54 protein-coding genes and 2 tRNA genes (2 of these 56 running past the window's edge) are annotated in these 57,002 nt (G+C 60.1%); 38 read left to right on the top strand and 18 right to left on the bottom strand.

Features of this window, described 5'->3' with window-relative positions; translation table 11 throughout:
- Window positions 1-1,334: the 3' portion of an ABC transporter ATP-binding protein gene (locus tag QTA58_RS09710; RefSeq protein WP_289672609.1), read on the top strand. It extends 310 nt beyond the left edge of the window; only the last 1,334 of its 1,644 coding nucleotides appear in the window; its start codon lies off the left edge, out of view; its stop codon occupies window positions 1,332-1,334.
- Between the two features lie 27 nt (window positions 1,335-1,361).
- On the top strand, window positions 1,362-3,362 hold the full coding sequence (locus tag QTA58_RS09705) for a CocE/NonD family hydrolase (RefSeq protein WP_289672608.1): 2,001 nt from the start codon (window positions 1,362-1,364) through the stop codon (window positions 3,360-3,362).
- On the opposite strand, the gene QTA58_RS09700 is transcribed toward QTA58_RS09705, so the two are convergent.
- A complete protein-coding gene (locus QTA58_RS09700) occupies window positions 3,340-4,272 on the bottom strand; it encodes an alpha/beta hydrolase (protein ID WP_289672607.1) in 933 nt (310 codons plus the stop codon). The two genes, QTA58_RS09705 and QTA58_RS09700, sit on opposite strands and share 23 nt — an antisense overlap.
- 162 nt (window positions 4,273-4,434) lie before the next feature.
- On the opposite strand from QTA58_RS09700, the gene kynU reads away from it, so the two are divergent.
- The 6 genes from kynU to QTA58_RS09670 all read left to right on the top strand — a co-directional run bounded on the left by kynU (window position 4,435) and on the right by QTA58_RS09670 (window position 11,186).
- Entirely contained in the window at window positions 4,435-5,628 is a 1,194-nt protein-coding gene (gene kynU / locus QTA58_RS09695) for a kynureninase (protein WP_289672606.1), read from the top strand.
- Between the two features lie 2 nt (window positions 5,629-5,630).
- A complete protein-coding gene (locus tag QTA58_RS09690) occupies window positions 5,631-6,146 on the top strand; it encodes a MarR family transcriptional regulator (protein WP_289672605.1) in 516 nt (171 codons plus the stop codon).
- 146 nt (window positions 6,147-6,292) lie between these two features.
- A complete protein-coding gene (locus tag QTA58_RS09685; RefSeq protein WP_085421535.1) occupies window positions 6,293-7,441 on the top strand; it encodes an ABC transporter substrate-binding protein in 1,149 nt (382 codons plus the stop codon).
- Between the two features lie 236 nt (window positions 7,442-7,677).
- The gene (locus QTA58_RS09680) at window positions 7,678-8,703 is read left to right on the top strand and encodes a branched-chain amino acid ABC transporter permease (protein WP_289673086.1); all 1,026 of its coding nucleotides are present in this window, start codon (window positions 7,678-7,680) and stop codon (window positions 8,701-8,703) included.
- 3 nt (window positions 8,704-8,706) lie between these two features.
- Window positions 8,707-10,476 (top strand): branched-chain amino acid ABC transporter ATP-binding protein/permease, encoded by a 1,770-nt coding sequence (locus tag QTA58_RS09675; RefSeq protein ID WP_289672604.1) that lies wholly within the window; start codon window positions 8,707-8,709, stop codon window positions 10,474-10,476.
- Window positions 10,473-11,186, top strand: coding sequence for an ABC transporter ATP-binding protein (locus QTA58_RS09670; RefSeq protein ID WP_289672603.1), 714 nt, complete (start codon window positions 10,473-10,475; stop codon window positions 11,184-11,186). The genes QTA58_RS09675 and QTA58_RS09670 overlap by 4 nt, the downstream gene beginning before the upstream one ends.
- 9 nt (window positions 11,187-11,195) lie before the next feature.
- Here the strand turns inward: QTA58_RS09670 and QTA58_RS09665 are convergent, their stop codons facing one another.
- The 3 genes from QTA58_RS09665 to QTA58_RS09655 form a co-directional block, all read right to left on the bottom strand.
- Window positions 11,196-12,773 carry a sulfatase-like hydrolase/transferase gene (locus QTA58_RS09665; protein WP_289672602.1) on the bottom strand — a complete coding sequence of 526 codons (1,578 nt, stop codon included), beginning with the start codon at window positions 12,771-12,773 and terminating at the stop codon, window positions 11,196-11,198.
- A gap of 80 nt (window positions 12,774-12,853) precedes the next feature.
- Complete coding sequence (locus tag QTA58_RS09660; RefSeq protein ID WP_289672601.1) at window positions 12,854-13,600, bottom strand: FkbM family methyltransferase; 747 nt, start codon at window positions 13,598-13,600, stop codon at window positions 12,854-12,856.
- Window positions 13,590-14,384 carry a CDP-alcohol phosphatidyltransferase family protein gene (locus QTA58_RS09655; protein WP_289672600.1) on the bottom strand — a complete coding sequence of 265 codons (795 nt, stop codon included), beginning with the start codon at window positions 14,382-14,384 and terminating at the stop codon, window positions 13,590-13,592. Before QTA58_RS09655 ends, QTA58_RS09660 begins: the two co-directional genes overlap by 11 nt.
- 213 nt (window positions 14,385-14,597) lie before the next feature.
- Here QTA58_RS09655 and QTA58_RS09650 point away from each other — a divergent pair, with 213 nt between their 5' ends.
- The 4 genes from QTA58_RS09650 to QTA58_RS09635 are packed head-to-tail and all read left to right on the top strand — an operon-like array spanning window position 14,598 to window position 17,831.
- Window positions 14,598-15,599, top strand: coding sequence for a zinc-binding alcohol dehydrogenase (locus QTA58_RS09650; protein WP_289672599.1), 1,002 nt, complete (start codon window positions 14,598-14,600; stop codon window positions 15,597-15,599).
- Between the two features lie 11 nt (window positions 15,600-15,610).
- Window positions 15,611-16,009 carry a 6-carboxytetrahydropterin synthase gene (locus tag QTA58_RS09645; RefSeq protein ID WP_289672598.1) on the top strand — a complete coding sequence of 133 codons (399 nt, stop codon included), beginning with the start codon at window positions 15,611-15,613 and terminating at the stop codon, window positions 16,007-16,009.
- Entirely contained in the window at window positions 16,006-17,049 is a 1,044-nt protein-coding gene (locus QTA58_RS09640) for a glycosyltransferase family 4 protein (protein WP_289672597.1), read from the top strand. The genes QTA58_RS09645 and QTA58_RS09640 overlap by 4 nt, the downstream gene beginning before the upstream one ends.
- Window positions 17,046-17,831 (top strand): class I SAM-dependent methyltransferase, encoded by a 786-nt coding sequence (locus tag QTA58_RS09635; protein WP_289672596.1) that lies wholly within the window; start codon window positions 17,046-17,048, stop codon window positions 17,829-17,831. Before QTA58_RS09640 ends, QTA58_RS09635 begins: the two co-directional genes overlap by 4 nt.
- On the opposite strand, the gene QTA58_RS09630 is transcribed toward QTA58_RS09635, so the two are convergent.
- Window positions 17,790-18,617: a RibD family protein gene (locus tag QTA58_RS09630; RefSeq protein WP_289672595.1), complete on the bottom strand. Its 828-nt coding sequence runs from the start codon at window positions 18,615-18,617 to the stop codon at window positions 17,790-17,792. The two genes, QTA58_RS09635 and QTA58_RS09630, sit on opposite strands and share 42 nt — an antisense overlap.
- Before the next feature lie 458 nt (window positions 18,618-19,075).
- Between QTA58_RS09630 and QTA58_RS09625 the strand changes: the two genes are divergently transcribed.
- Entirely contained in the window at window positions 19,076-19,675 is a 600-nt protein-coding gene (locus tag QTA58_RS09625; RefSeq protein WP_289673084.1) for an ankyrin repeat domain-containing protein, read from the top strand.
- Window positions 19,676-19,837: 162 nt separating this feature from the next.
- On the opposite strand, the gene QTA58_RS09620 is transcribed toward QTA58_RS09625, so the two are convergent.
- The 4 genes from QTA58_RS09620 to QTA58_RS09605 form a co-directional block, all read right to left on the bottom strand.
- A tRNA-Ser gene (locus tag QTA58_RS09620) sits at window positions 19,838-19,927 on the bottom strand.
- A 92-nt stretch (window positions 19,928-20,019) separates the two neighbouring features.
- A complete protein-coding gene (locus QTA58_RS09615; RefSeq protein ID WP_289672594.1) occupies window positions 20,020-21,051 on the bottom strand; it encodes a macro domain-containing protein in 1,032 nt (343 codons plus the stop codon).
- Window positions 21,051-21,761, bottom strand: coding sequence for a DarT ssDNA thymidine ADP-ribosyltransferase family protein (locus tag QTA58_RS09610; RefSeq protein ID WP_289672593.1), 711 nt, complete (start codon window positions 21,759-21,761; stop codon window positions 21,051-21,053). The genes QTA58_RS09615 and QTA58_RS09610 overlap by 1 nt, the downstream gene beginning before the upstream one ends.
- A 73-nt stretch (window positions 21,762-21,834) precedes the next feature.
- Entirely contained in the window at window positions 21,835-22,794 is a 960-nt protein-coding gene (locus QTA58_RS09605) for a DUF5655 domain-containing protein (protein WP_289672592.1), read from the bottom strand.
- A 130-nt stretch (window positions 22,795-22,924) separates the two neighbouring features.
- Here QTA58_RS09605 and QTA58_RS09600 point away from each other — a divergent pair, with 130 nt between their 5' ends.
- Genes QTA58_RS09600 through QTA58_RS09585 form a run of 4 tightly spaced genes read left to right on the top strand, consistent with a single transcriptional unit; the run spans window position 22,925 to window position 29,445 of the window.
- Window positions 22,925-24,415 (top strand): type I restriction-modification system subunit M, encoded by a 1,491-nt coding sequence (locus QTA58_RS09600; protein WP_289672591.1) that lies wholly within the window; start codon window positions 22,925-22,927, stop codon window positions 24,413-24,415.
- Window positions 24,405-25,670 (top strand): restriction endonuclease subunit S, encoded by a 1,266-nt coding sequence (locus QTA58_RS09595; RefSeq protein WP_289672590.1) that lies wholly within the window; start codon window positions 24,405-24,407, stop codon window positions 25,668-25,670. Before QTA58_RS09600 ends, QTA58_RS09595 begins: the two co-directional genes overlap by 11 nt.
- A 6-nt stretch (window positions 25,671-25,676) precedes the next feature.
- Entirely contained in the window at window positions 25,677-28,691 is a 3,015-nt protein-coding gene (locus QTA58_RS09590) for a type I restriction endonuclease subunit R (protein WP_289672589.1), read from the top strand.
- Between the two features lies 1 nt (window position 28,692).
- Window positions 28,693-29,445: a SprT family zinc-dependent metalloprotease gene (locus QTA58_RS09585; RefSeq protein WP_289672588.1), complete on the top strand. Its 753-nt coding sequence runs from the start codon at window positions 28,693-28,695 to the stop codon at window positions 29,443-29,445.
- 364 nt (window positions 29,446-29,809) lie between these two features.
- Here QTA58_RS09585 and QTA58_RS09580 read toward each other — a convergent pair whose 3' ends face one another.
- The 3 genes from QTA58_RS09580 to QTA58_RS09570 all read right to left on the bottom strand — a co-directional run bounded on the left by QTA58_RS09580 (window position 29,810) and on the right by QTA58_RS09570 (window position 32,035).
- The gene (locus QTA58_RS09580; RefSeq protein WP_289672587.1) at window positions 29,810-30,811 is read right to left on the bottom strand and encodes a restriction endonuclease; all 1,002 of its coding nucleotides are present in this window, start codon (window positions 30,809-30,811) and stop codon (window positions 29,810-29,812) included.
- Window positions 30,812-30,994: 183 nt separating this feature from the next.
- Window positions 30,995-31,309 (bottom strand): hypothetical protein, encoded by a 315-nt coding sequence (locus QTA58_RS09575; protein ID WP_289672586.1) that lies wholly within the window; start codon window positions 31,307-31,309, stop codon window positions 30,995-30,997.
- Window positions 31,310-31,444: 135 nt separating this feature from the next.
- On the bottom strand, window positions 31,445-32,035 hold the full coding sequence (locus tag QTA58_RS09570) for a hypothetical protein (protein WP_289672585.1): 591 nt from the start codon (window positions 32,033-32,035) through the stop codon (window positions 31,445-31,447).
- A gap of 232 nt (window positions 32,036-32,267) precedes the next feature.
- Here QTA58_RS09570 and QTA58_RS09565 point away from each other — a divergent pair, with 232 nt between their 5' ends.
- On the top strand, window positions 32,268-32,849 hold the full coding sequence (locus QTA58_RS09565; protein ID WP_289673082.1) for a recombinase family protein: 582 nt from the start codon (window positions 32,268-32,270) through the stop codon (window positions 32,847-32,849).
- Here QTA58_RS09565 and QTA58_RS09560 read toward each other — a convergent pair.
- From QTA58_RS09560 to QTA58_RS09545, 4 genes are all read right to left on the bottom strand, one after another.
- Window positions 32,841-33,185 carry a hypothetical protein gene (locus tag QTA58_RS09560; protein WP_289672584.1) on the bottom strand — a complete coding sequence of 115 codons (345 nt, stop codon included), beginning with the start codon at window positions 33,183-33,185 and terminating at the stop codon, window positions 32,841-32,843. The two genes, QTA58_RS09565 and QTA58_RS09560, sit on opposite strands and share 9 nt — an antisense overlap.
- 182 nt (window positions 33,186-33,367) lie before the next feature.
- Window positions 33,368-34,372, bottom strand: a complete 1,005-nt coding sequence (locus QTA58_RS09555; RefSeq protein ID WP_289672583.1) for a hypothetical protein — start codon at window positions 34,370-34,372, stop codon at window positions 33,368-33,370.
- 927 nt (window positions 34,373-35,299) lie between these two features.
- Window positions 35,300-36,292, bottom strand: a complete 993-nt coding sequence (locus QTA58_RS09550) for a site-specific integrase (protein WP_289672582.1) — start codon at window positions 36,290-36,292, stop codon at window positions 35,300-35,302.
- Window positions 36,293-36,351: 59 nt separating this feature from the next.
- Entirely contained in the window at window positions 36,352-37,068 is a 717-nt protein-coding gene (locus tag QTA58_RS09545; RefSeq protein ID WP_289672581.1) for an HNH endonuclease, read from the bottom strand.
- Between the two features lie 138 nt (window positions 37,069-37,206).
- On the opposite strand from QTA58_RS09545, the gene QTA58_RS09540 reads away from it, so the two are divergent.
- The 6 genes from QTA58_RS09540 to QTA58_RS09515 all read left to right on the top strand — a co-directional run bounded on the left by QTA58_RS09540 (window position 37,207) and on the right by QTA58_RS09515 (window position 43,991).
- Complete coding sequence (locus QTA58_RS09540; protein ID WP_289672580.1) at window positions 37,207-38,505, top strand: PAN domain-containing protein; 1,299 nt, start codon at window positions 37,207-37,209, stop codon at window positions 38,503-38,505.
- A gap of 9 nt (window positions 38,506-38,514) precedes the next feature.
- A complete protein-coding gene (locus QTA58_RS09535; protein WP_289672579.1) occupies window positions 38,515-39,279 on the top strand; it encodes a hypothetical protein in 765 nt (254 codons plus the stop codon).
- 322 nt (window positions 39,280-39,601) lie between these two features.
- Window positions 39,602-40,927 carry a protein kinase gene (locus QTA58_RS09530; protein WP_289672578.1) on the top strand — a complete coding sequence of 442 codons (1,326 nt, stop codon included), beginning with the start codon at window positions 39,602-39,604 and terminating at the stop codon, window positions 40,925-40,927.
- Entirely contained in the window at window positions 40,924-42,060 is a 1,137-nt protein-coding gene (locus QTA58_RS09525) for an AAA family ATPase (protein WP_289672577.1), read from the top strand. The genes QTA58_RS09530 and QTA58_RS09525 overlap by 4 nt, the downstream gene beginning before the upstream one ends.
- Entirely contained in the window at window positions 42,047-43,426 is a 1,380-nt protein-coding gene (locus QTA58_RS09520; RefSeq protein ID WP_289672576.1) for a hypothetical protein, read from the top strand. The genes QTA58_RS09525 and QTA58_RS09520 overlap by 14 nt, the downstream gene beginning before the upstream one ends.
- Window positions 43,427-43,730: 304 nt before the next feature.
- A complete protein-coding gene (locus QTA58_RS09515) occupies window positions 43,731-43,991 on the top strand; it encodes a hypothetical protein (protein WP_289672575.1) in 261 nt (86 codons plus the stop codon).
- 44 nt (window positions 43,992-44,035) lie between these two features.
- Here the strand turns inward: QTA58_RS09515 and QTA58_RS09510 are convergent.
- Window positions 44,036-44,125, bottom strand: a tRNA-Ser gene (locus QTA58_RS09510).
- 315 nt (window positions 44,126-44,440) lie between these two features.
- On the opposite strand from QTA58_RS09510, the gene rplU reads away from it, so the two are divergent.
- From rplU to QTA58_RS09490, 4 genes are all read left to right on the top strand, one after another.
- Window positions 44,441-44,752 carry a 50S ribosomal protein L21 gene (gene rplU / locus QTA58_RS09505; RefSeq protein WP_085421546.1) on the top strand — a complete coding sequence of 104 codons (312 nt, stop codon included), beginning with the start codon at window positions 44,441-44,443 and terminating at the stop codon, window positions 44,750-44,752.
- 31 nt (window positions 44,753-44,783) lie between these two features.
- Window positions 44,784-45,053 carry a 50S ribosomal protein L27 gene (rpmA, locus tag QTA58_RS09500; protein ID WP_037154138.1) on the top strand — a complete coding sequence of 90 codons (270 nt, stop codon included), beginning with the start codon at window positions 44,784-44,786 and terminating at the stop codon, window positions 45,051-45,053.
- Between the two features lie 130 nt (window positions 45,054-45,183).
- Window positions 45,184-45,831 carry a GNAT family protein gene (locus QTA58_RS09495; protein ID WP_289672574.1) on the top strand — a complete coding sequence of 216 codons (648 nt, stop codon included), beginning with the start codon at window positions 45,184-45,186 and terminating at the stop codon, window positions 45,829-45,831.
- Window positions 45,828-46,415: a GNAT family N-acetyltransferase gene (locus QTA58_RS09490; protein ID WP_085421548.1), complete on the top strand. Its 588-nt coding sequence runs from the start codon at window positions 45,828-45,830 to the stop codon at window positions 46,413-46,415. The genes QTA58_RS09495 and QTA58_RS09490 overlap by 4 nt, the downstream gene beginning before the upstream one ends.
- A 42-nt stretch (window positions 46,416-46,457) precedes the next feature.
- Here QTA58_RS09490 and QTA58_RS09485 read toward each other — a convergent pair whose 3' ends face one another.
- On the bottom strand, window positions 46,458-47,321 hold the full coding sequence (locus tag QTA58_RS09485; RefSeq protein WP_289672573.1) for an endonuclease/exonuclease/phosphatase family protein: 864 nt from the start codon (window positions 47,319-47,321) through the stop codon (window positions 46,458-46,460).
- Window positions 47,322-47,420: 99 nt separating this feature from the next.
- On the opposite strand from QTA58_RS09485, the gene obgE reads away from it, so the two are divergent.
- From obgE to QTA58_RS09435, 10 genes are all read left to right on the top strand, one after another.
- Window positions 47,421-48,482 carry a GTPase ObgE gene (gene obgE, locus QTA58_RS09480; RefSeq protein WP_289672572.1) on the top strand — a complete coding sequence of 354 codons (1,062 nt, stop codon included), beginning with the start codon at window positions 47,421-47,423 and terminating at the stop codon, window positions 48,480-48,482.
- Window positions 48,479-49,657 carry a glutamate 5-kinase gene (gene proB / locus QTA58_RS09475; RefSeq protein ID WP_289672571.1) on the top strand — a complete coding sequence of 393 codons (1,179 nt, stop codon included), beginning with the start codon at window positions 48,479-48,481 and terminating at the stop codon, window positions 49,655-49,657. Before obgE ends, proB begins: the two co-directional genes overlap by 4 nt.
- A complete protein-coding gene (locus tag QTA58_RS09470) occupies window positions 49,650-50,930 on the top strand; it encodes a glutamate-5-semialdehyde dehydrogenase (protein ID WP_289672570.1) in 1,281 nt (426 codons plus the stop codon). Before proB ends, QTA58_RS09470 begins: the two co-directional genes overlap by 8 nt.
- 6 nt (window positions 50,931-50,936) lie before the next feature.
- Complete coding sequence (locus QTA58_RS09465; protein WP_289672569.1) at window positions 50,937-51,575, top strand: nicotinate-nucleotide adenylyltransferase; 639 nt, start codon at window positions 50,937-50,939, stop codon at window positions 51,573-51,575.
- Window positions 51,576-51,711: 136 nt separating this feature from the next.
- Window positions 51,712-52,164 carry a ribosome silencing factor gene (rsfS, locus tag QTA58_RS09460; protein ID WP_085421554.1) on the top strand — a complete coding sequence of 151 codons (453 nt, stop codon included), beginning with the start codon at window positions 51,712-51,714 and terminating at the stop codon, window positions 52,162-52,164.
- Between the two features lie 110 nt (window positions 52,165-52,274).
- Complete coding sequence (gene rlmH / locus QTA58_RS09455; protein WP_085421555.1) at window positions 52,275-52,757, top strand: 23S rRNA (pseudouridine(1915)-N(3))-methyltransferase RlmH; 483 nt, start codon at window positions 52,275-52,277, stop codon at window positions 52,755-52,757.
- 107 nt (window positions 52,758-52,864) lie between these two features.
- Complete coding sequence (locus QTA58_RS09450; protein ID WP_289672568.1) at window positions 52,865-54,259, top strand: murein hydrolase activator EnvC; 1,395 nt, start codon at window positions 52,865-52,867, stop codon at window positions 54,257-54,259.
- Window positions 54,249-55,580: a S41 family peptidase gene (locus QTA58_RS09445; RefSeq protein WP_085421557.1), complete on the top strand. Its 1,332-nt coding sequence runs from the start codon at window positions 54,249-54,251 to the stop codon at window positions 55,578-55,580. Before QTA58_RS09450 ends, QTA58_RS09445 begins: the two co-directional genes overlap by 11 nt.
- Before the next feature lie 86 nt (window positions 55,581-55,666).
- Window positions 55,667-56,866, top strand: a complete 1,200-nt coding sequence (locus QTA58_RS09440) for a divergent polysaccharide deacetylase family protein (protein WP_289672567.1) — start codon at window positions 55,667-55,669, stop codon at window positions 56,864-56,866.
- A gap of 15 nt (window positions 56,867-56,881) precedes the next feature.
- Window positions 56,882-57,002: the 5' end (the start) of an RNA pyrophosphohydrolase gene (locus QTA58_RS09435; protein ID WP_289672566.1), read on the top strand. The gene runs 416 nt beyond the window's last position; the window shows 121 of its 537 coding nt (coding positions 1-121); the start codon lies at window positions 56,882-56,884; its stop codon lies beyond the right edge, outside the window.

The raw sequence follows: 57,002 nt of genomic DNA, 5'->3' as shown, positions 1-57,002 counted from the left end.
TCGCGCAATCGGCCGCCGCCGCCTTCAATCCCGCCCACCGCCTCGGCGATCAGGTCATCGAGGCCTCCGTCAAGCACGGGTTGATGACGAAGGAGGAGGCGAGGAAACGTGCGCTCTACCTCTTCCGTGTTCTGGGCCTGCCAAGCCCTGAAACCTTTGGCGACCGCTTTCCGCATCAGGTTTCCGGCGGTCAGCTCCAGCGTGCGATGACCGCCATGGCGCTGTGTCCCAATCCGGAGCTCATCGTTTTCGACGAGCCGACGACAGCGCTCGACGTGACCACCCAGATCGACGTGCTGGCGGCGATCAAGCACGCGATCGAGGAAACCGATACCGCCGCACTCTACATCACCCACGACCTCGCCGTCGTCGCGCAGATTTCCGACGACATCATGGTTCTGCGCCATGGCAGGACGGTGGAATATGGTTCCGTAAAACAGATCATCGAAGCTCCGACGCAGGATTATACCCGCGCCCTGGTGAATGTCCGCCAGACGGCCCGGCAGGAAGCACCGGACCAGTCGAAGCCGCTGTTGAAGGTCGACAATATCAGCGCCCAGTATTCCAACGGCTTCAAGGTGCTGCACGGTGTCTCGCTGCACCTCTGCAAGGGCCAGACGCTGGCGATCGTCGGCGAATCCGGCTCGGGCAAGTCGACGCTCGCGCGCGTCGTCACCGGCCTCCTGCCGCCGAGCGAGGGACGGATCACTTTCGACGGCAAACCGCTGACGCCGGCGCTCAAGAACCGGCCCCGCGAGGATCTGCGCCGCATCCAGCTCATCTACCAGATGGCCGACACCGCCATGAACCCGCGCCAGACGGTGCGCGATATCATCGGCCGGCCGCTCGCCTTCTACGACGGCCTTCGGGGCGCGGCGAAGACGGCGCGGGTCAAGGAACTGCTGGACCAGATCGAAATGGGCAACGGCTTCATCGACCGTTATCCGGCCGAGCTTTCCGGCGGCCAGAAGCAGCGCGTCGCGATCGCCCGCGCTCTGGCTGCCAGGCCGGAACTCATCCTTTGCGACGAACCCACCTCGGCGCTCGATCCGCTGGTGGCGGAGGGTATTTTGAAACTCCTGATGAAACTGCAGGAAGAACAGCAGCTCTCCTATGTCTTCATCACCCATGACATCGCGATCGTCCGCGCGATCGCCGATTCCGTCGCCGTCATGCATCGCGGCCGGCTGGTGCGGTTCGGGCCGAAATCGCAGGCGCTCTCGCCGCCCTTCGACGATTATACCGACCTGCTGCTGAAATCCGTGCCGGAGATGGAGATCGGCTGGCTGGAGCGTGTGCTGAACACCCGACGCAGGGAAAGCGCCGGAAACTGATCGCAAAACATTGAAAGTGCATATGGCATGGCTGAACGCTCCTTCGCCGTCATCGAAAACCAATGCATCACGCTGAAGGACGGAACGCGGCTTTCCGCCCGAATCTGGATGCCGGATGGCGCCGAGGCCGATCCGGTACCGGCGGTCTTCGAATTCCTGCCCTACCGCAAGCGTGACGGGACGAGCGCCCGCGACGAATCGACCTATCCCGTCTTCGCGGCGGCGGGCATTGCCGGTATACGCGTCGACATCCGCGGCTCGGGCGAGTCCGACGGCGTGATCGACGGCGAATATACCGAACTGGAACTGACCAACGCCTGCGAGCTGATCGCCTGGATCGCCCAGCAGCCCTGGTCGAACGGCAATGTCGGCATGATGGGCATTTCCTGGGGAGGCTTCAACAGCCTGCAGGTCGCGGCGCTGCGCCCGCCGGCGTTGAAGGCGGCGATCTCGATCGCCTCGACCACCGACCGCTACAACGACGACATCCATTACAAGAACGGCTGCCATCTCTCGGCCCAGCTCTCCTGGGCGGCGACCATGCTCGCCTACCAGTCGCGCCCGCCGGATCCGGAACTGGTCGGCGACCGCTGGCGCGACATGTGGATGGAGCGGCTGGAAAACGAACCCTTCTTCATGGAGGAGTGGCTGTCGCATCAGCGCCGCGACGCTTTCTGGAAGCATGGCTCCATCCGCGAAGATTACGCGGCTATCGGAATCCCGGTTCTGGTGATCGCCGGCTGGGCCGACGGCTACCGCAACACGCCGCTGCTTGCGGCGGAAGGTACCGGTGAAAAGTCCAAGGCGCTGATCGGCCCCTGGGTGCACAAATACCCGCATTTCGCCTGGCCGAAACCGCGTGCCGATTTCCACGGCGAAGCGATCGCCTTCTGGAACCGCTGGCTGCGCGGCGAGAAGAACGGCATCGACAACCTGCCGCAGGTGCGCGCCTACATTCTCGACGGGCCGAAGCCTGCACCGCGCCGCGACCACGATCCCGGTTTTTGGATTGCAAAACGGACATGGTCCGAGCCGGACATGCAATGCTTCTATGTGGAGCAATTCGGAACGCTCGCCGAGGGCCTCCCGATCCCGCATGCTCCGGCCCACGAGGTCTATCTCAAATCACCGCTCGACACCGGCACCGCATCCGGCGAATGGTTCACGCTGAAGCCGGATGCCGAAATGGCCGGCGACCAGCGGGTTGACGACGCGGGATCCCTGACGTTCGAAACTCCGCCGCTTGCCGAAGCTCAGACCTATCTCGGACGGCCGGTTCTGACGCTTACCCTCCGCTCGGATGCCGAACTCGCCAATCTCTGCGCCCGCATCGTCGACGTCCATCCGGATGGGGCAGCGACGCGCGTTTCCTTTGGCGTCGTCAACCTCGCCCACCGCAACGGCAATGCCGAGCCGGAACCATTGAAGCCCGGTGAACCCGTAACGGTCCGGCTTGAGCTCGATGCCTGCGGTTACCGTTTCGGCAAGGGCCACCGCATCCGGCTGTCGCTGTCGAGCGCCTATTGGCCGACCGTACTGCCGCCGCCTGCCGATACGGGCCTGACCATCGACATGGTCTCCTTGGGCCTTGGAATGCCGAAGCTCGGCGCGCACGAGATGTTCGAGATGAGAGAGCCGGACGATCCCGACCCACTGCCGGAATATATCGAGCACGCTCCGCCGGAAACGAAGCGCAGCGTCACCCGGGACCTTTCCGCCAACCGCACCGATTATCGCATCCACGAAGATACAGGGCTTCACGAGCATCCCGGTACCGGACTTGCGACCCGGCAGACCCGCGAAGAGCTCTGGTCGATCGAGCCGGATGATCCGCTGTCCATGACCGGGATCTCCACATGGACCTGCGATATGCAGCGACCTGGCTGGTCGGTCAGGACGGTTTCGACCTCGCGTATCGCCTGCACGGCAAGGGACTGGCTGATCAGCGCTTCGGTCACCGCTTATGAGGGCGAAAAACAGGTATTCCGGAAGACCTTCGAGAAGGTCATTCCGCGCGACTTGATGTAGCGAAGCGCCGAACCGCCTGGCAAAGCGCCTGAAAACCTTCGCGGGCGCCGTCGCTCATGTGCCGGGCGCGCAGCCAGGCATGCACCATCTGCGGCTCCTCCCGGAAAGTCACATCCACCCCGGCCGTTCGAAGCCGCTCGGCATACATCCGCCCGTCGTCCCGAAGCGGATCGAAATGCGCAACGGTGATATAGGCCGGCGGCAGGCCGGAGAGATCTGTGGAAAGCAGCGGATGCGCCACGGGCTCGTCCGCCGGCGCTTTCAAGATCGCGCGGTAATAAGCGACATCGGCTGTCGTCAGGCCCGGCGCCTCAGCCATTTCCGTGTAAGAGCCCGAGACCAGATCGCCGCCGAGCGCCGGATAGATCAGCACCTGTCCGGCAATGCCGGCAAGCCCTTCGTCACGGGCGCGAAGAGCAAGCCCGGCCGCCAGATTGCCGCCGGCGCTGTCGCCGATCACCACGACTTTTTTCCCCTGCCCGAGAAGCTGCTTCAGCACCGCGAAACAATCGTCCGTCTGGGCCGGCCAGACATGCTCCGGCGCGAGACGATAATCCACGGAGACGAGTTCCGCGCCGGCAAAATCGGCGATCTCCGCGCAGATGGCATGATGGCTCTGCAGAGAGCCGACCACGAACCCGCCGCCATGCAGATAGAGCAGCATCGTTCCGGTGCGGATATTCCCCGGCCTGTAGCGGCGGATCGGCGTAAACAGCATCCCGTCCTGAAACGTGAGACCTTGCGGCAAGGGGCGGTCGAAGCGAGCGCAGAGCGCGTCATACCAGGCGCGTTGCTGCTCGATCGGCGCATTCACGGCATCCGGCGGATAGAAGCCATCGCAGATTCTCAGGAATTCCAGGATTCCCGGTTCTTCCGGGAACGGTCCTGTCTTTGGAGGGGAAGGAGCCACCGTCGTGCGCCTCGATCGGACATCGCTAAAGGCAGGTTAAGGCGGCAAACGATTGCCCACAAGACCGGATTGCGCCGGCAGATGGTCGGATTCCATCTTGCATGACCCGCATGAGCTTCTAGTCTGCGTTGCTTCAGTGGCATTGGTTCGGAAAGGTGGCTCGTGACGGATTTCGAAAAGACCCGCTCGCTCTTCTATCTGCCGGAGGGCGTTATCTATCTCGACGGCAATTCGCTCGGGCCGCTGCCGCTCGCCGCCAAGGATCGCGTCGCCGGGCTGATGACCGAGGAATGGGGCGAGCTGCTCATCAAGGGGTGGAACAAGGCGGGCTGGATGACGATGCCGCGCCGGATCGGCGACCGGGTGGGCAGACTGATCGGCGCGGAGCCGGGCACTGTGGTCATGGGCGATACGCTGTCGATCAAGGTCTATCAGGCGCTTGCCTCGGCACTGGAACTCGTTCCCGAACGCAAGGTCGTCCTTTCCGACAGCGGCAACTTCCCTTCCGACCTCTATATGGCGGAGGGCCTTATCGGCTCGCTCGGCAAGGGCCACGAGCTGAAGATCGTCGAACCGGAAGAGGTCGAGGCGGCGATCGACGAGACCGTCGCCGTGTTGATGCTGACGGAAGTGGACTACCGCACCGGCCGCCTGCACGACATGAAGACGCTGACGAAGAAAGCCCATTCCGTCGGCGCCATCGCCGTCTGGGACCTCGCCCACACGGCCGGCGCCCTGCCGGTCGATCTTGCGGGCGCCGAGGCGGATTTCGCCGTCGGCTGCACCTACAAATATCTGAACGGCGGACCCGGCGCGCCGGCCTTCATCTATGTCGCGCCACGGCATGCGGAGAGGGTGCGGCCAGCGCTTTCCGGGTGGCTGGGGCACGAATCACCCTTCGCCTTTGAGCTCGGTTATCGCCCCGGCGGCGGCATCGACCGCATGCGCGTCGGCACGCCGCCGATCCTCGGGCTCGCGGCGCTCGATGCGGCACTCGATGCCTGGGAGGGCGTCGACATGCAGGATGTGCGCCGGCAGTCGATCCGGCTGTGCGATCTCTTCGTCGCCGAAGTCGAGGAACGCTGCCCGTCGCTCAAGCTCGGTTCGCCCCGCGATGGCGAAAGGCGCGGCAGCCAGATATCCTTCCTGCACGAGGAAGGCTACGCGATCATGCAGGCTTTGATCGCCCGCGGCGTGATCGGCGATTTCCGCGCCCCGAACGCCATCCGTTTCGGCTTCACGCCGCTCTATATCGGCGAACAGGACGTCATCAAGGCCGTGGATATCCTCCAGGACATCATGACGAACAGGCTCTGGGACACCGCGGAATACAGACAGCGGGCGCTGGTGACCTGAGTATGACCGATGAACAGCCCTCTTCGCCCAGGAAACTCTCCAAGATCGTGCCTTACAGGCTCGCCCGCAGCAATGCGGAAATGGTCAAACTGATCAGCCTTCTTTGCGAGATCAACGGGTTCAAGCTGAACATCTGGCGCGTGATGTCGGCGGTCGGCAGCTACCAGCCGATTTCGCCGATGGAAATCGGCCGGCACACGACCATCGACAAGGCAATGGTGTCGCGCGCAATCCGCGAGCTCGTCGATCGCGGTCTGGCGGACCGCCGTTCGGACGAGCGCGATGCCCGATGGGCGCAGGTCGAGCTGACCCCCGAAGGCACGGCCATCTACGACAAGATGGTCGCCGCGATCGATGCCCTTGAAAAACACCTCTTTCGCGACCTGCCTGCCGGCAAAGTCGAAGAGTTCATGGACATGCTGGGGCTCGTGGAACGGCGTGTCCGTCGAATGCGCGAAAGGGTCGAACTGAACAGGAAAACGGATCTCGCGCAGCTGCTCGGAAAGGACGAGGCCTGACGGCTGCCGCCGGCGAAACCCGAGGCGGAGTGCCGTGACGTGTTTGGATTTACCGCGCGCCAAGATTGTTTACAAAGAAACAATCTCCATGTAAACAAACAGGCGGGCGGGAGGAGATCGCCCCGCTGTTGATCTGGGAGGATCCTATGAAGAACCGTTTCTTTGCTGGGGTAGCGGCGGTTGCCGTCCTGTCCCTTCCGTTGATTGCCGCCCCTGCGCTGGCGGACGTGACCATCGGGGTCACCGTATCCTCGACCGGCTCGGGCGCCGCGCTCGGCATCCCGCTCAAGAATTCCGTCGAACTCTGGCCGGCCGAGGTCGGCGGAGAGAAACTCAAGGTCATCGTCCTCGATGACGCCGGCGACCCGTCGATCGCCACCACCAACGCCCGCCGCTTCGTCAACGACGACAAGGTCGACGTGATCGTCGGTTCGGCGCTCACCCCCGCATCGATCGCGGTTGCCGGCGTCGCGGGCGAAACCAGCACGCCGCATCTTGCCGCATCGCCGGTTCCGCCGAACATTTCCAAGGGCAAGTGGACCTTCATCCTGCCGCAGGATGCCGGCCTCATCGCCAAGAATCTCTTCGCCAGGATGAAGGCCGACGGCGTCAAGACAGTCGGTTACATCGGCTTCTCGGATTCCTACGGCGACCTCTGGGTGAACCAGTTCAAGGCAATCGGCGAGCAATACGGCCTGAAGATCGTGGCCGAGGAACGCTATGCCCGCCCCGACACCTCCGTTTCCGGCCAGGTGCTGAAACTCGTGGCGGCACGTCCGGATGCCGTCTTCATCGGCGCCTCGGGCACCGGTGCTGCCCTGCCGCAGATCGGGCTTCGGGAGCGTGGCTTCACCGGCAAAATCTATCAGACCCACGGCGCCGTGACCTTCGATTTCCTGCGCATCGCCGGCAAGGCGGCAGATAACACGATTTTCGCGTCCGGGCCGGTCATGGTGCCGGAAGCCCAGCCGGACAGTTCCGAAACCAAGCAGGAAGGCCTCGCCTATGTGACGGCTTACGAGAAGAAATTCGGCGCCGGCACGCGCACGCAATTCGGCGCTCATATCCACGACGCCATGGCGATCCTCAAGAAGGCGATCCCGGCCGCGCTCAAGACCGCAAAACCGGGAACGCCGGAATTCCGCGCTGCATTGCGCGATGCGATCGAAACCGGCGGTCCGTTCCCGGCAAGCCAGGGCGTCTTCGAATACAAGCCCGACGACCATCTGGGCCTCGACGATCGTGCCGTGGTGCTGCTGACGGCCGAGGACGGCAAGTTCGAACTCGTCAAGTAAGGCGGCAATCCGGCGAGGCCCGGCGCCCGCGCCGGGTCTCTCTAAAAGGACCGCCGGACATTCCGTCGTCATGCTCGGGCCTGTCGCGAGCATCTGCCCGCATCGGACGTGGATAGATCCCCGGCGCAAGCCGGGGATGACGCCGAATACGAGGCCAAGCCTGTCGACAAACCATGACCCGGCAGGCGTGACAGGCATTCCATCTTTCGCAATCGGAGGAAATTCATTTGGACGCGATGATTGCGACCTTCCTGATCCAGGACGGGGTCACCAGCGGTGCGATCTATGCGCTTCTCGGCCTGGCGCTGGTTCTCGTCTTCTCGGTCACGCGGGTGATCTTCATTCCTCAAGGCGAGTTTGTCGCCTATGGGGCGCTGACGCTGGCGCTGCTCGACAACGGCCGCATTCCTCCAACCATCTCGCTGCTCGTGTGCTTCGGTGCGGTCGCCTTCCTGCTCGATCTCTGGGACATGCGGCGGAGAACGGACGCGCGCACCTTCCTGCGCAGCCTGGGGCTCAATCTCGTCCTGCCCGGCATCGTCTACGGCATCGTGACCGTGCTCGCTCCACTCGGGCTGCCCTCCTTCGCCAGGGCCTTGCTGACCATCCTGGTCATCGCGCCCATGGGGCTCTACGTCTACCGCATCGCCTATCGGCCGCTTGCCGATGCTTCGGTCCTCGTGCTGCTGATCTGCTCGATCGGCGTGCATCTGGCCATGATGGGGCTTGGCCTCGTCTTTTTCGGCGCCGAGGGCCTCCGCGCCCAACCGCTCGACGATGCGAACTATACGATCGGATCGCTGATGGTGCCCGCCCAGAGCCTCTGGATCTACGGCTCGACGATCGCGATCATCGTCGCCCTCTACATTTTCTTCGAACGGACGCTGCTTGGAAAGGCCTTGCGCGCGACCGCCGTCAACCGCCTCGGCGCGCGGCTGGTCGGAGTGCGCACGCAATTGACCGGCGTCACCGCCTTCATGCTGGCCGCGACGATCGGCGCCGTCTCCGGCGTACTGATAGGACCGATCACCACCATCTATTACGACACGGGCTTCCTGATCGGCCTGAAAGGCTTCGTGGCGGCCATCATCGGCGGGCTCGCGAGCTTTCCCGTCACCGCCGTGGCAGCGATCGGCGTCGGTCTGATCGAGTCCTTCGCCTCCTTCTTCGCCAGCTCCTACAAGGAAGTCATCGTTTTCGGGCTGATCGTCCCCGTGTTGATCTGGCTGTCGCTCAGCCACACGTTCCATGAGGAGGAGTGATCGATGATCTTCCGGCGCCTGCTTCCCGGCCTTGCCGGCATCCTCCTTCTGGCGGTTGTCCCGATCCTCCCGGTCCCGCCCTTCTGGATCACGCTGCTCAACAATATCGGCCTCGCCTCGCTGGTGACGATCGGACTCGTGCTGCTCACCGGCGTCGGCGGCCTCACCTCCTTCGGCCAGGCCGCCTTCTGCGGTTTCGGCGCCTATACGACGGCCGTGCTGAGCACCCATTACGGCGTCTCCCCCTGGCTGACCCTGCCGCTGTCGCTGATCGTCGGCGCGGCGATAGCCCTGCCGCTCGGTCTCATCACGGTGCGTCTTTCCGGCCATTTCCTGCCGCTCGGCACGATCGCCTGGGGCCTCGCGCTTTATTACCTTTTCGGCAAGATCGATCTGCTCGGCCGCTATGACGGCATTTCCGGCATCCCGCCGATCGAATTCGCCGGCTATCGTTTCCTGAGCGACGGCTCGATCTACTATCTCATCTGGTTCTTCGTCATCGCGGTGGCGATCGGCGCCCGCAACCTGCTCGATTCCCGCACCGGCCGCGGCATAAGGGCATTGCGGGGCGGCGGCCAGGCAGCGGAGGCCTTCGGCGTCAACATCGTCCGCGCCAAGCTCACCGTCTTCGTTTTCGCCGGCGTCGTCGCCGCGCTCTCCGGCTGGCTCTACGCCCATATGCAGCGCTCGGTGAATCCGACACCCTTCGGCCTTTCCATGGGCATCGAATATCTGCTGATGGCGGTCGTCGGCGGCTCCGGCCATGTCTGGGGAGCGATCTTCGGCGCCGGCATCGTGCTGATCCTGAAGGACGTTCTGCAGCGCTTCCTGCCGGGGATCATCGGCACGACCGCCAATTTCGAGATGATCGTCTTCGGCATCCTGCTCGTCATCATCCTGCAGCTCGCGAGGGAGGGGCTCTGGCCTTTCGTGCTGCGGCTTCTGCCGAAGCGGCAGCCGCCGCCGGTGCCGGCTTCGGGGCGGAAGCTCGCGAAGCGCACGCTCGCGCCCGCCGGCTCGCCGCTCATCAAGGTGGAAAAGGCGCGCAAGACGTTCGGCGGACTGGTGGCGGTCAACGACGTCAGCTTCGAAGTGCAGGCAGGCCGGATCGTCGGGCTGATCGGTCCGAACGGCGCGGGAAAAAGCACGACATTCAATCTCATCACCGGCATCGCATCGCTCACCACCGGCTCGGTCTTCTACGAAGGCCAGCCGCTCACCGGCGACAGTCCGCGCCAGATCGCCAGGCACGGCATCGCCCGCACCTTTCAGCACGCGAAAATCCTCCCCGACATGTCGGTGCTGGAAAACGTCGCGCTCGGCGCGCATCTGCGAGGCTCGGCCGGCGTCTTCCGCAGTTTCCTGCGGCTCGAACGGGAAGAGGAGGCAACGCTGCTTGCCGAAGCCGCATACCAGCTCGAGCGCGTCGGCCTTGGACAGTATCGCGACCGCCCCGCGGGCGACCTGGCGCTCGGCCAGATCCGCATCCTGGAGATTGCCCGCGCCCTTGCCGCCGATCCGGCGGTTCTGCTCCTGGACGAGCCGGCAGCGGGCCTGCGCCACGGCGAGAAGCAGGAGCTTGCAAGCCTCCTCAGGAAACTCCGCGAGGAGGGCGTCAGCGTGCTGCTCGTGGAGCACGACATGGGCTTCGTCATGGGGCTGGTCGACCATCTCGTCGTACTCGATTTCGGCACGTTGATCGCCGAAGGCAAGCCGGCGGAGGTGCGTAGGCACCCGGCCGTGGTTGCCGCCTATCTGGGAGGTGCAGCTTGACCGGGAACCTGCTCGAACTCTCCGGCATTCACGCCTCCTACGGCCGCGCCGAAGTGCTGCACGGGATTTCGCTTTCCATGAAAGCCGGCAGCATCGTCACCGTGATCGGAGCCAACGGCGCCGGCAAGACGACCTTGCTCAATGCCGTCATGGGAATCATGCCCGCGAGAGGCACGATTCTCTACGACGGCGTCCCGGTGCCACACTCGGTCGAGGCTCGGGTCGCCGCCGGCCTCTGCCTCGTGCCGGAAAAGCGCGAGCTTTTCGCCAGCATGTCCGTCGAGGACAATATCGAACTCGGCGGCTTCCTGCGCAGCGCCTCGGAGAGAGCCGAAACGCGGGAGGAACTTTACGCGCGTTTCCCCCGGCTGGCCGAACGGCGCAGGCAGCTTGCCGGCACGCTCTCCGGCGGCGAACGGCAGATGCTGGCGCTCGCCCGCGCGCTGATGAGCCGCCCGCGCCTGCTGCTGCTCGACGAACCGAGCCTGGGCCTGGCGCCGAAGATCGTTACCGATATTCTCGATATCGTCTCGGAACTTCGCAAGACCGGCGTCTCGATCCTGCTTGTCGAGCAGAACGCCCGCGCCGCGCTTGAGATCGCCGACGAGGGATATCTCATCGAACTCGGCGAAGTGCGCCGCTCCGGTCCCGCAGCGGAACTCGCCGCCGACCCGGCCCTGATGGAGAGCTATCTCGGCACCCACTCCTGACGGGGATCGTCAGTCAAAGCTCTCGACGAATTTCCGGCGAAACTCGTCCATCCGATAGACTTGCGTGTCCTTGGCCGGGATCATGCCCTCATGCCAGTTCCAGCCGTCCAGGCGCTTCAGCAGTTCCGGATTGCCGGTGACGATGTGCATCGGCACGTCACGCGATGCGCCCTCGCCGGTGACGATCGATGCCGGCTGATGGTCTCCGAGCAGGACGAACAGCGTGTTCCGGCCGTAGCGTGCCATGTAGGAGCCCAGGGTTTGGAGCGTGTAGTCGATCGACGCGATATACTGCGCGCGGACACGGTCCGGATTGGCCCAGACGACGGAAGGCGGGTCGCCGCTTTCCGCCTGCGCATCGAACACAGTGCCGTCGCCGACCTTCTCCCAATCGACCAGCGTCGGAACCGGCGTCCAGGGCGCGTGGCTGGAAATCAGCGCTATTTCCGCCATGACCGGCTTATCGCCGGGCCTGTCTCGTCCTTGGCGCTCCAGCCGCTCGAAGGCCGAAAGCGTGTACTGATCCGGCATGGTGATCCAGTTGAACGGTTTGCCCCTGTAGCCGAGCCCTGCGGCGGCATGCACGCTGTCGTAGCCGAAATAGCCGGCTTCCGGCCAGTCGAACGTGATCGCCGGCATGACGGCTGCCGTCCGCCACCCCGAGGCGCGGAACAGGCTGTTGAGACTCAGGCGTTCGCTGGTGATCATCCGGTCGTAGCGCGCCTGATTGTTGATCCAGAGGCCGGAAAGCAGGGTACCGTGGGCAAGCCAGCTCATGCCGCCGACAGTCGATGAGGTGAGCCAGCCGCTGCGTGCTTGAAGCCCTGCGGCCTCCAGCTCCCCTTCCATGGAAGACAGCCGGCCATGGATGCGCGTGGCATAACGGGGATCCTCGATGGCGCTGCGGCCATAGGATTCGATAAAGATCAGCACGACATCCGTGCCGGCAAGCGCGGAAAAATGTGGCCCGTCCGGCACAGGATCCTGCTTCAGTTCGTCCTCGAACCGCTCCAGATCGGCGACCGAGTCTTTCACCATCGCGACGCGGTTGAGCAAATAGGGGCCCGCAGATGCATCCACGCCCAAGTTGCGGCGCCCGCGATCCTGCACCGTAAACGCAGCCAGCCCGGCAAGGAGGATGATGCCGCTGACGAGAGCGGACGTCCGGCGACCTTCAGCCGTCAGGTGCCGGAAGCCGCCGAGCGACCAGTAAAGCGCGGCCACCGCCAGAAGCCAGACGAGCAGGCCGGCGCAGACGATACCGGCGGCTTCCTTCACCCCGACGGCACCGCTCAGCAGATTCCACCCGTCGGTCAGGATTTTGAGGTCGAGATAGGGATTGAACGGCCTCTGGAATGCGATGCCCGTGCCGATATCCGCAAGCTTCAGAAGCAGCATGATAGCGAGGAACAGCGCGATGACGCCTCGCAGAAGGGTGAAAGCGCCCCCGGTGAACACCGATGCGAGCAAAACAATCCCTGCGATCTCCAGCGGGAACCGCCATTCGGAGAAGTCGGAAAACGCAGCGGGATTGGAAGGCAGCGACAGGATCGCCAGGGCGATCATCAGCGAGATTGCGATCCGCAATGAGGAAAACCTCGCGGAAGTCGTGGGAGATCCAAGCTTCGTTCCCGTCGCGCTTGGAGCCATGAACCGTCGGCCGGCCATCATGCATCGAGCCGGGCATAGATATCGCCGGACGATCGACGACCGGCCATTCCGGCAAGGTCGGCGAGCATCGCCTCGGCGGACACCCAGTCGCGATTGACGAAACGATGCCGCTCGCCTTCGACGCGGTTGAACCGATAGGAGCCGAGCCTCCGGATGTGGCCGATCGCTTCTTCGGCGATTTCCATCACCGCCGGAACATATTCGAAGGCGATGAGAGGGATGGGATGGCGCAGGCCGGCAAGAATATCGGCTTCCGCCCCTTCCACGTCGATCTTGCAGAAGAACGGTAGCCCGTATTCATCGATCAGCGCGTCGAGCGTCGTCATCTCCACGCGCTCGACCCGGTCCCAGGCGACCCTCCTGAACCCGGAAGTCTTCTCGACCTTTGAGATCCAGGAGGACGAAATGCTCGTCACCGTCGGGTGGCGGCTCGAAATGTGGAGGTCGGCGCTGCCCTTCTCCCTGCCCACCGCCTTGCGCAGCAGGACGAGGTCCTCGCCGGCAAGGGATCTCGCGATGAAATCGGCGAACAATGGCTGAGGCTCCAGGGCGATGACCTTGGCCCCGAGCGAGAGAAGCGTGCGGCTGCGGCTGCCGGCATGTGCGCCGATATCGAAGACGAGATCGCCGGGTTTGATGAAGCCTCCGTAAAACCGCCTGAGTCCGGTGCGGCGCCAGGGCTGGCCGTAATAGATCAGCAGCGATCGCGTAAGCCCCAGCGAGGCGGAGAAATCATACCGCATGCCTGTCGCCCCGGCCTGCCTGCATGAGAAAGACCACGTCCACGGCAAAGGAATAGACGAGCGAGGCGAGCGCTCCCGCCGCGAGCGCCGTCGAAACCGGCGGCATGACGGCCGGAAACAGCACCAGACAGAGCGCCACGCCCTGAATGACGCAGATCGCCTTGCGGCGCGTGGAGGGCGGCAACTCGCGCTGAAGCGGCGGGAAAATGAACTGCAGTGCCACATAGGCATAGCGCATCAGGCCGATCAGCAGCACCCAGACGCCTGCTTTGGCGAGCAGGAAGGCCGCAAGCGACAGGAAAAGGATCAGCAGGGCATCCACCTCCATGTCGAAGCGGGCGCCGAAGCGCGAAGCGGTCCCGGTGCGGCGGGCAAGATAGCCGTCGACGCCGTCCAGAGCGAGTGCGACGGCAACGACGACACCGATGAGCCATAGAGAACCCGCATCGGAAACCGCCCCGAACTCGCCGGAAGCCAATACCAATCCCCCCAGTGTGGCTGCGATAGCGGCGCGTAGGGTCGTGATGCTGTTCGCCGCGCCGAAACGGCCATGTCCATGCGCGTGCAGATTGCCGAGAGCGATGGCGGACACCGCAGCATAGATGATGAAGGCCGTTCCGGCCGCGGCGGTATCCATGCCCAGGTAATCACCAAGGGAATGCATCGAAACAATCAGAAGCGCGGCAACCGCCAGTGTCGTCGCGCAGGCATCCAGGGAAAGGGAGCGATAAGCCTCGCGCGCCGCCGTCTCGTCCGGATAGGCTGCATTCACCCACTTGGTCATCGAGGCCGCCTCCCCGGCATCATGTGAAGCATTCGTGACATTCTCCTTACAAAACAATACATGGAGGAGACGGTGCCAAACCGCCATGTCCCGCTGGAGAGCAGATCGCGTCAAATAAACGTGATACCGACATGGTCTTCTCGCGGAAGCGCTCCCTTGCCGTCATCGTCGGGGCCCCTAGTTGAGAATTGTTTGGCTTGAAAGGGCTGATTTGTGACAAGGCGTGAGACAGCTCCGCGATCGGCGCCGAAGACCGAGGGACGGGCCCTTTGGTTCGAGGAGGCAGGCCGCTGCACGCTTCGCCGCGAGCCGCTGCCGCCGGGATGCGAGGGCGAGGTTCTGGTTCGCACGCTGTTCAGCGGCATCAGCCGCGGCACAGAATCTCTCGTTTTCGGCGGCCGCGTGCCGGAAAGCGAATACGAGCGCATGCGCGCGCCGCACCAGAGCGGGCAGTTCCCGTTTCCCGTGAAATACGGCTATGCCGCCGTCGGCATGGTCGAGGAGGGGCCGCAACACCTTGCCGGCAGGGCGGTCTTCTGCCTCTATCCCCATCAGGACCGCTTTCGCGTGCCGGCTTGTGCGGTACATCCGTTACCCGATGCTCTTCCGCCGCACCGTGCGGTTCTGGCCGCAAACATGGAGACCGCGCTCAATATCACCTGGGACGCCGGCATCCAGCCGGGCGACCGGGTGGCTGTTTTCGGCGCGGGCGTGGTCGGGCTCCTCGTTGCTTATCTGGCCTCGCGCGTCATCGGCACGGAAGTCGTCATTTCCGATATCGAACCTGAACGCGCCGATACGGCTCAGGCTCTCGGCCTTCGTTTCACCTCCCCTAAAGCCGTGCCGGATGAATGCGACGTGCTGATCAACGCCTCCGCCTCTTGCGAAGCGCTCGCAACCGCGCTCGATCGCGCCGGCTTCGAGGCACGCGTCGTCGAGGCGAGCTGGTATGGCGAAAGATTTGCGGAAATCCCGCTCGGCGGCGCCTTCCACGCCAAGCGGCTTTCGATCGTCAGTTCGCAGGTCGCCGCGCTGCCGCCGGGGCGGCGCGCCCGCTGGGATCCGCACCGCCGCATGGCAAAAGCGCTCGGGCTTCTTGCCGACGAGAGGCTGGACCGGCTGATTTCGGGCGAGACCCCGTTCGAAACCATAACCGCCGACTATGCCGATATCATCGGCTCGGGCACCACGCTCTGTCATCGTATCCGCTATTGAGGAATCTCCGCATGTTCGCCGTCGAAGTCCGCGATCACATCATGATCGCGCATAGTCTCCCCCGCCCCGTTTTCGGCCCCGCCCAGGGTCTGCATGGGGCGACCTTCGTGGTCGACGCGGCCTTCTTCACCACCGATCTCGACGACGACGGCCTGGCGGTCGATATCGGGCTCGCGACGGAGATACTCAAGGAAGTGCTGGCTCCGCTGAATTACCAGAACCTTGATGCGCTCGATATCTTCGCCGGCAGGGTGACGACGACGGAATTCCTTTCCAGGCATATCTTCGACGGGATCGCCGAGGCGATCGGCAATGGGCGGTTGGGCGAAGGCGGCAAGCGCATCCGCAAGCTCCGGGTCACGCTGCATGAATCCCACGCAGCGCGCGGCTGGTACGAGGCCGAGTTATGAGCCGCAATCTCGTTTTCGCCTATCCCGGCGACATCGAAACCCGCACCGGCGGCTATGGTTACGACCGGCGTGTGATCACGATACTCGGCGATCTCGGCTGGGCTGTCGAGTTGATTTCGCTCGGCGAAGGCTTTCCCAATCCCAGCGCCGCGCAACTCGAAGCCGCGGGGCGCAGGCTTTCGGAGCTGGACGACGGCGCTCTCGTGCTGGTGGATGGCCTTGCCTTCGGCGTCATGGACGAATGGGCGCGCCACGAAGCCAAGCGTCTGAAGATCGTGGCATTGGTACATCACCCGCTGGCCCTGGAAACCGGGATTGACGAAGACCGGAAAAGGGCGGTTTTCGCGAGTGAAAAGGCCGCACTGGCGCAAACACGCGGCGTCATCGTGACCTCGCAGACGACGGCTGCCGAGCTTGCCGCCCACTACGCGGTGCCGGGGGAAAGGATCGTCGTTGCCATTCCCGGCATGGATCCCGCGCCCCTGGCGGCCGGTGGCAACGATCCGCCGCTCATCCTCAGCATCGGCACCCTGACCCGCCGCAAGGGCCATGACGTGCTGATCGCGGCGCTCGGAAGGCTGCGCGATCTTTCCTGGACCTGTCGAATCGTCGGCAGCAGGATCCTCGACCCCGGTGTCGCGTCTGAACTCGAACGACAGGCGGCACAATCCGGGCTCGGCGACCGCATCGACCTCGCCGGCCAGATCGACGACACGCGAACCGAATATGCCAGGGCCGACATCTTCGCACTCGCCAGTCGCTACGAGGGCTACGGCATGGTGTTCGCCGAGGCACTTGCCCAGGGTCTGCCGATCGTCGGCTGCGCGACCGGCGCCGTGCCGGATGTCGTGCCGGAAAATGCCGGCCTCCTCGTCCCGCCGGATGATCCGGAGGCGTTTGCCGCCGCGCTGCGCCGGCTGCTGGAGGAGCCCGAGACCCGCATCGCCATGGCGGATGCCGCGGCGATCGCCGGCGCAAAATTGCCGTCCTGGCGGGATACGGCCATGATCATCTCCGATTCTCTGGAGGCGGTATCATGAGCGGCTTCGACAGGACCTGGCTGGCATTGCGGGAACCGGTAGATGCCCGCTCCCGCGACAAGGCTTTGCTGGCCGGCGCGACCGAAGCCATCGGAAATGCGTCGAGAAGGACCGTCCTCGACATCGGTTGCGGCACCGGCTCGACCTTCCGTGCGCTCTCGCCGGAAGTCGGCAAGGATGTCCGCTGGCGGCTCTTCGATCGCGACCCGCATCTGCTTGACGAAGCGGGGCGACGCCATGGCCATGAGCTGGAACTCATTCAGGGCGATCTGAACGACATCGAGGCTCTGCCCCTGACCGATGTAGGCTTTGTGACGGCTTCGGCGCTTTTCGATCTCTGTTCGAAGGAATTCGTCCATCGTTTCGTCGATCGCATTGCCGAGGCCGGTATCAGCCTTTATGCTGCGCTGAGCTATGATGGCCAGATGCGCTGGTCCAAGCCTCACCCGCTCGATGAGGTGATCACCGCGATCTTCAACGCGCATCAACTGAGTGACAAGGGTTTTGGCGTGGCGCTCGGCCCGGCGGCATGGGAATTTCTGGCGGACCGGCTCAGGGAGAACGGCTATGCGGTGCGGATCGCCGGAAGTCCCTGGATCATGACGGCCGCCGAGGCGGATCTGCAGCGGCTGTTTCTCGCCGGCGTCATGCGAGCGGTTTTCGAATACGGGGAGCTCGATGAAGCCGAGATCGGCGAGTGGGCCGATTTCAGGCACCGGATGATCGATCGGGAAGGCAGCCTATGCCATGTCGGCCATCAGGACGTTCTGGCGCTCCGGTGAGGCGGCCTTCCGTTGCGCTTCGGCGCGCAGATTGCAGTCGAAGACGATATCGGTGCCCAGATTGTAAACCTGAACCTCGGGCCTGCGGGCTTCGGACAGCCGATCGATCGGCGAAAGCCGGATCCCGGCCGGACCGGAACCGATGATGATCGGCGCAACCGAGACATGCAGCCTGTCGATCATGTCCGCATCGACGAAACGGGAGATCGTGTTCGCGCCGCCCTCGACGAGAACAGTGGCCAGGCCGCGTTCGGCAAGAGCATCGAGGATGTCGCGCGGCGCCAATCCGCCATCCGTCTGACGCGGCAGCCGCACGATTTCGTGCCTGCCGCTTCGGGTCGGCGCGTCCTCCGCCTGCAGGAGCAGCACGGGCATGCCTCCGTCGTGCAGCATCTTCGCCCGTTCCGGCATGCGGCCGTTGCAGTCCACCACGACACGGATCGGGCTTTTGCCGCTGACGGCGCGCACGGAAAGGCTCGGATCGTCGGCAACGACGGTGCCGACGCCGACGATCACCGCATCCACAAGGGCGCGGCATCGGTGCAGATGGACAATGCCGTCGCAACCCGAAACGTCCTGGGCGTCGCCGCTGGGCGTCGCCACACGGCCATCCAGCGATTGACCGACCTGCGCCAGGACGAACGGGGCGCTGCGGGATGCGACCGGCCTGTAGAGCGACAAGCAGGAGGCCTCCGTCTCGGCCGACAGCGCGACCGGACGGACCGAGCCCTCGCGAAGCGAAAGCAGATGCTCCCACAGATCCTCGGTCATATTGACTGATTGCATCTCCCGCCTCGTCTTCCGGCCGATTGATGAGAATGCCGGCCTGAGCCAAAGGTTCCTTGCCTGCGTACTCATATAGAGCTGTAATACGTGCGGAAAATTTCACCAGATCAACAATCCGTCAACGGGATGCCGGACACCGGGTCCTGAAAGATGCCTGGCGGACCGCCATACCTGGAGGAGGCCGGCTTGAGAAAAGAAGCAATGCATTTGCCGGAGAGGGTGGGCCGAACTCACGATAGGCTTGCCCATCCGCATTTCGAGTTGCTACGGTCATCCCCCATGCATACTGTAGCGACCATGCGGTCCATTCTCAGGCATACCCGGGTGTATTCTTCTGTGGAACTGGAAGCGGGATGGCGGAAATGACGGGATCGCCATCCAGTCGTACTCCTGCCGGAGCGCTCCTCCGGATCCTGGTTTTCGCAACCATGACGCTGTCCTTCTTCATCGGACCTGCGATGTCGGAAACGAAAGACAAATTGCTGTTGGATGCTTCCAAGAGGGGTGACGGCAAGGCTGTCGCCTCTCTTCTAAAAGAAGGCGTTGCGATCGATGCCCGTGACGAACGCGGCCAGACCGCGCTTCTGATCGCAACCCGCGCCAATGATATCGAGACAGCGCGGCTTCTCATCGAGGCGGGCGCCGACGTTAACGCAAAGGACGCCATCCGGGACAGCCCCTATCTTTATGCCGGAGCCAGCGGCTATCTCGAAATCCTTCGAATGACATTGTCCCATGGCGCGGATCTTCAGAGCACCAATCGCTTTGGCGGGACGGCGCTCATTCCGGCTTCCGAACGAGGGCATGTCGAGACAGTAGAGACTTTGATCAAGGCCGGCGTGGATGTGGATCACGTCAACGATCTCGGATGGACTGCGCTTCTCGAGGCGATCATCCTGGGCGACGGTGGCGCACGTCAGCTATCGGTCGTAAGGCTTCTTGTCGCTGGCGGAGCGAGGATCGATATTGCTGATAAGGACGGCGTAACTCCGCTGCAACACGCACGGACTCGCGGCTACAAGGACATCGCGGCCGTATTGGAAGCGGCACAGCGATAGCCCGTACGAGCTTGCCACGCCCTGGCTTTCCGCATTTCATCCTCGATCGATATCGGGAAATGACCAATGGCTGGCAATCAAAGCAGCGAGGGCAGCTCGGGACCTGGCAGGTAAGCTGGATTGAAACAGCTGTAACGGGAGAACCTTGGCAGAGGTTCAGATTGGCGGAGAGGGTGGGATTCGAACCCACGATACGGTTGCCCGTATGCCGCATTTCGAGTGCGGTGCTTTCGACCACTCAGCCACCTCTCCACGGAAACTGATGACGCGTTGGTCAGCGCGGCGTTCTCATAACGAGAGTTTGGAGTGGCGAGGTCGTGGCTCTTTCAAGGGCTCAGCCGTGACTAAGCCACCAACGCATCAGCCTTTAGGCGTTCATAGGCCAACTTAATCACCTTGTCGTTGAAAGAATTACGCTTGCCGTCATTCCAATTGCGCATCTCTTCAATGATCTTCTCAACAGGATAGTGCTGCTCCTTATCCGCAAGCCAATGAACCGAAGAAAGCAGCTCAAGTCCGTAGGGGCTTTCATACCCTTGGATTAATTTGCTCAGGCGCTCAATCACGCCGAGATCGGCTGGATCCTTGAGATACTCATCCGCAGCTGCATAGGCCGCTGGAGTGACATGCGATTGTCGATCAGAAGATGTAAAACCGCTTATCATTCCAAGCTTCTCAAACGCAATGAAGGCTTTACGAAGCGACTCTGAATAAGGTCCGTGAAGGTTTCTGGAGAATTGAAGATTGAAAGGCGTTCCAAAGACTTGGAGAAAATAGACTATTTTCTGAAGCGAGATCCGATCAAACCTTCCATCGAAATATCCTTCAAAATCTCCCAGCGTCTTCAAAAGTATTGCGCGCTGGCGATTCATACCCATCTTCACCTGAGCATGTTCGGGCTCGTCCTCGGCGTCCTTCGGCGCAAGCACAACAACTTTCACATCGGTGAGCTCCGCTAAGCGCGACTCGATCAAGGGGCGAACGTCTTTCCAGTCAAGGCCACCATTGCCACAACCAAGTGGCGGCATAGCGATAGACGAAATGCCTCGCTTGCGAATTTCCTCAATGAGAGCATCAAGACCGGCGCTCACATATTCCAGCGTCGATTTAGAGCGCCAATGATTCTTAGTCGGAAAGTTGATGATGTAGCGCGGCCCTTCATCTCTGAAGAGCTTGCCTCGATCAAACACGAACATCCGACCTGGTGTCAGCTCACGTGCGTCACAAACACGCTTATAGGCTTTATAGTTGTCCGGCCAACGACGCTTGAATTCCAGCGCCACACCCTTGCCCATAACACCGACACAGTTGACCGTATTCACAAGCGCTTCAACTGGCTGCGCAAACAAATCGCCCGTTTCGAATATAAGAGTCATCAGAAGTAACACCCACGCTTCGTTATTGTCGGAATATCCCAATGAGAAGCGGCCATCATTTTTGCCACGTTATCACTTATGGCTTCTGATTTGGCAACAATGCAGCATGCCAGATCGAGCGGCACAGCGTCCCTGACTAGAAATTCCGCCATTCTTTTCTGGCTTCGAAGCTGACGCGATGCCGGAGTCGCCATATTGTGAAACCAGGAGCAAACCCCCTGGTATCCAATCTCGGGGATTGCACCCTTATATGGCGCCTCATCGAAAACGTTCCAGTGGACGTGCTCCTCAAGCTTCTGCAAGTCAGTCTCTATCGAAGGCAAGGGCGCTTGTGAATTCAGCGCAAAATCGCTGAAGCAGTAATCCAGTCCGGATGCAGGGAAGATATCGACTGGAGCAACAATGAACACTCGGTCATCGTCTTTTGCCATACCGAGGCTTTCTCCAGACGGAGAGAATGATGGAACGTTTCCTTGGTTTATAGTGAATGTGAAAGAGGTTATGGGAGAAAAATAAAACGGCACATAGTCATTGACGACTCCGCCTGGCAATTCAAACTCAGACGTGCCCCTGCGATTAACGATCGCTTGGTATGAAGCTTGATGGCAAGCCTGCGGATTTTTGTGGTTCTTTGCACGAATTTCCCCATCGTTAAGAAAAGTCGGAATATCCGCAAAGTGAACCTGCCGAAATATAAAACGTTTTGGCAAGGGCTTACTCCATCAATATTTCTTGTAATCAGTCGGCAATTCAGCATCTACATGCAACAACTCCGTTCTGAAACTACCCACCCTCATACGCCCGTCGCAACAACGGCTGCGCCTTCTCGAAGTCCGCCATAGTCCTCAACGTCACCTGCAGATCTCCGGTCCCAAAGTGGCCGACATTGCGCACGTCACGCGTAAATCCATTTTCCAGGTCGACCTGATCCGGATCCAGCTTGAGGAACAGTGTCACCGTTCGCGACTGGGGATAGATCTCCGCGCAGACGAAATTCTTGAGCCGTTTAAAAGCGGTGTAGAGTTTGAGCTCCTTCACCTGGACATCGTCGCCGAGGCCGACAAGGAACTGGTAGACCGCATCGTAGATGTCGCGCAGCTCTGATGACGACTGGGAAAGCCGATAGCTCATGCGCTGGCTGAGATAGGGATCGTTTTCCTGGTCCAACTCAGTTGTTTGCTCCGGCTGGCCGCCGGCCTTGGTTTCCGTCACCGTCTTCGTCAACGCCAACTTGGCCGTCTTCGGCGCATGCACAAGCTCCATCATCAGCAGCGCATCGCCAAACCTCCGATAACGGATAAGTTCGATATTGCGGGCGATCTGCTTAACGGCGTGCTCGTCATAGCGAGTAAAATCACCCGCGATACACAGCAGACGAGGTGCCGACCAATCGACGGCGTTCGCGGCCTCCTGACCGAGCCGCTCCATCACGATCCATTGAAATTCCCTGCGATGATCGAGCAACCAGTCGAGATAGAAGAGACCCTGATTGATGACATTCTCATTCACCGAGCGCTTGTATTCGATGATGACGGGTGAATTGTCCTCATCGAGGCCGAGTGTGTCGATCCGCCCGCCGTGGACGGGGCCTGTCGAATGCTCAGTCGCAACGAAACGGATGCCGAGCAAGGCCTCCAGATTGGTCTCGAACAAGACCTGCAGCGACTTCTCGACCTGAATGGCACTGCCAGGCAGCTCGGTCACCTCGGCACCCCCAACGTGAAACAGTTTGATATCACTCAAGATTCACCCCGAATGTGACCGCAGATTGTGCTCAAATTTCTAATCGCTTTGCAGCCCTTGTCCAGATAATTTGCCGGTGCGCGGCGATTTGGTAGGATCGGCCTGCGGCTGATGTAAGGGATGAGCATACATGACGACGTTGAGCCTGGCGCAGCTGGAAAACCATCTCTGGCGGGCGGCGGATATCCTGCGGGGATCGATCGATTCCGGCGATTACAAGCACTACATTTTCGGTCTTCTGTTCTTCAAGCGCCTCTCGGATGTCTGGGAGGAGGAGTATGAGGAGCGACTGGCGCGCTATCACGATGCCGATCTGGCGGCCGATCCCGATGAACACCGGTTCGATATCCCCAAGGGCCATTTCTGGAAGGATGTGCGCAAGCACACGACCGATATCGGCACCCATCTGAACGCCGCCTTCCGCGCCATTGAAGACGCGAACATGAGGCTGCGCGGCGTCTTCCAGGATGTCGATTTCAACAACAAGGAACGCTTTCCGGATGCCATGCTGGAAAAACTGCTTCAGCATTTCGAGACCTATCGCCTACGGAATTCCGACGTCGAGCCGGATGTGCTGGGCCAGGCCTATGAATATCTGATCGCGCAGTTTGCCGATGATGCCGGCAAGAAGGGCGGCGAGTTCTACACGCCGAAGATGGTCGTGCGGCTGATCGTCGAGTGCCTGAAGCCAGAAGAAGGCATGTCGATCTATGACCCCACCTGCGGCTCGGGCGGCATGCTGCTCGAAGCGGTGCATCATCTGGAGCGGCAGGGCAAGAACCCGAAAAGCCTGTCGCTGTTCGGCCAGGAGCGCAACCTCAATACCTGGGCCATCTGCCAGATGAACCTGTTCCTGCACGATATCGACGATGCGCAAGTGGCGCGCGGAGATACGCTACTGGAGCCGAAGCACCTGACAGGCGACAGCGTGAAGGCCATCCGCACCTTCGACCGGGTGCTGGCCAACCCGCCGTTTTCGCTGAAAAGCTGGGGCCATGATGTCTGGTCGAAGGGCGATGCCTATGGTCGCGACCGCTATGGCTGCCCGCCGAAGTCCTACGGCGACCTCGCCTTCGTGCAGCATATGGTGGCGAGCCTGAAGGAAGACGGCGTCTGTGGCGTGGTGCTGCCGCATGGCGTGCTGTTTCGCGGTGGTGCCGAGGGTAAGATCCGTGAGGGGCTGATCCGGGATGATCTGATCGAGGCGGTGATCGGCCTGGCGCCCAACCTGTTTTATGGCGCGGGCATTCCGGCCTGTATCCTGATACTGTGCAAGAAAAAGCCTGCGGCGCGCAAGGGACAGATCCTGATCGTCAACGGCGCCGAGCAGTTCGTTGAAGGCAAGGCGCAGAACCACCTGTCGGATACCAATGTCGCCACGCTGGCAAAGGCCTATGGCCACTTTGCTGATGCCGAGCGACTGGCGCGGGTGGTGCCGGCAAGCGAGATCGAGGCGAACGATTTCAACCTCAACATCAGCCGCTATGTGCATCTGGGCGAAGAGGCGGCGGAAGTGGATGTGGCTGTCGAGGTGGAAAAGCTGGTCGAGCTTCAGACCGAGCGGGATGCAGCGGAAGCGCGGATGATGGGCTTTCTGCGGGAGCTTGGTTATGTCGCCTGATGGTTGGAATCGCTACAGACTAGGCGACATCTTCACCGTCGCGAGAGGCGGATCACCACGTCCGATTGACGCATATCTTACCGACGATCCCAACGGGATAAACTGGATAAAGATCGGAGATGCGACTGCTAGCGGAAAATTCATTCGCACCACCAAGGAGAGGATTAAGCCAGAGGGGCTGTCCAAGACTAGAAGGGTAATACCTGGGGACTTCATCCTTTCGAATTCTATGAGCTTTGGTCGTCCTTACATCATGGCGATAGACGGCTGCATACACGACGGCTGGCTTCTCCTTCGCCCTAACGATGAAAATAGTATCGATCGCGAATTCTATTTTTACCTGCTGGGCTCGGATATTTTGCAGCAGCTTTTCTCTAGCCAGGCTGCTGGCTCAGCGGTTCGCAATCTGAACATCGATTTGGTCGCAGCAGTCGAAGTGCAGGTTCCCCCACTCCACGAACAGCGCCGCATCGCCGAAATTCTGTCCAGCGTCGATGAGGCCATTGCGGCAACGCGGGCGGTGATCGAACAGACCAGAAAGGTCAAGCAGGGCGTGCTGGAACGCCTGCTGACCAAAGGCATCGGCCACACGCGCTTCAAACAGACGGAGATCGGGGAGATCCCGGAGGGGTGGGAGGTCGTTGAACTGCAAGATGTTGCGTCAGTTCGCACTGGGCTTGCTAAAAACAAGAAGGAGATCCTCGACGCAGTGGACTTACCCTATTTGCGGGTCGCCAACGTGCAGGACGGGTATGTTGATCTTTCCGATCTACAGACCATCTCCGTCAGCCGTGGCCAAATCGAGCGTTACAGCCTTCGGAAGGGCGACGTCCTGATGACTGAGGGCGGTGATTACGATAAACTCGGGAGGGGCGATGTCTGGGACGGCTCAGTCGAGCCGTGCCTGCATCAGAATCATGTATTCGCAGTTCGCGCTGACCAGGAGCGTCTTGTCCCAGAGTTTTTGGCAAACCTCACCGCGTCTCGAAGCGGCAAGGCTTATTTCCAGTCGTGCTCCAAGCGAAGCACCAACCTAGCCTCAATCAATTCGACACAGGTGAAGCAGTTTCCAGTCAGACTACCGGACCTCAGTGAGCAATCCGAAATCGTTAGGATTTCAAAGTCGTTCGATGCAGCGATTTCGGTTGCGACCTCGAGGCTTAGCCAGCAGTTGCAGTTGAAATCCGCCTTGATGTCCGACCTCCTCACCGGTCGCAAGCGCGTCAACAACGCCCTGCCGATTGCTGCGGAGTAAGCGCCCATGAGCTATGGCCCTGAATGGCATTTTGCCGAGCGCCCCACGATCAAGCATCTCAAGGCTATGGGCTATGGCTTCGTGGCGCCGGCGGATCACGCGACCCTTCGCGAAGGCGAAAACCAGGTTCTGTTTCGCCCTCAGCTCATCGACGCGCTGATGCGCATCAACGGGATCGACCGCGCCTCTGCCGAGGCCGCCTATGGGGAACTGGCTGCGATCAGCGACAACGAGGCCTGGCTGAAGGTGCTGCGCGGGGACTATGCCCGCAAGCTGACCGGCCAGGAAACGCGGCAGACGCTGCGGGTGATCGACTTTCTCGAACCCGGCAACAACCAGTTCTCCGTGACGCATCAGCTGCGGGTGAAGGCTGAGAATACGCGCAAGCCCGATGTCGTGATCTATGTGAACGGCATTCCGCTTGTCGTGATCGAGGCGAAAAGCCCCCTGAATGTGAAAGACAAGACCGGCGAGGCCTTCGAGCAGATCCGGCAATATGAGCAGGATATTCCGCGCCTGTTCTTCTCCAATGTCTTCAACATCGTTACCGATGGTGCCCTGGTGCTCTATGGTGCGACCGGCTCCGGTTCCAAATACTATGCCGAATGGCGCGACCCCTGGCCGAAGGTGGAGGGTGATTTTCCCGATACGCTCGCCAAGGGCCTCTGGTGCCTGCTGGAGCCGGGGCGGTTGCTGGACCTGATCGCGCATTATGTCGTGTTCGAAAAAACAGAGACCGGCACGATCAAAAAAATCTGCCGCTACCAGCAGTTTCGCGCCGTCAACCGCATCGTTGAGCGCGTGATAGAGGGCAAGCATCGGCAGGGGCTAATCTGGCACACCCAGGGTAGCGGCAAATCGCTGACCATGGTGTTTGCCGCACTGAAGCTGAAGACGCACCGAACAATTCAATCCGAGGCGCTGACCAATCCGAACATTCTCGTGCTGACCGACCGAGTGGACCTGCATTCCCAGATCTGCGGCACCTTCACCGCCTGCGGCCTGCCAAACCCAACAGCAATCGAGAGCATCAAAGATCTGCATGCGCTGATCCGCAGCGGCAAGGACGGGCACACGGCGCTTTCCACCGTCTTCAAGTTCCAGGGCTCGAAGGAAGCAATTGCAAATTCGCAAAACTGGATCGTGATGGTCGATGAGGCCCACCGCACCCAGGAAAAGGATCTCGGCGCCTATCTGCGCGCCACGCTGCCCAACGCCCGCTTCTTCGGCTTTACCGGCACGCCGGTGAAGAAGGACGACAAGAACACCTACGAGAACTTCGGGGTGCCGGGAGAAGGCTATCTCGACAAATACGGCATCGACGACGCCGTGGCCGATGGCGCGACGGTGCCGATCTATTATACCGGCCGCAAGACCGACTGGCATATCGACGAGGCCAAGATCGACATTCTGTTCGACACCTGGTTTGCCGAGCTGGACGACGACAAGCTGAACGAGATCAAGAAGCGCGGCGTGCAGATCGAGGATCTGGTCAAGCATCCACCCCGCATCGCGCTGATCGCCTACGACATCTGGACCCATTTCAAGCAATATGCCCGGCCTGATGGCTTCAAGGCCCAGATCGTCGCCATCGATCGCGAGGCGGTGATCCTCTACAAGCAGGCGCTGACCAAAGTGATATCAGAGGATCTGCAATCCGAGGGTATGGAGCCCGCCGATGCGCTGGCACGTGCCGACGCCATGTCGGCTTGCGTCTATTCGATCAACCAGGAAGACAGCAAACCGAGCGAGGATCCGCATAAGCAGGCTATCCGCACCGATCTGAAGGCGCATTATCTTGATGCCGAAGCCGAAAAGCTGGCGAAGAAGGCTTTTGGCCGCAAGGGGGAGGCCCCGCAGTTCCTGATCGTCTGCGACAAGCTCTTGACCGGCTTCGACTGCCCGATCGAAAGCGTGATGTATCTCGACAAGCCGCTGAAGGAGCACGGGTTGCTGCAGGCGATCGCCCGCACCAACCGCGTTTCGGATGCCAAGAAGCGCAACGGGCTGATCGTCGATTACATCGGCGTTTCCGGCCATCTGGAGGCAGCGCTCTCCTCCTACCGCGCCGATGACGTGAAGAATGCCATGCGCGACCTGGACGATCTCCGTAATCAGTTCCGGGCCGCGCATTCGGCTGTCGCCGCGTTGATGAAGCCGCTGAAGCGCAAGGCGAGCGACAAGGACGCGCTGAAGGCGGAATATGATGCTTTCGTGAAGCTGCTCGGCACGGAGGACAAGTGGTTCGACTTCAAGGCCAAGGCCCGCAGTTTTATCGCGCTGTATGAGACGTTGAGCCCAGACCCAAGCGTGCTGGAGTTCACCGCTGACTTGAAATGGGTCGCCAACTTCCTGCTCTATGGCACCCAGCACTTCGAGAAGCGCCAGGCCTTCGACCAGATGAACTACAGCGAGAAGATCCGCGAGATGCTGGAAGAGCATCTGGAGGCGACGGGGCTGAGCGTCACCGTGAAGCTGCGCCACATCACCGATCCGGAGTTCTGGGAGGATTTCGATCCCACGGCCAAGACCGAGGAAGATCTGATGACGGCCGCGATCCGCAAGACGACGGAGCTGCGCAAGACCGTGACCGAGCGGATCGATGACAGTCCGCATCAATATGGCAAATTCTCCGAGCGACTGCGCCAGCTCTTGGAAAAGCTCGAAAGCGCGCAGCTCTCCTGGGCGGAAAAGCTGAAGGCAGCCGAAGAGCTGGCGAAGGACATCACCGCCGAAGATGCCGCCCATGTCGAGGCGGGTCTTTCTCCCGGCGCCTATGGCATTCTGCAGATCCTCAACGGCTTCACCTCGGGGCCTGAAGGCGAGGATCTGGCGATCCGGCTGGAGAAACTCTACACCGACCCCGTCACTGCGCCTTTCGGCTGGTGGGAGAAGGATGGCCTGCGCAAGAACCTGCGCCAGCAGGTGCGGTCCATGGCGCATCTGGCGGGCCTCACCCAGCTGAGGGAGATCCCGGAGGAGGTCGAGGCCTACGCGCTCAAGCATTTTGCGAGGCAGTGACATGGCCGTCTATCGCATCGGCAGCCGCGAGATCGAATACACGCTGCGGCGCTCGGCGAAGGCCCGCAGGGCGAGCCTCAGCGTCACGCTGAAATCCTTCGAGCTCCTGGTGCCGGAGAGCGCCACCGACGAGCAGATCCGCGCGGTGCTGGACCGCAGGCGCGCCTGGATCATCGAAAACCTTCAGCATATGGCAGAGCGCGCCAAGGCGCAGACGCGCGTCTACCAGTTCGTGACCGGCGCCAAGATCCCTTATCGTGGCCGCATGACGAGGCTCACCATCGAGCCCTTCGACGGCTCCCTGGTCGAGGTAAGCTTCCGCAACGGATTCCAGATCCGCAAGCCCGCCGACCTGTCGCCGGAAACATCCGACACCATCATCGAAAGCGCTCTCCGGCTCTGGCTGAAGCGCCGCGTGCGCGACGACGCCCGCGATTTTGTCTGTCAGTATGGCGAGCGCCATGGGCTGAAACCGCGCGGCGTGCAGATCAAGGACCAGAAGCACATGTGGGGCAGCTGCGGCCAGGATCGGCAGATCAACCTCAACTGGCACCTGATCTTCGCGCCTAAGCCGGTGCTCGAATACGCCGTCGTCCACGAAATGTGTCATCTGGCGCATCGCAATCATGAGCCGGAGTTCTGGGGCCTGGTGGGGCGCGTGCTGCCGGACTGGCAGGAGCGCAAGGCTTGGCTCGACAAGAACGAGCATATGCTGGGGTGGGAGAAGGTGAGACCGAATCTCGCATTGGAGTAGCTAAACAAATTTAACTTCTAATGTGGATGACGCTATGTTGTTCAACCTAAGGAGAACCACGCGTGTCGGCTCAATACTTCTTCTTCAGAATAGCAATCGTAGCTCTTGTGGCTCTATCCTCGTGCGGTTCGAAAGAAGGCGCACCCACCAAAGAGGAAGCTATCCAAATATTAGGGGACGATTATCGGGGGATCTCCGATTTTGAGTGCGGTCCCGCGACCTGTATCTCGCTTATCATTGCACATACAAATTGAGTGGGCAGACCCAGAAGGTGTCTTTCACAAGGAACGAAGGAAAATGGGTTGCGGTTGGTGTGTTTAAATAGCTGGCTTTCGTTCAGGCATTGGCAGCTGACATGTGTCCTTCAGCCCCATGCTGGCACAAGGATGCGCTTCAGCGGCACCAGCTGCTGTGTCTCCAGATCGAGCTTTTCATATTGTTCAAGCAGGCTCTTCACCAGGTCGTCCAGGTCCATGAGCGCCAGCGGGATATTGGCTCGCTCGGCCTCGTAACGTGCCTCTCGGGTAAAACCGCCGGTGCTGACATATAGACCCTTGTCCTGCGGGTGACGACCACCTAGGAAGCTCCGGACATCAGGCGCGCCCATGGCTCCCTTACGATGCTTCACCTCGACCACGATCCGTGGCGACTCGAAACCGAAACCGTCCGGCGAGGCAACGATATCTTTTCCGCGGTCTTGGCCCACCTCCGAAACACGCGTCTTGTAGCCAAGCGAGCACAACAGGCCGGCAACAAGCTCTTGCATGTCATCCCAGGGGAGCGTGCTGACCTTGTCCTTGATGAACTCGTGCGCGCGGCTTTCCATGGATTTGAAAAGATCTTCCTCTGTGGCTTCCGTCGTCGCAGCAACAGTTTCGGGCCTTGCCGGCTGCCCCGAAACCATCGCCTTCTTGAGCTCCGCAGAAACTTCACTTGAAATCCGGAAGAGAGTAGATATGGCGCCAAGGCTGTTACGGCTCTCGACGGACAGAAGATCACGACTGACCTCGCCCTGCCACCGCACAGGCCGGTATTGCGCGTCCTCAGGATCTACCGAGGTATCATACCGGTAAGGACCGGCGATCTCGCCCAGCAGATAAACACGGCGGGACGGATTGTAGGTGACGACCATGTCACCTACCTCTATCTCATTCACGAAGCGGTGCAACTGTCCTGCAGCCATAGCGTTCGACTGCGGCTTTGTCTCGGGCCAGGACGCATTGACGAGATCTGCGATCGCCTTGCGCGATTTGACGTTGGAAAGATCCCCGACCTCATTCCAGCCGATTGCGACGGCTGATTTGTCCTTGAACGCCTCAAAGAGCCGTCCATCGCGCTCAGCGCGCACCATCCATGCTTTGCCCATGCCCTACCCTTCTTTTCGAAGCTGAACATCGCCGAAGGAAGCGACCACCGCAAGATCATGATGCGGGATGACGTCTTTTGACTCGCAGGCGCTCACAGGCTGGCTCCGTCAAACGCACACGTCGCTTCGCAGCTCCCGGCATGCGGGACGCGCAGGTGAGTCGTCTCAAGCTCCGTGTGGGTATCATTCGCCCTCTGAATAGATTGCGAGTTCAGCAAGTGTCGCCTCATTGCGGCGACGAAGGTTGGCAAGCCATTCGTCAATGGAAATTGCCGCTTTAGCAGCCTTAACAGGTTCAATATAAAGCCCCTCCTTCCCTACCCGAATAGTAGGCTTGGGAATTTCACAATCTGGACAAAGGTTTCTCGCAACAATCCAGGCGCGGCGGAAGGCAGCCGCATAAGCGCGCCAGGTTGCAAGAGTTCGCGCCTCCGAAAACTTCTCCCAACATCCATCCATCGCTGCAATCGTTACTTCGAGAAGGTTGTGCTCATCCATCAAGTGGTTCCCCTGGACGCCTAATGTCTGGAGTTATAGCGTTGGACCGGTGGGACCGCTTCTTGTGACAATCACCAAATGTTACAGAGCCCTTGTTGCCGTTCTTGACAGATAACGCTAGCCCGAGATGAGCGACTAACGACCGCTTAAGGGCCCTAATTGTGCATGCATCTGGCAGAGAGCGGCAGCCTTCGCCATCTTCTCTTGATTGCCGGCATCCGGAACCGGAGCCGCGACAATGAAGCTGACATCGTTCAGTCCACTGCCAGGCTTAGCTGAAACTCGCACTGACATCCCGCTGCCCCAATGGCGCACAAACTCGGATACCTTGTCTCCGAGATCGACATACATCACCCGTTCCCGGCTAACCTTCGTCGAAGAAAGATCCGTGCCAGACATCTTGAGACTGCCGCCGAACGCGGCAACGTCTGCCTTTGTGCGGAGATCTTCATCCTGCGAAGGCCAAACATCGTTGTCGAGTGGCACCGAGATCATGACGTATTGTTTCCCGTCATCTCCGCAGCGAAGCATGAAGGTGCCAGAGCCATCAATCGGTCGATCGTTGACTTTCATGTTCTCAAGATTGCTAGACCAAGTTACCTCAGATGCCTTTGCCTTCACCGACATCTGGTCGGCGCCGATAAATGCATGAACCTGTGAGCTTCCGGCGAACGCCGTGGTGGGAATGATGAGGGCTGCGAGCAGTATGACGGCGACGGATTTCATGAGAACACCAAGGCATGAAGTTTCTGAACGATCGACCGCACAAAAGGGAAGGGTTCCGTCATAACGAACCCGCGTTCTTTCGCCCCGCGCTAACATGCTGATTTTCCAGAATGCCATTTCCGTGGTGCACAGAAATCCCACCGCGCACAAAAAGGTTCCTTTTAATCAATGGCTTGGCGAGTATTCTGCTGGAAATTCCGAACGCCATCGAACGGCACCAGGCAGGAGCAGGATGAGCAATATTGGATATGCTCGTGTCAGCACGACCGAGCAGAACATGGATCTTCAACTTGCGGCACTGAAAGCAGCAGGCTGCGCAAAGATCTTGACCGATGAGGGCTTCTCCGGTGCGAACTTTTCGCGTCCAGGCTTGACCAAAATGCTGCGGGCTCTACGACGTGGCGACACTCTTACTGTCTGGCGTCTGGATCGCCTCGGTCGGTCGCTGTTCGAGCTTTTGAACCTGGTTCGCGACCTCAACGAACGTGGTGTCGAATTTCGCTCGTTGAGCGAGAGTTTAGATACGAGCACCTCAGCCGGACGACTGCTTCTACACATCCTGGCGTCGATGGCTGAGTTCGAACGCTCGCTGATCAGCGAGCGGACGCGGGCGGGCATGGCTGCTGCGCGCGCTCGTGGCACTAGGATCGGAAGACGACCGGCTATGACGTCTGAGCAGCTTGCGGACGCCAAATCCGCGATCGAAGGCAACCGACGCGCCGTTGCGGATGTCGCGGACGAATACAAGATCCATCCGCGCACCCTCGGACGACTGTTAAGAGAACAGCGAGCCAGTCAGATCCAATCAGACTGAAGGCTGCCTGGTGCTCGCCAAAACAGCATGCACCCACCGTCCTCCGATGCGCGGCATGCTTCCATTCTCTCCCGCCAGCTTCCGGTTCATTAAGCGAGCAACGTCGCCGTAAGTGCGCTCCTCGCGAAACCAGGTGAGATATTCATGGCCGCAGATCTTCTTCATGTCGGGATCGTAGCGACGGGGGAAAGGCTCCATATCAGCTTCCAGAAGTTCGCAGACATCCTGCAGCGAAAGCTGAACTTCGTCGCGGACGCCCACGCCGGAAGCGTCCTTATTGTCCACGTAGTATTCGAAGCGGTTGCGGAAGAACCGGCGGATATCGATGATGTCCATTCTAAGGAACTCCTTTTGAGGCGGGAAGGAGTGCGCCGAGCAGGCGCGCTCCAACCTGTTAAGTGTGCGTGTGAACGGCTCGCCGGAGGAGTATCCTGTTCCTGTAATCAGTCCCTATGTTACTTCCTCTTTCAAAAGAGAGGTATAACATAGGGAGTGATTACATCCCCGGCGAGGGATATTTAATGAAGCTGTTCAGAAGCTCCGGAAGAGGTCTTCTTGTTGCTGCGGAAGCTCTTAGTGTTCCGGCGGATCCGTTCCCTGCTCTCCGTCAGGACAGGAGATGCTGACCCCTTCCTGCGGATGGTGATTTCGATCGCCTCGGCAGCCGCCTGCTTGCAACGAGCCGCCAGGACGCAGGTGTCGCAAGGTGCGCGACTTTCGTTGATCGTCTCCGCGACAGCAAAACAGCTGGGGAGGAGATCGGCCTCATCGAGCTTGGTAATGGGCTGAATTTCCCATGCACGGTCCTCGGCAATCGCCTTGGCGCGCTGCTCGACTTCGATACGGTCCGCATCAGCAGGTGCTAATGAAAGGGCCTGGTCCAGAGTAAGATGACGCTTAACAAGCACGCGGTCGGCAATCTGTTCAGCAAGCATCCGGTTCTCATGCCGCATCTCCGACAACATCAGAGTGCGGAAATGCCTCTGAGGCGGCAAGTCGAGGTCATTCTCCATCCGATAGTGAGGCATTTCGCCCACCCGCTTCATGCAGATCGGCAGCAGATCCTCAACCCTTTCGAGGAACACAGCCCACCAGGCCTCGGCGTTCCTCTCCGACGCGTGTAACTGCTGCGGGAGCATATTCCAATAGCGCTTCCGCCGAGAGGAGAAGTCGAAGCTGAAGTCGATTAGAAGATCGTAGGGAACGAAGATGGCATCAGTGCGAGCCCGCGCCCGCCACAGGCCAGTGAACCACGCAGCACGAACTGCCGGTAATCCCTCCTTGATGCCAGTGATCTCCCCCGCGCGCTCCGCGTCAAAGTGCTTTCGCATATGGCTCCGAAGTCCGGCAATGTAGTGCTGGCCAAAGAGCAGAGTGGCATCCAGGGGTGACATGAAGCGATAGTCGAACCACCGCGTCATCATCAACTGGCTCTCATCCAGCCAATCGTTCGGATGCAGAATGGACCGCATTCGCACTACATCATCGATACGCTTATTGAGCTTTGCCTGATCCATGGGCATGGGTTCTCCTTCGGACGATAATCGTCCGTCAAACTGCTGTTAGATGAGGGCGAGCGCTTGCCTATCTACTGTATAGCGACATCACGATCGGAGCGCATAAGGTCGCGGAAGAAATGTTTTGATCCCGGTAGGACGCCTTTGACTCGAGGATTCGCGCTGCTTCGCTCCGTCGAGGGTAGATGCAGAAATGACAGCATCCGCTTCCTGGCGCTCGCCTGTGCGCTTCCCTGTCGATTTCCAACATGGGAGGTTCCAGATGCCGGACGCTTCCGGGCACTGAATCAATCCCCATCATGCTCCTTGCATTGTTCTAAGACTTCGATGTCTGGCACCGACATCAGCATGCGCGTGATGATGAGGTTGGACTTACATGAGGAGGACAGGCGGCACCGAGAGGCGGCGCACGAAACGAAGTCGCGCTGCAGGTCCGCTATTCACCGGCTGCGAACACTATCGCTATCGATGGATGCGGCGTCGATGACGGGAGGTTCCTCTATCGGAATATGCGCGCCACTTGGCAGGTAGATTGATCAACGTTCAGCCTTGGTGGATCCTGCGTGGAAACGTTTTCGCCACTGAGGATTAAGGCGATCCGCGTCAAGCCCAGACGAGTTTGCCACGCTCACCTGCAGTTCGACCCGTCTGCTGTGCTGAAGCTGGACGCAGCTCCGACGATGACGCACGCTCTACAACCTGAAGACGCTTTATAACCTTGACAGATCGGCCAAAAACGCGATTTCGGAGGGGTTTTGTCAAGGCCGCGTAAACGAAATGCAAGGTTTAGGCTTAAATCCGCAACGATTTCGCATTTTGAGCAGGTGACTTTGCAACCAGGAGGCGGTTATATCTTGACGGAAGCAAGGCTCGCAAGGCTTCCGTCAAGGTTCGTCAAGTCGTCTGTCAAGGCAGGTTGCGCGGTGATCGATCCTAACCAAGCCTGGCAACGAGATCGTCGACGCTTAGATGCGTATACCTTTTCAACATACGCAGTTCGCGATGCCCTGAGATGCTGCTGACCTCGATCATGTTCAAACCGCGTTCGAATAGACGGCTAACGCCCTCGTGACGCAAATCGTGAAACCTCAACCCGGTGACACCGGCACGCTTGAGGAGCCGATACCAAGCTTGTTCCAACGCGCCGGCGGTCATAGGAAAGATGGTAGATTGATCTACGTCAGCACGAGACTTCCAATCCGCCAGCGCATCGAAAGCACGCTGAGACAGCGGCACCTCGCGACTGGTCCCGTTCTTGGTCATTGCCAACCTGATTACTCGGCGATTGTGGGATACGTCTGACCACCTGAGCCCCAGGAGCTCTCCTCGGCGCATCCCGGTCTCGATTGCGACGATCAGCAACGTGCGAAAGTAAGGTATTTTGCCACCGTCGCAACCATCGAGAAGGCGCTGTTCCTCATCGCCGGTCAAACGCCGGCTGCGTTCGTTCTGAATAACCGGGCGCCGCACCATCTTCACGACGTTCTTCGCAAGCGGCAATCCCCAATCGCGGATCGACACTTCGATAACGTGGCTGAGAATCGCAAGCTCACGGACGACGGTAGAAGAAGCTACCGACTGGAGGCGCTCATCTCGGAACGACGCAATGTCCTGCTGGCTCAGCCCGATCATCGTCCGGTAAGCAAGTTCATGACGGCGGAGCACCTCAATTCGCTGGATCTCCTGCACCGAGCCACGCTTGTTTGGCGACACTTCGCGCTGATAGCGCTCCAAGAGTTGATCGAGCGTCGTGCTCTCCAGGATCTTTGTATCTGGCGCGGCGCCAAACCGATCGACTTGGGCTTCCAGATCGCGCGCCCACTTCTCGGCTTCGAGCTTGCTGTCGAAGGACTTGCAGCGGGGCTTCATCCCTCGCCGGCGCACCTGCGCTTGCCAGCGCCCTCTGAGCTTTCTAATTGTTGCCATGTGATCTCCAATCGATATTGAAGATCACGCGTAGGATGCCCCTGAAGGGGTGCCAAGGATTATCCCGGCACGATGATAGCTCGTGCCTCTACAAGGCCGATCCATCTCGTTTTCAACACCATGGCGCGATGAAGAAGACGATGACAGCAGGCACATAGTAGAGCCAAGTCAGCCAACTTCGTCTTTCGCTCACCGGCCTCAGCGAGTGGCACCAGGTGATGCGCTTCAAACATAGCGTCCTGGAGAGGCTCCTTTAGGTCGGGCCGTGCCAAATCACAGATCTCACAGCGCAATCCTGCGGAGCGACGATCGTCCAGGAGCATCTTGCGCACCTTAGGATTCCGTTCCCGCCGAACATGCAAGGCGGTCAAGAGTCGCCCCTCGCAAAGCTCCTGCTCGATTTCCGGCAGTTGCTCGGCACCAGCGACGGCAATACCTACCCTGATTGCAGCCGCGAGCGTATGAACCTCGTCTTCCCTCTCCCCAAACTCCTTCCATATCTGGCGATCCATGGTGGAGACGTTGCCCAGCCCCTTGCCGGTGGCTACCTGACGCAGGTTCATCAATTTGAAGCCTACACCATCCGGATTGCGAAAAGTCGGCTGCTTGGCTGCCTCCGCATGATAGGGCAACGATCGGAGGAGGTTCGACAAAGCTATGATCTCGGGAGCTTTGGGTGACGGGATCAGCCCCTTGAGAGTGAAATATAGATCGAGCGCGAGGAGCGTCTCGTCGCGCGTCCACTTTGGATTGCCGTGCCCCTGCGTGACTGCCATTATCCCCCTACCTCGCCTGTTACCGTGATCACTAACCTTGCCCTCCAGCAACCTACAGAATATGCAGCAGAGCGCATGTAAAGACCTTGTCAGCCCTCGGCATTTATAGTTTGATAATGCCGGGCTGGGAAATTGTTCATGCGTAAATTACTTCGATCTGTCGCCGCGGGTGCTGTGCTGGGCGTGACTGCGATGGGCACACCTGCCATCTCGGCTGAGAAGAACTTTGGGCCCTTTATCGTGGATGACGCCAAGCCGGATGTCATAACGATGAACGGCGATATCGACGTCGGCTCAGCACTCAACTTCCGGCGGGCTCTTCACGCTGCGCCAGGCGCCAAGCTCGTTATCCTGAACAGTCCAGGCGGCACCGTGCAGATGGGTCTGCTGATGGCGGACGACATTCATGAACGGAAGCTCGCAACTTACATCCCGAAAGACAGCGCATGCCTATCGGCATGTGCTTATATGTTCCTTGCGGGTGTCGAGCGGAGAGTCGACGGCAAGCTCGGCGTGCACCAGATCTCGTCTGATACGTCGGATCTTGTCGGAGCACAGCTCACGATTTCCGACATTATTGATCTCCTCAACCGCTTCGATACTCCGGTTGACGTGTTGAGCGTCATGTTCAAGACGCCGCCGAATGACATGCACGTCTTCACTCCAGAAGAGATCGAGCGTTACAAACTTAATCGAACCGGCGAAGAGTCAAAGCCCTCGGCTGTTGCTGGCCCGCCGACAGCGCCAGAGATAAATCCGTCGCCTACAGACGTGGAGAGCACCCCGAAACCGGCCGCACCGGGTCAGTCGCAGCCAGCCGACACAGCTGCCGTCACGTCAACGACCACGCCGCAGACGCAAGCGAAGCTCTCTCCGATCGAAGAGTTCACGAAGCGCCCAAACCGGATCGCCATCTACACCGGGCTGGATCTCTTCGGCGACGACCTTTCCTCGATCCGAGCAAGCGACGCTGCCGAATGTGCCCAGAACTGTCTGGTCATGAACGGTCAATGCAAGGCATTCACCTTCAACACCAATCCCAAGATCACAAAAGGGCCGAACTGCTTTCTCAAGTCCAGTGCCGGCCGGGCAGATGGTAATAGCGTCGCCTTTTCGGGCAGATTCCTCAGTGGTGTCGATGCTGATCCGCCTATATTTACGCTCGGAATGATCGACCCGGAGAGCGCACTCTTTCACGACGTTGATCTACGAGGAGGCGATCTCTCCTCGCGCCCCCACCGCACTGCCAAGACGCCCCTCGATTGCCGCCTCGCCTGTGTCGACGACAATCGCTGTCTGGCCTTCACCTATAATTACCCGAAGAAACAGTGTTGGCTGAAAAGTGCGATCGGCACACCGATGCCAGGCAACGGAATGGTAAGCGGCGTTAAGAAATTTCAGAGCTTCTCGCCGGCAAAGATCATTAGCTTGAATTGAGAGACGGCGGTGCGATTTTCTGAAGAAGTATGTGAGCGGCTTGACAATTACGTCTACCGCCTTATCGATCCTCGAAACGGCGAGACGTTTTACGTCGGCAAAGGGCGGAACAATCGCGTGTTCGATCACGCAGCCGGCGTTCTGGATGTGGCTGACGACGACAATCAAACACTGGGGTCGAAGCTTGATCGCATCCGCGCGATAAAGAGCGCTGGGCTTGAGGTGCTACACATCATCCATCGGCACGAGATCCCTGACGCAGCGGTTTTCGAGGTCGAGGCTGCACTCATCGATGCTTACCCAGGACTCACGAACCTTCAGGGTGGGCACGCCAGCAGTGACCGCGGCCCCATGAACCATCTGGAGCTAATCGACAAATACAGCCTGCCGCAATTTCCCTCGAACCCCGAGCATCGGCTCGTTTTGATCAATATCAATAAGCTGGAAGACCGCTTCGATCGTCGAGCTATCTACAACCTGGTTCGCTACTGCTGGCGGATATCGAAATCCCGCGCCGAAAAGGCGGAGTATGTGCTTGCCGTGGTGCGAGGTGTGGTTGTTGGAGCCTTCAAACCGGAGAATTGGATGTCTGCGACGAGGGAGAACTTTCCAGATATCCCGTATGCCAATGGTTCTGAACTCCATCGAATCGGCTTCACTGGCATCGAGGCGCCGGGGGACATTTGGAACCTCTACGTGGGACTTCGGGGCAAACGTGTCAGCGATCCTCGGCTCAAGCACAGTCAAAATCCCGTTCGCTTTTGGAACTGTTAAATCCCCCTCAACGGTGGACCGAAAAAACATCCAGCAACTCGCCGCTGACGTGATCCGAACTTTGAACACCCGACGACTCCAGTGTCGGTAACGTTGGTTCGGTTGAGCTTGACTGCGTCCTCTGAGCTTTCTGATCGTCCCCATGTGATCTCCCGAAATCGGTGGAGACCTGGCTTAGGACCGCCCCGGATTGATAACCAAGTAACATCCCGTGATATCGAGAAATCCCGCGAACTCGTAAGCGAGCGTTATAAGTAACGTTCGCGTTTTAATTGTTGCTTTAGAGTCAACCGCTACACCACTACGCGGGAGGGCCGAGAAAATGATTGCCAATGAAGTTACGCGACTAGAGAAGAGCGCCAAGAAATTGGCGCAGGAGAAGGGCTGGGGATTCGGCAAGTTACTTGGGCACGGAGCGAGTGCTGCGGTTTTTGAAGTAATAACTGATGATCAAACCGCAGCTCTTAAAATTTATCATCCTAATTTCCTTAAAGGTAACGAGGGAGTGGTTAGCAGAGCGCGCCTCGATATTGTTCGAGAGAAGCTCCTAGCGCACGCCTGCCCGACACTAGTTCGCACTTTCGATTGTGGTGAGTCCGAGGGCACCGTTTATATGTTGATGGAGCATGTCCCGGGCCTTTGCCTAACCGATGCTCTGAAGCTTGTGACTGGAGACAAGATCGAAGGTCTCGTGAAGCAAGTAGCAGACGCTGCGAAATATTTGGAGGACTTAGGTATATGCCACCGAGACATTAAACCGGACAATATCGTTGTTTCCGCGGACTTTAAAAAGGCCACGCTACTGGATCTGGGGGTGGTCCGCCTGATCGATAGCGTAGAGGGTTCAGGCACCGATGATTCGGGCCAACTACCCTTTGTCGCAACCGCGCGCTACAGCTCGCCGGAGTATATGTTTCGCCTGTGGCAGCCTGGGCCTGAACTATGGCGTGCACTAACATTCTATCAGCTAGGCGCTGTCATCCACGATCTACTCGCAGGAGAGCAGCTTTTTGAAGAGGTCGTAAGCAAGGGTGCGGGAAATCGCTATCTGATAGCTCACGCGGTGGCGGCGACCGTGCCCGCCGTTCCCTTCCGATCAGATGCTCCATCCTACCTTACCGTTTTAGCCCAGCGGGCTCTTCAAAAAGATCCAAAGACGAGACTTCAGGTAGTGACTTGGGATGATTTCACTCAGAATCGCAAAAAGCAAAATGAACTACTTCTGGGCATAAGGAAGTCTCAACCTTCATCCGTAGCCGCGCAATCCATAGATGTTGGAGACCTTAGCCGCTACATCCGCAATTTCATCAACAAGAAACTGACAGACAATAGAATAGACTGCTCACACAAGGTTGCATTCCTCGGGAAAAGCAGTTTTTGTGTATCAGTAACTTGGGACGCGGATCTACCAAACCAAGCTAAATTGAAGTTACAGACGGAGCTGACTTTCGAATTGAAAGACGGAACCATCACCATACACGGTGCAGCACGCTCCAAAGAATATACAGCAAAGACTGCCGAAATGACGATTTTATGCACTTCGGCTGAAGACCCGTCCGTCGCCGAACAGTCCTATGAGACGTTTCTCGAAGTGTCTGCAAAGGTATTTCAATGTCACTTGGATAATCCTGGAGAAAAAACGCAATGAGCTTATTATGGCGACGTCGACGCGATCTTCATCAAGATCAGATCCACGCAATCGAGGGTCTACAGCCGAATGGAAGGTATATCTTAGTAGGACCGCCGGGGAGTGGCAAAACCAGCATCCTACTCCACAGAGGTCAATACCTGCGCCTTCCTCCGCACCAGCTCGCCAACACTAAACTAATTACGTTTAATCGAACTCTTCGAGAGTTTATTTCTCTAAGCGGAGACAACCGCTTCCCGCCAGAGCTAATTATTACTATGCGATCGTTTGTTGATCACTTTTTTGCATCCTATGGCTCTATTCCTCCCTCGCCAACAGGAAATCTTCTTGATGTGAACAGGGAGCGCGCCCGAGTGGCCATTGAGTTACTACAGTCTCGCGGACGACTAATGTCGTTTGACGCCCTACTTGTTGACGAGATTCAGGATCTTGCTTTTGAGGAGCTTGATTTTCTGAATCGGCTTACAGATCGTCTTATGCTGGTCGGCGATGATCGGCAGCGTGTCTATGACGGGGGAACAAGTTTCGATCTCGCCACCGAAATTTGCGATCAAAGAGTTGACTTAAGGCATCACTTTCGCATCAGCGACGACATCTGTTTATTGGCGGATAGGATTCTAGTTCAGGGCGATTATTCGCTGTCGGAATATTGCCACTATAATGGCCCGACACCGACTCCTCCCCGATCAATTGGCCCTCTTTCAAGGCAAGCACAAATCACCGCTCTCATCAGCGCCCTAGACATTCAGCTAGACACGTATAATGAACCAGGGGATCTAATCGGAATCGTTGTTCGCCGCCGAGCTGACTGCGACGCGATCTTCCAAGCCCTTGAACAGGTGACAAAAATGGCGGGAAAGTCAGCAGTCTTTCACTCGGGAATTGTGGATCGCCATTTCAGCGAGCAATGTCGAATTTGTATCACAACCATTCAATCTTGTAAGGGACTGGAATTTCGGGCGCTGCATTGGCTCTTTGCCGACGACGACGCTTATCTAACGCGCCAGAAAGCCTACACGGTGGTAACTCGCGCAAAGACGTCGCTGGCAGTTTATTACGATGATGCTCTTCCGGAGATCTTGGCGGCCGCCTTCCCGCCCCCAGCACAGGGACTATTTGATGATGATGAGTAATAAAGACTTATCGTTCGCCCTCGTGGAACGTGAGGAGTTGGCTCAGGTTCTTCGCGGAGAAAGCGATGTCCGGGACCGAGCTACGCCGGCAGCATTCGCAATGCGCCACGAGATTTCGTCGAAGTCTCACCTCCTTGTCTGGCACGAGCAAAGCCCACGGCCAATCGCGATTGTTGTGCCGCCGCAAAGCCGAGACGATCTGCTCGCGTGGCTAGTAACATTTCACTCCGACTTAGCGCCGCTAACAAGCTGGTGCTACTTGGTGTCGACCGAAGATTTTACCCGTTATCATCAAGAGGTCCTGCGCTTCCCTTCTTTGAATGGCTTAGAAACGGGTTGGCTGGGCGCAATCATTGCCGAAGCAATGGCTTCATCGAACCGCGATGTCGACACGCTTTCGCTTTCAACATGTCTGGCAACCGACACGTTCGCTGTCGCCCGAACCGCGGCGTTGTATGGTGCCAAGAACGCATTGAGTTCGCTTGAGCGGCTGGAAGCAGCGAAGCAAGCGCTCCAACCTAAGCACGTGGGCGAGCGCTCTAGATCGCGGCTTCCGATTGAGGTCTTATTAAGCCTGATGCCAGGAGGCCCGGCTCCTTCCTCAAGAAATATCTCGATCATAGTAGATGCCTGCAAGTCGCTTGCTGTATCCGGCGATGATGCCCCGACGATAAACAACCTGGCCATCCGCGAACTAGTTCAGGCCTCGCCGCTCTTTGATCAAGTGGCTGGGATTGAGAAGATGCCCGCGGAGAACCGCATTCGCCTCTTGAGAAAAATTAGAGACGCGTCTCTTGGCGCCTTTCCTGGCGACAATGAGCTATATAACTTTGTCTCTGGCTATATAATTAGCCGTGTAGGCGGTGCAGAGCGCGACTTCAGGCTTGCTGATGACTTTCGAGATCGAGGAGAAGTCCTCGCATGGACCGCAATCTCGGGTGGGCTTGGCGTGGAAACGTTCTGGACGAACGCATTCGGGGGATTAGGGCGACTTTTGGCAAAGGAGCTTCTAAGGCCTTTCTCTCTTTGCGAATTTCCCGACGCTGACATCTCGGGCGATGAACTCCGTCATTTAGGGGTAAGGGCTGGCCGACCATCATTCAGGACTTCTAGTCGAAACGCAGCAGTGATTGCGCTGCGACCCGGAGTCAACGTGACCATAGCTTTGGGTGAGGTAGACAGGCCACCTACCAGAATCTCCAGCCCCCCACTGAAAGAATCAGCACAGTCGCAACTGACTTTTGATCTCAATCAGAGCCAGATTGAGATGCTCGTAGAACGTCTGCTGCCACTGCTAGAAAGTAGGCTCGCCACATCGCTGCCGAAATCAGGCCGGTATTCGAAGGGATCCAAATCGCAGAAGTAATTATGGCGGCCGGGCGATAAGGTCGAGCATTAGTGCAAAGGGTGCTCAGCAAGCAGGCACATGAGCTCTCTTGTGGAAAATCGCATCATTCTTCACTATGTGATTAACAGAAAAGCGCAGCGGCGAGGCGTCACTGCGCTCAAGTATGGCCTCTGGGAGCAAGCGAAGCACTCTGCAAGCGCACCAGAACCGAATGATCCGGATCCCCGGGAAGCTCTTAGCGCGGCCAATAAATTTCATATAGACCTGGTTCGGGAAACCAACCGCCATCGCGACCAAATGGCACGTGGAGAGCGCGGCTGGCTTGGCTGGTTTGTTGGAGGCCGAGCAACGCTACCAAGCATTTATAGCATTTCTCGCCGCTTCGCGAGGGCTGCTGATAGCTACGTGGTGCTTAACACAAGCGGCGACTCCAGAGGCCGAGCAGGAATTCTGGTCTAAGCAAGCCCAGAGGGGATTTGGCTTCGCAGCGACAGCCGCCGGCTTATTTTCGGCAGAAGCCTCAAGTGATCGTGCCGATAGTGCGGCCCTGACCAATACCGTCACCGGCATCGAAGATCGATAATATTCAGCAGATCGCGGGAAAGCCTTACGGCCGAAGGACCAATGTGGCGGAGAGGGTGGGATTCGAACCCACGATACGGTTGCCCGTATGCCGCATTTCGAGTGCGGTGCTTTCGACCACTCAGCCACCTCTCCGCGGAAACTGATGACGCGTTGGTCAGCGCGGCGTTCTCATAACGATGAAAGATGGGGCTGGCAAGGGGCGAATATCAAGACTTTATATCCTTTTGCCTTGACAGTTTTTTGTCTGTCGCGTATCCCCGCACGCGATCAGGCGTGGAAAAGTGTCCATGCCTCTTTGTTTGTGTGGAGGCAATCAATCTTCCGCGCAGATTTCACCGGCAGACAAGTTAAAAAGATCCCTCTTTCGAACCCCTGCCAGAGCCCGACTGATAAAAAGACGGCCGTCCCTTAAAGGATAGAGCCGGACCGAACATGAAAGGATAAAGAATGTTCGCAGTCATCAAGACCGGCGGTAAGCAGTACCGCGTGGCAGCCAACGACGTGCTTACCATCGAGAAGCTGGAAGCCGAAGCTGGTGCAGTGATCGAGTTCAACGAAGTCCTGGTCGTCGGCGAAGGCGCCGATGCCAAGATCGGCGCCCCGTTCGTTTCGGGTGCGACGGTCAAGGCCGAAGTGGTCGAGCATAACCGTGGCAAGAAGGTCCTTTCCTTCAAGAAGCGCCGCCGCCAGAATTCCAAGCGGATTCGCGGCCATCGCCAGCATCACACGGTTGTCCGCATCACGGACATTCTCGGCTAATCAGGATTTCGAAGGGTAAAGGAGAACACCAATGGCACATAAGAAAGCTGGCGGTTCGTCGCGTAACGGTCGCGATTCTGAATCCAAGCGCCTTGGCGTGAAGAAGTTCGGCGGCGAAGCCGTCATTCCGGGCAACATTATCGTGCGTCAGCGCGGCACGCAGTGGCATCCGGGCCAGAACGTTGGCCTCGGCAAGGACCACACGATCTTCGCACTCGCCGCCGGTAATGTGTCCTTCCGCACGAAGGCTAACGGCCGAGTATACGTGTCCGTAATGCCGAAAGCGGAAGCAGCGGAATAAGCCGGTAGCGCTCTAAAACAGCCGGCGTCTCATCGACCCGGCTGGCGCACAAGGTCAGTCTAAAGAAAAAAGGGGAGATGGGGCGCCACCCACCTCCCCTTTTTCTTTAACCCCGTAGAGGAGACTGACCATGCAAGGCGAATTACTGAGGGCGAGCCAATCCCGGCCGCCGGAGGAACGGTCCAAGGAACCGCTAAGACCCGAGCGGTTAAGAAGCGATTGCCCTGTCTTACTGTCGCAGAGACTGGTTCTCCGCGCTCCCCATGAAGAAGACATCGACGCCCTTGCCCATCTCGCCAACAATGCGAATATCGCGACCATGGTGTCGCGTATGCCGCATCCCTATACGGCAAAAGACGCCGCCGATTTCGTACGACGTGCGAAAGCCGGCGAGATCGGCAAGTGCGTCTATGCCATCACGCGAGGCGACAACGGCGCTTTCCTCGGTTGCTGCGCGCTGGAACCCCAGCGGGACGAGCGAACGCTCGAGATAGGCTACTGGCTGGGCGAACCCTATTGGAACAGGGGCTACGCGACGGAAGCCGCCCATGTGCTGATCGACATGGCCTTCCGCACCCGCAACAACATCGACCACATCGATGCGCGTTGCCGGGTGACCAACGTCGCCTCCAAGCGGGTGATCCAGAAATGCGGCTTCCAGTACCAGGGCACCGGCATGATCGATTGCCTGGCGCTCGGCGGCATGGTTGCCGTCGAATGGTTCCGGCTCGACCGCAAGACCTGGATGTCGCTCAGAAGCTGGGGAGAACTGAGATGAACGCCGCCGTTCTCCAGAAGACGAATGCGGCCGTAACGATGCCGGGCCCCTGCCCGGTCATTACCACGGAAAGGCTGGTCCTGCGTCCGCACAAGCTCTCCGACGCGCCGGCGATCGCCGAATCGCTCGGCGATTTCAAGGTCAGCCGCATGCTGGCACGCGTGCCGCAGCCCTATGACCGCCAGGATGCACTCGACTGGCTCGTGCCGCAGGCCTCCGGCCTCTTGCCGGACTGGATGCTTGCGATCACCACGGGCGACGACATCCATGTCGGCGTCGTGGGTCTGGAGCAGAGGCATGGCGGATGGCGCCTCGGTTACTGGCTGAACCGGCTCTACTGGGGCCGCGGCTACATGACGGAAGCGGTGGCCGGCACGCTGGAGCGCTTCTTCCGGCGCATGCCGGAGGTGCGGATATATTCCGGTGCATTCGCGGACAACCTCGCCTCGCTGAATGTCCAGAAGAAGCTCGGTTTCCGTATCATCGACGCGAACCAGATCTTCAGCATCTCCCAGAACCGCATGGTGCCGCATATCGAAACCATGCTGCTGCCCGAGGACTTCCGGCCAGCCGACCGACCGTGACCCTCATATGAAAACATCCGGCGGAGGAAACTCCGCCGGCCCTCACTCGACCTCGACCCAGAGCGGAAAATGGTCGGAACCAGACGCCGCATGGTCCACCCAGGCGTTTTTCAGACGCGGCGCCAGCCCGGAATTCACGAAGCAATGATCGAGATGCATCTTCATCGGCCCGTCGCCCGGCGGCTTCGCCCAGGTATAGCTTTCGGGCGTGAGCAGCCCGAGACGCTCCAGCACGTCGACCGGCTCGTTGGCGCGCAGGATGCGGCCGTAATAACGGTCCCGCTGCCCTGCCATGGCGATATATTCGGTCGATTCCGGTTCCATGTTGAAATCGCCCATCAGCAGAAAATCCTCCGGCAGCGGCGGGTCGGGAAAACCCTCTTCCGCGGCGCCGGTCAACGCACCGCCTTCGGCCACGAAATTCAGGACCCTTTCCTTCAGATAGCGGATTTGGGCAAGCCGCTCGTCCGGCGAAACGTGATCGAGATGCACGGAATAGACGCGCAGCGGCCCGCCGGGCGCGACGATGACGGCTTCCAGGGCGCCGCGCTGCAGGTTGAGCTTCTCGATCGTGCGGCTGCGCGGCAGGAGAAGATGGCGGGTGGCGAGGATCGGCCAGCGCGACAGGATCATGTTGCCGAACTGGAAGCGGCGCTCGACGCGGCGGCCGCTCTCGACGGAAACGTCGAGCAGCAGATCGCAAGGCGCGGCATAGACATGGAAATGGTCCGGGAAGAGATCGTCGAAACGGGCGACGAGATCGACATGGCCATTCTTCGGAAAACCGCGCGTCACTTCCTGCAAGGCGATAACGTCGGCCCCGGCGATACTTTCGGCGATGCGTTCGGGATCGAACCGGCCATCCATGCCGATCCCGTATTGGATGTTATAGCTGACGAACTTCATGATAGTCTTTGACCTCTGCCCCAACCGGCGATATCGAAACCCACCGGATGCCAACATAAAACAAGGCGCTCCGACTAACACGAGACTGACGGCAGTAAGATGAAATTTCTCGACGAGGCAAAGGTCTACATACGCTCCGGCGACGGCGGCGCGGGCGCGGTCTCGTTCCGCCGGGAAAAATTCATCGAGTTCGGAGGTCCGGACGGGGGCGACGGCGGCCGCGGGGGTGACGTCTGGGTGGAGGCCGTCAACGGCCTCAATACGCTGATCGACTTCCGCTTCCAGCAGCATTTCAAGGCCAAGACCGGCATCCATGGCATGGGCAGGAACCGCACCGGCGCCAATGGCGGCGACGTGACGCTGAAAGTGCCGGTCGGCACGCAGATCTTCGAGGAGGACAACGAGACCCTCATCGTCGATCTCACCAGGGAAGGCCAGAAATTCCGGCTCGCCAAGGGCGGCAACGGCGGCTTCGGCAATGCCCATTTCAAGACCTCGACCAACCAGGCGCCCAACTGGGCAAACCCGGGTCTCGAAGGCGAGGAAAAGACCATCTGGCTGCGGCTGAAACTGATCGCGGATGCCGGTCTGGTCGGCCTGCCGAACGCCGGCAAGTCCACCTTTTTGGCGGCCGTGACGCGGGCCCGGCCGAAAATCGCTAACTACCCATTCACCACGCTGCATCCGAACCTCGGCGTCGCCACGATCGACGGACGCGAATTCGTGCTGGCCGACATTCCGGGACTGATCGAAGGCGCTCATGAAGGTGTCGGCATCGGCGACCGGTTTTTGGGCCATGTGGAACGCACCCGCGTGCTGCTGCATCTGGTTTCCGCAGTCGAGGAGAAGGTCGGCAAGGCCTACAAGACCGTGAAGGCAGAGCTTGAAGCCTATGGCGGCGGACTGACCGACAAGCAGGAAATCGTCGCCCTGTCGCAGATCGACGTGCTGGACGAGAAGGAATTGAAGAAGAAGGCGAAGGAGCTGGAAAAGGCCTCGGGCCAGACGCCGTTCCTGATCTCCGCCGTGACGGGCAATGGCATGACCGAGGTTCTGCGCGCACTCCGGGACGTGATCATCGAGGCGAGCGAAGGCGAGGAGACGGCGCTTCCCGACCGCTCCATGCCGGTCGGGGATTTCGACGAGGATGACGGGGAATGACCGCCGTCCGCAAACCGCTGGCCAGCCATCGCCGGATCGTCATCAAGATCGGCTCTGCTCTGCTCGTCGACCGCAAGACAGGCCTGAAATCGCAATGGCTGGATGCCATCTGCGCCGATATCGCTGCCTTGAAAGCGAAGGGCATCGACGTTCTGGTCGTCTCTTCGGGAGCGATCGCCATGGGCCGTACGGTTCTCGATCTGCCCTCCGGCGCCCTGAAGCTCGAGGAAAGCCAGGCGGCGGCGGCCGTCGGCCAGATTGCGCTTGCCCGCGCCTGGTCGGAGAGCCTGTCGCGCGATGGCATCGTGGCCGGCCAGATCCTGCTGACGCTGGGCGACACGGAAGAGCGGCGCCGTTATCTCAATGCCCGCGCGACCATCAACCAGCTCCTGAAAATCGGCGCCGTGCCGATCATCAACGAGAACGATACCGTCGCCACGACGGAAATCCGCTACGGCGACAACGACCGGCTGGCCGCCCGCGTCGCGACCATGACCAGCGCCGATCTTCTGGTGCTGCTCTCGGATATCGACGGGCTCTATACCGCCCCGCCGCATCTCGATCCGGAAGCGAAGTTCCTGGACGTCATCCCGGCGATCACGCCCGAGATCGAAGCGATGGCCGGCGGCGCCGCCTCGGAACTGTCGCGCGGCGGCATGCGGACGAAGATCGACGCCGGCAAGATCGCGACGGGCGCCGGCTGCGCCATGATCATCGCGTCGGGCAAGACCGACCATCCGCTGCGGGCGATCGAACAGGGCACGCGCTCCTCCTGGTTCGCGCCTTCCGGCACGCCCGTGACGGCCCGCAAGACGTGGATCGCCGGCCAGCTTCAGCCGGCCGGCCGGCTTTTTGTAGACGAGGGTGCGGAAAACGCCCTCGGCACCGGCAAGAGCCTGCTGCCCGCCGGCGTTCGCCGCATCGAGGGCCATTTCCATCGAGGCGATACGGTCGCAGTCGTGGGCGTCGACGGGCACGAGATCGCTCGCGGGCTCGTCAGCTACGATGCCGAGGAAGCCCGCCAGATCACCGGGCGCAAGTCCGGCGAGATCGAAGCGATCCTTGGTTATGCCGGCCGCGCCGCCATGGTCCACCGGGACGATCTGGTGATGACCGGCTCGATCCGCCGCAAGACGAAAAAAGAAGATCACAGGGAGGATGCCGCCCATGCTTGACAAGGTTGCAACGACCGGCGTCGCCGCCGTGATGAACGAGATCGGCCGTAACGCCAAGGCGGCGGCTCAAGCGCTGGCGACGGCGTCGACCGAAGCGAAGAACAAGGCGCTCAATGCCATGGCGGACGCCATCCTCGCCGGCAAGGACAAGATCCTTGCCGCGAACGCCCTCGATCTGAAGAATGTCGAAGGCAAGGACCTGCTGCCTTCATTCATCGACCGGCTGACGCTGACGGAAAAGGGCATCGCAGGCATGGCGGAGGCCATCCGCGAGATCGCCGAATTCAGGGATCCGGTCGGCGAGGTCATCGCTGCCTGGGAGCGGCCGAACGGACTGAAGATCGAACGGGTTCGCACGCCGCTCGGCGTCATCGGCGTCATCTACGAAAGCCGCCCGAACGTGACGGCGGATGCCGGCGCGCTCTGCCTCAAGGCGGGCAATGCGGTGATCCTGCGCGGCGGCTCCGATTCCGCCCTTTCATCGCGGGCGATCCATGACTGCCTCGTGGCCGGCCTGAAGGCTGCGGGACTTCCCGAACATGCGATCCAGATCGTGCCGACAACGGATCGTGCCGCCGTCGGCGCCATGCTGTCGGGCCTCGATGGCGCGATCGACGTGATCGTTCCGCGCGGCGGCAAAAGCTTGGTGGCCCGCGTCCAGAGCGAGGCGCGCGTGCCGGTCTTCGCCCATCTCGAAGGCCTCTGTCACATCTATGTGGATGCCTCCGCGGACCTCGAAATGGCGAAGAAGATCATCGTCAACGCCAAGATGCGCCGTACCGGCGTTTGCGGCGCGGCCGAAACGCTACTTGTCGACAGCGCCGCGATCGGCACCCATCTGATGCCGATCCTCGAAGCGCTGACCGAAGCCGGCTGTGAAATCCGCGCCTCCGCTGCCGTCCTGAAGGTCTTCCCCGGCTTCAAGCCGGCGACGGAGGAGGACTGGCGCACGGAATATCTCGACGCGGTGATCTCGGTCGCGGTCGTCGACGGCATTTCCGGCGCGATCCGCCACATCAACACCTATTCCTCCAATCACACGGAAGCTGTCCTCGCCGAGGACCCGGCGGTCGTGGCGCGCTTCTTCAACGAACTCGATTCGGCGATCCTGCTGCACAATGCTTCCACCCAGTTCGCAGACGGGGGCGAGTTCGGCATGGGCGGCGAGATCGGCATCTCGACGGGCAAGATGCACGCCCGCGGCCCGGTCGGCGTCGAACAGCTCACCTCCTTCAAATACCGCGTGCATGGCACCGGACAGATCCGGCCCTGATCGCACGTGACGGAAGAGACGATCGACCGCCGCTACTTGGTTATGCCGCATGTGGAACGCGGCATGGCCGTCGGCCTTTTCGGCGGCTCGTTCAATCCGCCGCATGAAGGGCATCTGCTGGTCGCCGAGATCGCGCTGCGCCGTCTCGGTCTCGACCAGCTCTGGTGGATGGTGACGCCCGGCAATCCGCTGAAAAGCCGCTCGGAACTCGCTTCCCTGGCGGATCGGCTCGCCATGAGCGAGAGGCTGATCCACGATCCGCGCATCAAGATCACCGCGTTCGAGAAAACGCTTGGCGGCTCCTATACCGCCGATACCCTGGCTTTCGTGAAGGCGAAGAACCCGCATGTGCATTTCATCTGGGTCATGGGCGCCGACAGCCTGAGGACCTTCCATTTCTGGCAGAAATGGCGGGAGATCGCCTCGACCTTCCCGATCGCGGTCGTGGACCGGCCGGGTTCGACCCTGTCGTTCCTGTCGTCGAAGATGGCCCGCACCTTCGATTACGCCCGCGTCGACGAGGATGATGCCGGCACGCTCTGGAAACGTCGGGCGCCGGCCTGGACCTTCATCCACGGTCCACGCTCCGCCTTAAGCTCCACTGCCATCCGCGCCACCAACGACAAGAATTCAAGCCATGGCTGACCGGATTCGTACCTCCTGTGACGCAACCATGAAGATTTCGGTGGTGGCGATCACCTTTTCGGACTCTCCCTTGAAAGATTAACCATTCGATGCCACCTTTCATGAAGCGGCCGGGCATGAATCGGATTCGCTGAAAGTGCATGTTGCTGTTACCTGGAAGAAAGGACAGACCCTGACAACAGTACACGCCAAGGGAAAGACGGCCTCCGTCCTCCCGCAGAGCCTGGAACGCGGCGCCGATGCTGCTGCCCGTGCTCTCGAACTGGTCCTCGCAAGCCTCGAGGACTCCAAAGCCGAAGATATTGTCACCATCAACATCGCCGGAAAATCAGCGCTCGGAGACTATATGGTCGTCGTCTCCGGACGATCGAACCGGCATGTCATGGCCATCTGTGATCACCTGATTTCCGACCTGAAGGACGAAGGTCTTGGAACGGCCCGCGTCGAAGGTCTGGAGGCTGGTGACTGGGTGCTGATTGACACCGGTGACATCATCATCCATGTGTTCCGACCTGAAATCCGCGAGTTCTACAATATCGAAAAGATGTGGGCCGCTCCGGATATCGACGAAGGAACGCTGCTGCACTGACGGGAGTTCGGGCACGTCCTGAACCGGTCGGGGCCGAGGTAGGAACCAAGGCCGGGCGTAAGCTCGCTGCCTGACGGTCTTGTCGGCCGATAAAATCAACGGATCAGGACATGCGGATAAGCCTTTTTGCGGTGGGACGGTTGAAGGCCGGACCGGAAAAGGATCTTGCTTCCCGTTATCTGGACCGCTTCGCCAAGGCTGGCCCGGCGGTGGGTCTGGAATTGTCGAAACTCGTCGAGGTTCAGGAAAGCCGGGCGGCGAACGCCGAAACGCGCAAACGCGAGGAAGCCGGCGCGCTGGAAAAGGCATTGCCCGAGGGCGCGGTCCTCATTCTTCTCGACGAACGCGGTAAAACCCTCGACAGCGAAGCCTTTGCCGGACTTATCGGCCGATACCGCGATGGCGGCAAGCGCGATCTCATGCTGGCGATCGGTGGCGCCGACGGTCTTGATGCGGATCTGCGCTCGCGCGCCGACATGGTGCTCAATCTCGGCTCCATGACCTGGCCGCACCAGCTCGTGCGCATCCTCATTGCCGAGCAGCTTTATCGCGCCGTGACCATTCTTTCCGGCCATCCCTATCACCGCGCGTAAACACTTCATTTAGATTCAAACACGATGTTGTTTGTAGCCTCGTCGGGCAAATCAGCTTACGCTTCCTCGATCCGGCAAACATCGGAGCGGGAATGAGGATAACAGGGATGACATCGTACCGGCATGCGCTGCTTCTGGCGGCGGCTTTCGGTTTCGCCCTGATCCCGCCGCCCGATCTTCCCGCTTCCGCACGCGCGCAGGAAACCGATCTGCCTCCGCGAGCCGCGCCACCTTCCCCCGTCGATCCCACCGCCGATCTGCAACGCCGACGCAACGAGACGCGCGGAGAGCTGGAAGTTCTGACCAAGAACATGAAGCTCTCGGCCGACAAGGCCGCCGCCATCGAGAAGAACATTGCCGACATCAGGAAAAACAGCGCCGATATCCGTCAGGCGCTGATCGATTCCGCCACCCGCCGCAAGAATCTCGAAAAGAAGATCCTGGAGAGCGAGAAGAAGATCGCCGAATTCAAGGTCAAGGAGGACGGTATCCGCGCCTCGCTGCACGGCCGCCGTGCCGTGCTGGCCGAAGTGCTCGCCGCACTCCAGCGCATGGGCCGCAACCCGCCCCCCGCCCTTCTTGTCACGCCCGAAGACGCGCTCGCATCCGTGCGGAGCGCCATCCTGCTCGGCGCCGTCGTACCAGGCATGCGCCACGAGGCGGACAAGCTCATCGCGGATCTCCAGTCGCTCACCTCGCTGCAGGCGGCGGCGCTGGCCGAGAAAACCGACGTCTCCAATACCATCGCCGCAAGCCTGGAAGAGGACCGGCGCATGGATCTGCTGCTTGCCGAAAACGAAAAATTGAACAAGCGCAACATAACCGATCTGGACGCCGAACGCCGCCGCTCGGAAGAGCTCGCGGCGCGCGCCGGCACGCTGGACAACCTCATCCAATCGCTTGAGGGAGAGATCGCTTCGGTGCGCGAGGCGATCGACCGGGCCAGGGCCGAGGAAGAGCGGCAGCGCATGCTCTCCGAGGCCGAGCGCGAGAGGGCAAAACAGCTCGCCGAAAGCGGAGTGCCCGACAAAAACCGCATTGCGCCCGCATACGCGTTTTCAAGCCTCAAGCAGAAGCTGGAGCTTCCGGTGGCCGGAGATGTATTGCGTTGGTTCGGCGATGCCGACGGGACGGGGCATACGGCGAGAGGAATGACGATCGCTTCGAGCCCCGGGGCAGTGGTGACGGCGCCGGCTGATGGCCTCGTCGTTTTTGCTGGGGCCTTCCGAAGCTATGGACAGATGATCATCCTGAATGCCGGAGACGGGTACCATCTGGTTCTGACCGGCATGGATGAAGTGAATGCGCGGCAGGGCAAGTTCGTTTTCTCAGGCGAACCGATTGCCGTGATGGGTGAGAAAAGAGTCGCAAGCGCAACGGCATTGGCGCTGGAAACAGATCGTCCAACGCTTTACATTGAATTCCGAAAGGACGGCACTCCGGTCGATTCCAGGCCGTGGTGGACCGCGAAAGAAACTGGAAGGGCACGAAATGATTCGTAGGGCTTCTCTTGTCATCGTCGGTGCACTCATGGGTGCGACTGCGATGAGCGTTATTTATTCAGCCGGGGTGCCGGCTCAGGCCGCCGGCCCCTCGACCTACAGGGAATTGTCGATCTTCGGCGATGTGTTCGAACGGGTTCGTGCCCAGTATGTAACGCCGCCGGACGAAGAGAAACTGGTCGAAAATGCCATCAACGGCATGCTGAGCTCGCTGGATCCCCATTCGAGCTTCATGAATGCCAAGGATGCCGAAGACATGCGCACCCAGACGCGCGGCGAGTTCGGCGGCCTCGGCATCGAAGTGACGATGGAGAACGAGCTCGTCAAGGTCATCGCGCCCATCGACGACACTCCTGCTTCCAAGGCGGGCATTCTCGCAGGCGATTTCATCTCGGAGATCGACGGCCAGCCGGTTCGCGGCCTGAAGCTCGAGGACGCCGTGGAGAAGATGCGCGGCGCCGTCAACACGCCGATCAAGCTGACGGTTATCCGCCAGGGCGCCGACAAGCCGCTCGAAATCACCGTCGTACGCGACATCATCGCGGTCCGTGCCGTGAAGTCCCGCGTCGAAGGTGGCGATGTCGGCTACCTGCGCGTCATCTCCTTCACCGAGAAGACCTATGACGACCTCGAAAAGGCGATCAAGAAGATCAAGGCGGACGTGCCGGCCGACAAGCTGAAAGGCTATGTTCTGGACCTTCGCCTCAATCCCGGCGGTCTCCTCGATCAGGCGATCAATGTTTCCGATGCCTTCCTGGAGCGTGGTGAGGTGGTCTCCACCCGCGGCCGCAACGCCGACGAAACCCGCCGCTTCAACGCCGGTCCCGGCGATCTGACGGACGGCAAGCCGGTCATCGTGCTCGTCAACGGCGGCTCGGCTTCCGCTTCGGAAATCGTCGCCGGCGCGCTGCAGGATCTGAAGCGCGCAACCGTCCTCGGCACCCGTTCCTTCGGCAAGGGCTCGGTCCAGACGATCATTCCGCTCGGCGATGCCGGCGCGTTGCGTCTGACCACCGCGCTCTATTACACGCCGTCGGGCAAGTCGATCCAGGGCACCGGCATCAACCCGGACATCAAGGTCGAGCAGCCGCTGCCGCCGGAACTGCAGGGCAAGGTTCGCGCCGAAGGTGAATCGAGCCTGCGCGGCCACATCCAGGGCGCTGCCGAGACCGAGGAAGGCTCTGGCTCCGTCGCCTATGTGCCGCCGGAAGCCAAGGACGATATCCAGCTCAATTACGCCCTGGATCTCTTCCGCGGCGTGAAGACCGATCCGGCTTTCCCGGCCAGCCCCGATAAGGCTGCCGCTGCCGTCAATAAATAAGCCGCTTGTGGACCGGCCAGCATAGCGTTCGGAAGCGCTCTGCTGGCCGGTTCTTCTTATCTGCAGACCTGACGCGGACTTGACCCTTGGGCACCGATCTCCACGCCCCGCTCGGACAAAACCGGCCGGCCGCTCGGCGACGGACCAGAAAAGTTTCCCTCGCAGTCGTCGCTGTGGCTCTCGCCGCTACTGTCATCCTCGGCCTTTCGATCTATGCCATGCAGGGGGACGACGCCTTGAAACAGGCCGCGTCCGATGCTTCGGCGACGCCCAAGCCGGAACAGGTTCAATCTCCTGCCGGGAACGATCCGGACGCTGCCGCGCAGCAAACCGCCGGCATGTCTCGCGTCAATCCGACGTCCGGCGCCAGGATCGAGCGTACGCTGACCGACGACGGCAGCATCGTGACGAAATATACGCCCGGCACCCGTGATGGCGGCGGACCGGTCCTGATCGATGCGCAGAGGATCGGCCAGGATCCCCGCATGGCCGCCCAGCCCAATGAAGCGCTGCTCGAAGATTCGCCTTATGGACGGCTGCCGATCGTCGGGCCTGATGGTTTCCGGCCGATGGATCAGTATGCTCGGCCATGGTCCGGCGCGCGCGGCACGCGGATCGCGATCGTCGTGGGCGGCCTGGGCCTCAGCCAGACCGGCACGCAGAGAGCGATCCAGCAATTGCCGCCGGCCGTCACCCTTGCCTTCGCCGCAAGCGGCAACAGCCTGCAGCGCTGGATGCAGGAGGCCCGCCGCAGCGGCCACGAGATCCTGATCCAGGTGCCCTTCGAGCCTTTCGATTACCCGGCCAACGATCCCGGTCCCGGAACGTTGCTCACGCAGACACCGCCGAAGGAGAATCTCGGCCGCTTGCATGAAGCCATGGGCAGGATCACGAATTACACCGGCATCATGAATTATCTGGGCGGCCGTTATCTTTCCGATGCCGGCGCGCTCGAGCCCGTTCTGCGGGATATCGCCAAGCGCGGCCTGCTGTTCCTGGACGACGGAACGTCCGCCCAATCGAAGACCGAAGCGATCGCCAAGGCAATCGAGCTGCCTCACGCTTTCGGCAACCTCGTTCTTGACGGGCAGTTGCAGAAAGACGCGATTCTCAAGAAATTGGACGAGCTGGAACGCATTGCCGGCCGCAAGGGCACGGCGGTCGGCATCGCGTCCGCTTTCGATGAGAGCGTGGATGCGATAAGGCAATGGGCCGAAGAAGCATCGCAGCGCGGTATCGAAATCGTCGGCATTTCGGCCCTGGCGAACGAGAGTACCAGGCCCTGATCGATGGGAGTGCGCATGAGCAGCAAAGACAAACGCCCCGTGCGGGCCGAGGATCTGCCCTACAGGCCCTGTGTCGGCATCATGGTGCTGAACCGCGAGGGCCTTGTCTGGGCGGGCCGCCGCATCTCGGAGGGCA

Source organism: Neorhizobium sp. CSC1952 (assembly GCF_030378245.1).
In the GTDB taxonomy this organism is placed as follows: domain Bacteria; phylum Pseudomonadota; class Alphaproteobacteria; order Rhizobiales; family Rhizobiaceae; genus Neorhizobium; species Neorhizobium oryzae_A.
This window is presented reverse-complemented; position numbering and strand designations above follow the sequence as displayed.

Excerpts from the sequence above, each read along its gene's own strand:
- QTA58_RS09495 (WP_289672574.1), top strand. The coding sequence starts at position 45,184 with ATGCAAGGCGAATTACTGAGGGCGAGCCAATCCCGGCCGCCGGAGGAA.
- QTA58_RS09660 (WP_289672601.1), bottom strand. The coding sequence starts at position 13,600 with ATGCGGTATGATTTCTCCGCCTCGCTGGGGCTTACGCGATCGCTGCTG.
- QTA58_RS09640 (WP_289672597.1), top strand. The coding sequence starts at position 16,006 with ATGAGCCGCAATCTCGTTTTCGCCTATCCCGGCGACATCGAAACCCGC.
- QTA58_RS09525 (WP_289672577.1), top strand. The coding sequence starts at position 40,924 with ATGAGCTTATTATGGCGACGTCGACGCGATCTTCATCAAGATCAGATC.
- QTA58_RS09580 (WP_289672587.1), bottom strand. The coding sequence starts at position 30,811 with ATGGGCAAAGCATGGATGGTGCGCGCTGAGCGCGATGGACGGCTCTTT.
- QTA58_RS09690 (WP_289672605.1), top strand. The coding sequence starts at position 5,631 with ATGACCGATGAACAGCCCTCTTCGCCCAGGAAACTCTCCAAGATCGTG.
- rpmA (WP_037154138.1), top strand. The coding sequence starts at position 44,784 with ATGGCACATAAGAAAGCTGGCGGTTCGTCGCGTAACGGTCGCGATTCT.
- QTA58_RS09470 (WP_289672570.1), top strand. The coding sequence starts at position 49,650 with ATGCTTGACAAGGTTGCAACGACCGGCGTCGCCGCCGTGATGAACGAG.
- rplU (WP_085421546.1), top strand. The coding sequence starts at position 44,441 with ATGTTCGCAGTCATCAAGACCGGCGGTAAGCAGTACCGCGTGGCAGCC.
- QTA58_RS09445 (WP_085421557.1), top strand. The coding sequence starts at position 54,249 with ATGATTCGTAGGGCTTCTCTTGTCATCGTCGGTGCACTCATGGGTGCG.
- QTA58_RS09595 (WP_289672590.1), top strand. The coding sequence starts at position 24,405 with ATGTCGCCTGATGGTTGGAATCGCTACAGACTAGGCGACATCTTCACC.
- QTA58_RS09625 (WP_289673084.1), top strand. The coding sequence starts at position 19,076 with ATGTCGGAAACGAAAGACAAATTGCTGTTGGATGCTTCCAAGAGGGGT.
- QTA58_RS09450 (WP_289672568.1), top strand. The coding sequence starts at position 52,865 with ATGACATCGTACCGGCATGCGCTGCTTCTGGCGGCGGCTTTCGGTTTC.
- obgE (WP_289672572.1), top strand. The coding sequence starts at position 47,421 with ATGAAATTTCTCGACGAGGCAAAGGTCTACATACGCTCCGGCGACGGC.
- QTA58_RS09575 (WP_289672586.1), bottom strand. The coding sequence starts at position 31,309 with ATGGATGAGCACAACCTTCTCGAAGTAACGATTGCAGCGATGGATGGA.
- QTA58_RS09680 (WP_289673086.1), top strand. The coding sequence starts at position 7,678 with ATGATTGCGACCTTCCTGATCCAGGACGGGGTCACCAGCGGTGCGATC.
- QTA58_RS09565 (WP_289673082.1), top strand. The coding sequence starts at position 32,268 with ATGAGCAATATTGGATATGCTCGTGTCAGCACGACCGAGCAGAACATG.
- QTA58_RS09570 (WP_289672585.1), bottom strand. The coding sequence starts at position 32,035 with ATGAAATCCGTCGCCGTCATACTGCTCGCAGCCCTCATCATTCCCACC.
- QTA58_RS09645 (WP_289672598.1), top strand. The coding sequence starts at position 15,611 with ATGTTCGCCGTCGAAGTCCGCGATCACATCATGATCGCGCATAGTCTC.
- QTA58_RS09590 (WP_289672589.1), top strand. The coding sequence starts at position 25,677 with ATGAGCTATGGCCCTGAATGGCATTTTGCCGAGCGCCCCACGATCAAG.
- QTA58_RS09675 (WP_289672604.1), top strand. The coding sequence starts at position 8,707 with ATGATCTTCCGGCGCCTGCTTCCCGGCCTTGCCGGCATCCTCCTTCTG.
- QTA58_RS09545 (WP_289672581.1), bottom strand. The coding sequence starts at position 37,068 with ATGGCAGTCACGCAGGGGCACGGCAATCCAAAGTGGACGCGCGACGAG.
- QTA58_RS09635 (WP_289672596.1), top strand. The coding sequence starts at position 17,046 with ATGAGCGGCTTCGACAGGACCTGGCTGGCATTGCGGGAACCGGTAGAT.
- QTA58_RS09585 (WP_289672588.1), top strand. The coding sequence starts at position 28,693 with ATGGCCGTCTATCGCATCGGCAGCCGCGAGATCGAATACACGCTGCGG.
- QTA58_RS09630 (WP_289672595.1), bottom strand. The coding sequence starts at position 18,617 with ATGCAATCAGTCAATATGACCGAGGATCTGTGGGAGCATCTGCTTTCG.
- QTA58_RS09485 (WP_289672573.1), bottom strand. The coding sequence starts at position 47,321 with ATGAAGTTCGTCAGCTATAACATCCAATACGGGATCGGCATGGATGGC.
- QTA58_RS09540 (WP_289672580.1), top strand. The coding sequence starts at position 37,207 with ATGCGTAAATTACTTCGATCTGTCGCCGCGGGTGCTGTGCTGGGCGTG.
- QTA58_RS09615 (WP_289672594.1), bottom strand. The coding sequence starts at position 21,051 with ATGACTCTTATATTCGAAACGGGCGATTTGTTTGCGCAGCCAGTTGAA.
- QTA58_RS09560 (WP_289672584.1), bottom strand. The coding sequence starts at position 33,185 with ATGGACATCATCGATATCCGCCGGTTCTTCCGCAACCGCTTCGAATAC.
- QTA58_RS09685 (WP_085421535.1), top strand. The coding sequence starts at position 6,293 with ATGAAGAACCGTTTCTTTGCTGGGGTAGCGGCGGTTGCCGTCCTGTCC.
- QTA58_RS09520 (WP_289672576.1), top strand. The coding sequence starts at position 42,047 with ATGATGATGAGTAATAAAGACTTATCGTTCGCCCTCGTGGAACGTGAG.
- QTA58_RS09550 (WP_289672582.1), bottom strand. The coding sequence starts at position 36,292 with ATGGCAACAATTAGAAAGCTCAGAGGGCGCTGGCAAGCGCAGGTGCGC.
- QTA58_RS09555 (WP_289672583.1), bottom strand. The coding sequence starts at position 34,372 with ATGCCCATGGATCAGGCAAAGCTCAATAAGCGTATCGATGATGTAGTG.
- QTA58_RS09600 (WP_289672591.1), top strand. The coding sequence starts at position 22,925 with ATGACGACGTTGAGCCTGGCGCAGCTGGAAAACCATCTCTGGCGGGCG.
- QTA58_RS09705 (WP_289672608.1), top strand. The coding sequence starts at position 1,362 with ATGGCTGAACGCTCCTTCGCCGTCATCGAAAACCAATGCATCACGCTG.
- proB (WP_289672571.1), top strand. The coding sequence starts at position 48,479 with ATGACCGCCGTCCGCAAACCGCTGGCCAGCCATCGCCGGATCGTCATC.
- QTA58_RS09490 (WP_085421548.1), top strand. The coding sequence starts at position 45,828 with ATGAACGCCGCCGTTCTCCAGAAGACGAATGCGGCCGTAACGATGCCG.
- QTA58_RS09530 (WP_289672578.1), top strand. The coding sequence starts at position 39,602 with ATGATTGCCAATGAAGTTACGCGACTAGAGAAGAGCGCCAAGAAATTG.
- QTA58_RS09655 (WP_289672600.1), bottom strand. The coding sequence starts at position 14,384 with ATGACCAAGTGGGTGAATGCAGCCTATCCGGACGAGACGGCGGCGCGC.
- rlmH (WP_085421555.1), top strand. The coding sequence starts at position 52,275 with ATGCGGATAAGCCTTTTTGCGGTGGGACGGTTGAAGGCCGGACCGGAA.